This is a genomic window from [Actinomadura] parvosata subsp. kistnae, from assembly GCF_900323885.1.
GTDB classification, from domain to species: domain Bacteria; phylum Actinomycetota; class Actinomycetes; order Streptosporangiales; family Streptosporangiaceae; genus Nonomuraea; species Nonomuraea composti.
In genome coordinates, this window is record NZ_OOHJ01000032.1 from 114,373 (window position 1) to 169,402 (window position 55,030).

At 71.3% G+C, this 55,030-nt stretch carries 53 protein-coding genes and 1 pseudogene (1 of these 54 cut by a window edge); 36 read left to right on the plus strand and 18 right to left on the minus strand.

Annotated features, from left to right (window positions below):
- The 12 genes from KIS93_RS60980 to KIS93_RS61040 all read left to right on the plus strand — a co-directional run.
- Positions 1-1,282, plus strand: partial view of an aspartyl protease family protein gene (locus KIS93_RS60980; RefSeq protein WP_155127009.1) — the 3' portion only. The gene continues 44 nt to the left of window position 1, outside the view; 1,282 of the gene's 1,326 nt are visible here — the last part of the coding sequence; its start codon lies off the left edge, out of view; the stop codon is at positions 1,280-1,282.
- Positions 1,283-1,435: 153 nt separating this feature from the next.
- The gene (locus KIS93_RS60985) at positions 1,436-3,175 is read left to right on the plus strand and encodes an ABC transporter ATP-binding protein (protein WP_222108163.1); all 1,740 of its coding nucleotides are present in this window, start codon (positions 1,436-1,438) and stop codon (positions 3,173-3,175) included.
- The gene (locus KIS93_RS60990) at positions 3,172-5,025 is read left to right on the plus strand and encodes an ABC transporter ATP-binding protein (protein ID WP_080038423.1); all 1,854 of its coding nucleotides are present in this window, start codon (positions 3,172-3,174) and stop codon (positions 5,023-5,025) included. Before KIS93_RS60985 ends, KIS93_RS60990 begins: the two co-directional genes overlap by 4 nt.
- Positions 5,026-5,071: 46 nt before the next feature.
- Positions 5,072-5,875 (plus strand): class I SAM-dependent methyltransferase, encoded by an 804-nt coding sequence (locus KIS93_RS60995; RefSeq protein WP_080038422.1) that lies wholly within the window; start codon positions 5,072-5,074, stop codon positions 5,873-5,875.
- 255 nt (positions 5,876-6,130) lie between these two features.
- Positions 6,131-7,036, plus strand: a complete 906-nt coding sequence (locus KIS93_RS61000; protein ID WP_080038421.1) for an NADP-dependent oxidoreductase — start codon at positions 6,131-6,133, stop codon at positions 7,034-7,036.
- 362 nt (positions 7,037-7,398) lie between these two features.
- Positions 7,399-8,244, plus strand: a complete 846-nt coding sequence (locus tag KIS93_RS61010) for an SDR family oxidoreductase (protein WP_080038420.1) — start codon at positions 7,399-7,401, stop codon at positions 8,242-8,244.
- A gap of 725 nt (positions 8,245-8,969) precedes the next feature.
- Positions 8,970-9,740, plus strand: a complete 771-nt coding sequence (locus KIS93_RS61015) for an acyl-CoA thioester hydrolase/BAAT C-terminal domain-containing protein (protein ID WP_080038419.1) — start codon at positions 8,970-8,972, stop codon at positions 9,738-9,740.
- 415 nt (positions 9,741-10,155) lie between these two features.
- The gene (locus tag KIS93_RS61020) at positions 10,156-10,524 is read left to right on the plus strand and encodes a nuclear transport factor 2 family protein (RefSeq protein ID WP_080038418.1); all 369 of its coding nucleotides are present in this window, start codon (positions 10,156-10,158) and stop codon (positions 10,522-10,524) included.
- 26 nt (positions 10,525-10,550) lie between these two features.
- Positions 10,551-10,802 carry a DUF1330 domain-containing protein gene (locus KIS93_RS61025; RefSeq protein WP_268967009.1) on the plus strand — a complete coding sequence of 84 codons (252 nt, stop codon included), beginning with the start codon at positions 10,551-10,553 and terminating at the stop codon, positions 10,800-10,802.
- A gap of 331 nt (positions 10,803-11,133) precedes the next feature.
- Positions 11,134-11,526 (plus strand): nuclear transport factor 2-like protein, encoded by a 393-nt coding sequence (locus KIS93_RS61030; protein WP_080038416.1) that lies wholly within the window; start codon positions 11,134-11,136, stop codon positions 11,524-11,526.
- Between the two features lie 34 nt (positions 11,527-11,560).
- Positions 11,561-11,998, plus strand: a complete 438-nt coding sequence (locus KIS93_RS61035) for a sensor histidine kinase (RefSeq protein WP_080038415.1) — start codon at positions 11,561-11,563, stop codon at positions 11,996-11,998.
- Positions 11,995-12,321 (plus strand): hypothetical protein, encoded by a 327-nt coding sequence (locus tag KIS93_RS61040; protein ID WP_186405152.1) that lies wholly within the window; start codon positions 11,995-11,997, stop codon positions 12,319-12,321. Before KIS93_RS61035 ends, KIS93_RS61040 begins: the two co-directional genes overlap by 4 nt.
- A gap of 965 nt (positions 12,322-13,286) precedes the next feature.
- Here the strand turns inward: KIS93_RS61040 and KIS93_RS61045 are convergent.
- Entirely contained in the window at positions 13,287-13,775 is a 489-nt protein-coding gene (locus tag KIS93_RS61045) for a MarR family winged helix-turn-helix transcriptional regulator (protein WP_080038412.1), read from the minus strand.
- Between the two features lie 166 nt (positions 13,776-13,941).
- On the opposite strand from KIS93_RS61045, the gene pip reads away from it, so the two are divergent.
- The 4 genes from pip (at position 13,942) to KIS93_RS61065 (ending at position 17,588) form a co-directional block, all read left to right on the plus strand.
- The gene (gene pip / locus KIS93_RS61050; protein ID WP_080038411.1) at positions 13,942-14,910 is read left to right on the plus strand and encodes a prolyl aminopeptidase; all 969 of its coding nucleotides are present in this window, start codon (positions 13,942-13,944) and stop codon (positions 14,908-14,910) included.
- A gap of 238 nt (positions 14,911-15,148) precedes the next feature.
- Positions 15,149-15,553, plus strand: a complete 405-nt coding sequence (locus tag KIS93_RS61055) for a putative quinol monooxygenase (protein ID WP_222108165.1) — start codon at positions 15,149-15,151, stop codon at positions 15,551-15,553.
- A gap of 81 nt (positions 15,554-15,634) precedes the next feature.
- Positions 15,635-16,519, plus strand: coding sequence for a LysR family transcriptional regulator (locus KIS93_RS61060; protein ID WP_080038410.1), 885 nt, complete (start codon positions 15,635-15,637; stop codon positions 16,517-16,519).
- Between the two features lie 190 nt (positions 16,520-16,709).
- Positions 16,710-17,588, plus strand: coding sequence for an NAD(P)-dependent oxidoreductase (locus KIS93_RS61065; RefSeq protein ID WP_080038408.1), 879 nt, complete (start codon positions 16,710-16,712; stop codon positions 17,586-17,588).
- Positions 17,589-18,095: 507 nt separating this feature from the next.
- Here KIS93_RS61065 and KIS93_RS67090 read toward each other — a convergent pair.
- Positions 18,096-18,407 (minus strand): hypothetical protein, encoded by a 312-nt coding sequence (locus KIS93_RS67090; protein ID WP_230466138.1) that lies wholly within the window; start codon positions 18,405-18,407, stop codon positions 18,096-18,098.
- A 52-nt stretch (positions 18,408-18,459) separates the two neighbouring features.
- Positions 18,460-18,558, minus strand: a pseudogene (locus KIS93_RS69480) (NmrA family NAD(P)-binding protein); the annotation flags it as partial.
- A 317-nt stretch (positions 18,559-18,875) separates the two neighbouring features.
- On the opposite strand from KIS93_RS69480, the gene KIS93_RS64210 reads away from it, so the two are divergent.
- Entirely contained in the window at positions 18,876-19,025 is a 150-nt protein-coding gene (locus KIS93_RS64210; RefSeq protein WP_222108166.1) for a hypothetical protein, read from the plus strand.
- Positions 19,026-19,177: 152 nt separating this feature from the next.
- Here the strand turns inward: KIS93_RS64210 and KIS93_RS61080 are convergent, their stop codons facing one another.
- The 4 genes from KIS93_RS61080 to KIS93_RS61095 form a co-directional block, all read right to left on the minus strand.
- On the minus strand, positions 19,178-20,029 hold the full coding sequence (locus KIS93_RS61080) for a CU044_5270 family protein (RefSeq protein ID WP_080038407.1): 852 nt from the start codon (positions 20,027-20,029) through the stop codon (positions 19,178-19,180).
- Entirely contained in the window at positions 20,022-20,594 is a 573-nt protein-coding gene (locus tag KIS93_RS61085; RefSeq protein ID WP_080038406.1) for an RNA polymerase sigma factor, read from the minus strand. The genes KIS93_RS61080 and KIS93_RS61085 overlap by 8 nt, the downstream gene beginning before the upstream one ends.
- 312 nt (positions 20,595-20,906) lie before the next feature.
- Positions 20,907-21,665, minus strand: a complete 759-nt coding sequence (locus KIS93_RS61090; RefSeq protein WP_080038405.1) for a methyltransferase domain-containing protein — start codon at positions 21,663-21,665, stop codon at positions 20,907-20,909.
- Complete coding sequence (locus KIS93_RS61095; RefSeq protein ID WP_080038404.1) at positions 21,662-22,828, minus strand: MFS transporter; 1,167 nt, start codon at positions 22,826-22,828, stop codon at positions 21,662-21,664. Before KIS93_RS61095 ends, KIS93_RS61090 begins: the two co-directional genes overlap by 4 nt.
- Positions 22,829-22,932: 104 nt before the next feature.
- Between KIS93_RS61095 and KIS93_RS61100 the strand changes: the two genes are divergently transcribed.
- Positions 22,933-23,898: a GlxA family transcriptional regulator gene (locus KIS93_RS61100; RefSeq protein WP_080038403.1), complete on the plus strand. Its 966-nt coding sequence runs from the start codon at positions 22,933-22,935 to the stop codon at positions 23,896-23,898.
- Positions 23,899-23,954: 56 nt separating this feature from the next.
- Here KIS93_RS61100 and KIS93_RS61105 read toward each other — a convergent pair whose 3' ends face one another.
- Complete coding sequence (locus tag KIS93_RS61105) at positions 23,955-26,651, minus strand: ATP-binding protein (protein ID WP_230466137.1); 2,697 nt, start codon at positions 26,649-26,651, stop codon at positions 23,955-23,957.
- A gap of 154 nt (positions 26,652-26,805) precedes the next feature.
- Here KIS93_RS61105 and KIS93_RS61110 point away from each other — a divergent pair, with 154 nt between their 5' ends.
- Genes KIS93_RS61110 through KIS93_RS61125 form a run of 5 tightly spaced genes read left to right on the plus strand, consistent with a single transcriptional unit; the run spans position 26,806 to position 29,976 of the window.
- Positions 26,806-27,894, plus strand: a complete 1,089-nt coding sequence (locus tag KIS93_RS61110; RefSeq protein WP_246005567.1) for an alkene reductase — start codon at positions 26,806-26,808, stop codon at positions 27,892-27,894.
- The gene (locus KIS93_RS61115; RefSeq protein WP_080038402.1) at positions 27,891-29,090 is read left to right on the plus strand and encodes an MFS transporter; all 1,200 of its coding nucleotides are present in this window, start codon (positions 27,891-27,893) and stop codon (positions 29,088-29,090) included. The genes KIS93_RS61110 and KIS93_RS61115 overlap by 4 nt, the downstream gene beginning before the upstream one ends.
- Positions 29,091-29,114: 24 nt before the next feature.
- The gene (locus KIS93_RS67095) at positions 29,115-29,342 is read left to right on the plus strand and encodes an NAD(P)-binding domain-containing protein (protein ID WP_230466136.1); all 228 of its coding nucleotides are present in this window, start codon (positions 29,115-29,117) and stop codon (positions 29,340-29,342) included.
- Positions 29,336-29,566, plus strand: coding sequence for an imine reductase family protein (locus KIS93_RS67100; RefSeq protein ID WP_230466135.1), 231 nt, complete (start codon positions 29,336-29,338; stop codon positions 29,564-29,566). The genes KIS93_RS67095 and KIS93_RS67100 overlap by 7 nt, the downstream gene beginning before the upstream one ends.
- A gap of 8 nt (positions 29,567-29,574) precedes the next feature.
- On the plus strand, positions 29,575-29,976 hold the full coding sequence (locus KIS93_RS61125) for a hypothetical protein (RefSeq protein ID WP_080038400.1): 402 nt from the start codon (positions 29,575-29,577) through the stop codon (positions 29,974-29,976).
- Between the two features lie 174 nt (positions 29,977-30,150).
- Here the strand turns inward: KIS93_RS61125 and KIS93_RS61130 are convergent, their stop codons facing one another.
- A complete protein-coding gene (locus tag KIS93_RS61130; RefSeq protein ID WP_222108167.1) occupies positions 30,151-31,293 on the minus strand; it encodes a DUF3500 domain-containing protein in 1,143 nt (380 codons plus the stop codon).
- Positions 31,294-31,501: 208 nt separating this feature from the next.
- Between KIS93_RS61130 and KIS93_RS61135 the strand changes: the two genes are divergently transcribed.
- Both KIS93_RS61135 and KIS93_RS61140 read left to right on the plus strand, forming a co-directional pair.
- Positions 31,502-32,440 carry a LysR family transcriptional regulator gene (locus KIS93_RS61135; protein WP_080038398.1) on the plus strand — a complete coding sequence of 313 codons (939 nt, stop codon included), beginning with the start codon at positions 31,502-31,504 and terminating at the stop codon, positions 32,438-32,440.
- A gap of 243 nt (positions 32,441-32,683) precedes the next feature.
- A complete protein-coding gene (locus KIS93_RS61140; RefSeq protein WP_080038397.1) occupies positions 32,684-33,307 on the plus strand; it encodes an ANTAR domain-containing protein in 624 nt (207 codons plus the stop codon).
- A 46-nt stretch (positions 33,308-33,353) separates the two neighbouring features.
- Here KIS93_RS61140 and KIS93_RS61145 read toward each other — a convergent pair whose 3' ends face one another.
- Both KIS93_RS61145 and KIS93_RS61150 read right to left on the minus strand, forming a co-directional pair.
- On the minus strand, positions 33,354-33,629 hold the full coding sequence (locus KIS93_RS61145) for a hypothetical protein (RefSeq protein ID WP_080038396.1): 276 nt from the start codon (positions 33,627-33,629) through the stop codon (positions 33,354-33,356).
- 169 nt (positions 33,630-33,798) lie between these two features.
- Positions 33,799-34,650 carry a GAF and ANTAR domain-containing protein gene (locus KIS93_RS61150; protein ID WP_186405154.1) on the minus strand — a complete coding sequence of 284 codons (852 nt, stop codon included), beginning with the start codon at positions 34,648-34,650 and terminating at the stop codon, positions 33,799-33,801.
- 589 nt (positions 34,651-35,239) lie between these two features.
- Here KIS93_RS61150 and KIS93_RS61155 point away from each other — a divergent pair.
- The 5 genes from KIS93_RS61155 to KIS93_RS61175 all read left to right on the plus strand — a co-directional run bounded on the left by KIS93_RS61155 (position 35,240) and on the right by KIS93_RS61175 (position 42,163).
- Positions 35,240-36,544, plus strand: a complete 1,305-nt coding sequence (locus tag KIS93_RS61155) for a sugar efflux transporter (protein WP_335673950.1) — start codon at positions 35,240-35,242, stop codon at positions 36,542-36,544.
- Between the two features lie 351 nt (positions 36,545-36,895).
- On the plus strand, positions 36,896-37,114 hold the full coding sequence (locus KIS93_RS61160) for a hypothetical protein (protein ID WP_186405156.1): 219 nt from the start codon (positions 36,896-36,898) through the stop codon (positions 37,112-37,114).
- A 965-nt stretch (positions 37,115-38,079) separates the two neighbouring features.
- Positions 38,080-38,835 (plus strand): response regulator, encoded by a 756-nt coding sequence (locus KIS93_RS61165; RefSeq protein ID WP_080038391.1) that lies wholly within the window; start codon positions 38,080-38,082, stop codon positions 38,833-38,835.
- Positions 38,835-40,535 (plus strand): hybrid sensor histidine kinase/response regulator, encoded by a 1,701-nt coding sequence (locus KIS93_RS61170; protein ID WP_080038390.1) that lies wholly within the window; start codon positions 38,835-38,837, stop codon positions 40,533-40,535. The genes KIS93_RS61165 and KIS93_RS61170 overlap by 1 nt, the downstream gene beginning before the upstream one ends.
- A gap of 530 nt (positions 40,536-41,065) precedes the next feature.
- A complete protein-coding gene (locus tag KIS93_RS61175) occupies positions 41,066-42,163 on the plus strand; it encodes an oxygenase MpaB family protein (RefSeq protein WP_186405157.1) in 1,098 nt (365 codons plus the stop codon).
- A 227-nt stretch (positions 42,164-42,390) separates the two neighbouring features.
- Here KIS93_RS61175 and KIS93_RS61180 read toward each other — a convergent pair whose 3' ends face one another.
- Positions 42,391-42,639 carry a hypothetical protein gene (locus tag KIS93_RS61180; RefSeq protein WP_080038388.1) on the minus strand — a complete coding sequence of 83 codons (249 nt, stop codon included), beginning with the start codon at positions 42,637-42,639 and terminating at the stop codon, positions 42,391-42,393.
- Between the two features lie 417 nt (positions 42,640-43,056).
- Here KIS93_RS61180 and KIS93_RS61185 point away from each other — a divergent pair, with 417 nt between their 5' ends.
- Entirely contained in the window at positions 43,057-44,049 is a 993-nt protein-coding gene (locus KIS93_RS61185; RefSeq protein ID WP_230466133.1) for an L-threonylcarbamoyladenylate synthase, read from the plus strand.
- A gap of 139 nt (positions 44,050-44,188) precedes the next feature.
- Here the strand turns inward: KIS93_RS61185 and KIS93_RS61190 are convergent, their stop codons facing one another.
- Together KIS93_RS61190 and KIS93_RS61195 are read right to left on the minus strand one after the other, a co-directional pair.
- Positions 44,189-44,815 carry a response regulator gene (locus KIS93_RS61190; RefSeq protein WP_080038385.1) on the minus strand — a complete coding sequence of 209 codons (627 nt, stop codon included), beginning with the start codon at positions 44,813-44,815 and terminating at the stop codon, positions 44,189-44,191.
- Positions 44,816-44,823: 8 nt separating this feature from the next.
- The gene (locus KIS93_RS61195) at positions 44,824-46,125 is read right to left on the minus strand and encodes a sensor histidine kinase (RefSeq protein WP_080038383.1); all 1,302 of its coding nucleotides are present in this window, start codon (positions 46,123-46,125) and stop codon (positions 44,824-44,826) included.
- Positions 46,126-46,261: 136 nt separating this feature from the next.
- On the opposite strand from KIS93_RS61195, the gene KIS93_RS61200 reads away from it, so the two are divergent.
- Positions 46,262-46,504, plus strand: a complete 243-nt coding sequence (locus tag KIS93_RS61200; protein ID WP_186405158.1) for a hypothetical protein — start codon at positions 46,262-46,264, stop codon at positions 46,502-46,504.
- A 23-nt stretch (positions 46,505-46,527) separates the two neighbouring features.
- Complete coding sequence (locus KIS93_RS61205) at positions 46,528-47,127, plus strand: CPBP family intramembrane glutamic endopeptidase (RefSeq protein WP_186405159.1); 600 nt, start codon at positions 46,528-46,530, stop codon at positions 47,125-47,127.
- A gap of 305 nt (positions 47,128-47,432) precedes the next feature.
- Here the strand turns inward: KIS93_RS61205 and KIS93_RS61210 are convergent, their stop codons facing one another.
- Positions 47,433-47,993, minus strand: a complete 561-nt coding sequence (locus tag KIS93_RS61210; protein WP_186405160.1) for a dihydrofolate reductase family protein — start codon at positions 47,991-47,993, stop codon at positions 47,433-47,435.
- Between the two features lie 460 nt (positions 47,994-48,453).
- Here KIS93_RS61210 and KIS93_RS61215 point away from each other — a divergent pair, with 460 nt between their 5' ends.
- A complete protein-coding gene (locus KIS93_RS61215) occupies positions 48,454-49,062 on the plus strand; it encodes a sensor domain-containing protein (protein WP_080038380.1) in 609 nt (202 codons plus the stop codon).
- Positions 49,063-49,461: 399 nt separating this feature from the next.
- Complete coding sequence (locus KIS93_RS61220; protein ID WP_155126997.1) at positions 49,462-52,194, plus strand: helix-turn-helix transcriptional regulator; 2,733 nt, start codon at positions 49,462-49,464, stop codon at positions 52,192-52,194.
- A 70-nt stretch (positions 52,195-52,264) separates the two neighbouring features.
- On the opposite strand, the gene KIS93_RS61225 is transcribed toward KIS93_RS61220, so the two are convergent.
- Complete coding sequence (locus KIS93_RS61225; protein WP_222108169.1) at positions 52,265-52,828, minus strand: hypothetical protein; 564 nt, start codon at positions 52,826-52,828, stop codon at positions 52,265-52,267.
- Positions 52,825-53,463, minus strand: a complete 639-nt coding sequence (locus KIS93_RS61230; protein WP_080038377.1) for a hypothetical protein — start codon at positions 53,461-53,463, stop codon at positions 52,825-52,827. Before KIS93_RS61230 ends, KIS93_RS61225 begins: the two co-directional genes overlap by 4 nt.
- A 437-nt stretch (positions 53,464-53,900) precedes the next feature.
- On the opposite strand from KIS93_RS61230, the gene KIS93_RS61235 reads away from it, so the two are divergent.
- Positions 53,901-54,314, plus strand: a complete 414-nt coding sequence (locus KIS93_RS61235) for a hypothetical protein (protein ID WP_080038376.1) — start codon at positions 53,901-53,903, stop codon at positions 54,312-54,314.
- A gap of 22 nt (positions 54,315-54,336) precedes the next feature.
- On the opposite strand, the gene KIS93_RS61240 is transcribed toward KIS93_RS61235, so the two are convergent.
- Positions 54,337-55,030 (minus strand): cysteine hydrolase family protein (locus KIS93_RS61240; RefSeq protein ID WP_222108170.1); only part of this gene is annotated, 694 nt, incomplete at its 5' end.

Here is a 55,030-nt window from a genome sequence, read left to right on the forward strand (position 1 = left end):
CGCGGCCATGGTGGCCGGTGCCGCCGCGACCGCACCATGGCCGGGCAGGGCGGCCGCAGCGCAAGCCGACGGCACCGACGCGGACGCGTTGTTCAGGGCGGGCAAGTTCGAGCAGGCGGCCCGCGCATATGAGGAGATCCTCAAGAAGGACCCCGCGAACATGCGCGCCGCCCGCCAGCGCGGCTCTATCGGGCTGTTGGCCAACAAGTTCCCCGACGCCGAGAAGTACCTCACCATGGCCCTCGAACTGGCGCCCGACGACCAGGAGACCAACCAGCTGTTAGGCGACTGCTACATCCGGCAGGACAAGTTCGCCCTGTCCGTGCCACGCTGGCGAGCGGGCGGCGAAGAAGGCTACGCCACATGGTTCTCGGCATTCCGCGGCGAGCCGTACCAGATCCACGGGGACATAGGCCGGGTGACATTCGCGCAGATGGACCCGGAGCCGCTGGTGGAGGCCTCGATCAACGGCGGAGCGCCGAAGCGCTTCGTGTTCTACACCGGCGCCTCGAATCTGCAGGTGCGCGCGTCAGTGGCCAAGGAAGCCGGGCTGACCCCGGTGTACAAGCAAAAGACCGACTTCGAAGGCGTCGACATCTGGGTGTACTACGGGATCCTGGACTCCTTCAAGCTCGGCGGTCTCGAACTGCGCAACGTCCCCGTGGGCTGGTCGTCGACGGAGTCGGGCGCGGATGTCGGCACTGACAGCGACGGCCTGATCGGCACGTGGGTCTTCTACCACTTGCTGACCACCTTCGACTACGCGGGCCGGCAGCTGATCCTGCGCCGCCCGACCCCCGCGGCGGTCAGGAAGGTGCACGCCGACGCCGCGCGGGCGGGCACGAAGCCCCTGCCGATCTGGCTGTCCCGTGACCACGACCTCGGCAGCATCGGCAGCATCGCCGGCACCGCCGGCTCAGGCCCAAGGATGATGGGCGTGAACTTCGGCGGAGGCGGCGGCGAGGGCGCCGTGGGCACGTCGCTGGAGGTGGCCGAACGGTTGGGCATCCGCACCGACACCGACCGCCCGATCGAGACGTTCGGCCACAGCCACGAAGCCGTCGTCTACCCCTGCTACCCCAAGGAGATCCGCATCGGCGACGCCGTCGCCAACGACATCTACTGCACAGCGGACAAGAACCGGCAGATCAACGTGCCCTGGCCGTACGGGAACGGGATCGACGCGACCGGCTACTTCGGCCACTGCTTCTGGAAGCCCTACACCATCACCGTCGACTTCACCACCATGAAGCTCTACATCGCCCGCGGCAAGGCCACCTGACCCCAGTCGGCACGGGCGTCCGAGACACACCTGGAGCTGATGGAAAGGGCCACCCCTGTAAAGCGCATCCGACAAGCGTGACGGGTTTCGAAATCGAGCGACAATGATTATCATTTGCTCAACTTGCCGTACGTTTACCGTCAGAGGTGACGCATGTCCACATCGGTGCTGGCTCCCGCACGCGCCACCCTCATCGGTTGCGGTGTCCTGACCGGGATCAGCGCACTCGCGGGAATGGCGCCGCTGATCGCGGTCGTCGAGATCAGCCGGCGCCTGCTGCAGGGGAACACGGACGTGTGGCCGGTCATCGTGGTCGCGCTCATCGCGCTCGCCGTCAAGCAACTCGGCACGTTCGGCGCGGGAGTGCTGACCCATCTGGCCGACATCCGCGTGTCGTTCCGGATCCGGCGGGAGCTGCTGCGCAAGCTGCGCAGGCTCCCCCTCGGCTGGTTCACCGACCGCAACTCGGGGATCGTGAAGAAGACGGTCGAGGACGACGTCGCCGCGCTGCACCACCTCATCGCCCACTCCGTGGTGGAGGTGACGGCCGCCGCGGTCCCGGTGGTGGTGGCGGTCGGCTACCTGTTCCTCGTGGACTGGCGGATGGCGCTGATCAGCCTGGTCCCGCTGGTCAGCGGGCTGATCGTGTACCAGCGGGCGATGGCGGGCGCGGGGACGAAGTACCCGGAGTTCGTGGCGTGGCTGACGCGGCTGAGCGGGGCGGCGGTCGAGTTCGTGAACGGCATCGGGGTGGTCAAGGCGTTCGGCACGCCGGGGGTGGCCAGCCGCAGATTCCAGGAAATATCCCGAAATTTCGCCCGCTTCTTCCTGGACTGGGCGAAGGCGACGACCGTGGCCTCCGTCATCGCGGAGATCCTGCTGTCTCCGCCGAGCGTGCTCGTCGTCACGGTGGCCGCGGGCGGCTTGTTCACCGCCGCCGGCTGGTTGCCGCTGACGAGTCTCATCGCGTTCCTGGTGTTCGGGACGGTCACCACCGCGGGCCTGATGACGTTCATGATGTCGATCCACCCGCTGGTCACGGCGCTCAGCGTGGCGCGCGGCATCGGCGAGGTGCTCTCCACGCCGGAGCTGCCCGTCCCGGCGAGCCCGATCGTGCCCGACCCCGCCGCTTCCGGCCCGGTGGTACGGATGCGCGGGGTGCGTTTCGCCTACGGTGACACGGTCGCGCTCGACGGCGTGGACCTGGAGCTCGAACGGGGCACGGTGACCGCGCTGGTCGGCCCGTCCGGGTCCGGCAAGTCCACCCTGGCCAGGCTGCTGCCCCGTTTCGACGACCCGCAGCAGGGCTCGGTCGAGCTGCACGGCGTCGACCTGCGCGACCTCGACCCCGCCGAGCTGTACCGGCATGTCGCGTTCGTCTTCCAGGACTCCGCGCTGCTGCGCATGAGCGTCCGCGACAACATCCGCCTGGCCCGCCCGGACGCCGATGACGAAGCCGTGCGCGCGGCGGCGGCCAAAGCGCAGATCCTCGACCGCCTGGACACGCTGCCGCGCGGGCTGGACTCGGTGGCGGGCGAGGACGCCGAGCTGTCCGGCGGCGAGCGGCAGCGGGTCTGCATCGCCCGCGCCATCCTCGCCGACCGGCCGATCCTCGTCCTGGACGAGGCGACCGCCGGCGCGGACCCCGAGAACGAGGCCCGCATCCAGGACGCGCTCAGCGAGGTCGCGCGCGGGCGCACCGTGCTGGTCATCGCGCACCGGCTGAGCACGATCCGCGGCGCCGACCAGATCGTGGTCCTCGACGAGGGCCGCGTCGCCGAACGGGGACGGCACGACGAACTCCTCGCCCGCCAGGGCCTGTACGCCCGGCTGTGGGAGCACGACCAGCGCGCCCGCGAGGGCGCCGCCGAGCGTCTGGAGGCCGGCCGATGATCACCATGATCCGCTACCTGGACGAGCTGCTCGACGAGCGCGGGCGCCGTCACCTGCGCGTCATGCTCGCCGCCCAGGCCGGGCAGGGCATCCTGCAAGGGCTGGGCTTCCTGCTCGTGGCCCCGCTCGTGACCACCCTCACCACCACGCCACCCGACTGGAGCCGGTTCTGGCTCTGGGCGGGCGCGATCGCCGCCGCGGTCGCCGCCCACCACGCGCTGCTCGCGTGGAGCACCTCCCTCGGGTACGTCGTCGGCACCGACGTGCTGACGAGCTTGCACGAACGCCTCGGCAACCACCTGGCCACGCTGCCGATCGGCTGGTTCCGCGGCGACCGCACCGGCCCGATCGGGCGCATGCTCGGCAAGGGCACCATGGACGTCGCCAACATCCCCGCCCACCTGCTGCGCCACGTCGTCGTCGGCCTCACCGCCCCCGCCACCATGATCGTCGGCAGCTTCCTGCTCGACTGGCGGATCGGCGCGGCCTTCACCGCCGGAGCGCTGCTGTGCGCGCCGGCCCTGCGCCTGCTCATGGCCATCGTGCGGCGCAACGACGACGATTACGACCACGACATCGGCGTCAGCGCCTCCCGCATCGTCGAGTACGCCCGCCAGCAGCCCACCCTGCGCGCCTACGGCGTGCTCGACCGGCCCGAACTCGGCACCCTGGAGGAGTCCCTGATCCGCCAGCAGGGCTCCCAGTCACGGCTCACCATCCGGGGAGCCTGGGGGATGATCGCCTTCTTCGGCACCCTGCAACTGGTGGTCACGGCCGTCATCGCCCTCACCGTCGACTTGACCTTGAACGGCTCCGTCTCTCTCCCGGTGATGATCGGGGTGCTCGTCGTCACGCTGCGCATGCTCGACCCCCTCTCCCAGCTCGGCGAGCTGGCCGGCACCGTGCAGATCAACGCCGACGCCATCGGCCGCGTACGCGCCCTGCTGGCCGTGCCGCCGCTGCCCGAACCGGCGGAGCCCGCCGAACCCGACGGCACCGCCATCGAGCTGAGCGGCGTGCGCTTCCGCTACGACGACGCCGGCAGCGGGGGCTCCACCGTCCTCGACGGCATCGACGTGGACATTCCCGCCGGAAGCTTCACCGCCGTCGTGGGCCCGTCGGGGGCGGGCAAGAGCACCCTGCTCAAACTGCTCGGCCGCTTCTTCGACGTCACCGAGGGGTCGATCCGCATCGGCGGCCGGGACGTGCGCGAGCTGGGCAGCGCCGGCGTCTCCCGGCTGACCGCGCAGGTCTTCCAGGACGTCTACCTGTTCGAGGGCACCATCGCCGACAACCTGCGCATGGCCGCCCCGGACGCCACCGACGCCGACCTGGACCGGGTGGCCCGCATCGCCCGCCTCGACGAGGTCGTCGAACGCCTGCCCGACGGCTGGGACACCCGCGTGGGCGAGGCCGGCTCCACCCTGTCCGGCGGCGAGAAGCAGCGCGTCTCGATCGCGCGCGCCCTGCTCAAGGACGCCCCCATCGTGCTGCTGGACGAGGCCACCGCCGCCCTCGACCCGGCCAACGAGGCCGCCGTCGCCGACGCCATCGCCGAACTGGCCCGCGACCGTACCGTCATCGTCGTCGCCCACCGCCTGTCCACCGTCGTGGCCGCCGACCACATCCTCGTGCTCGACCACGGCCGGATCGCCGAACGCGGCGACCACGACAGCCTGCTCGCGGCCGGCGGCACGTACGCCCGCTTCTGGCATGAGCGCCTGCGCGCCCGCGGCTGGCAGCTCACCCCCGCTCTGCGGGCCGCCCGCGATCGCGGTCCCGGCGGCCATGATGCCGGGGTTCCTGCCGGTGATGGCCTCCAGCCTGCGCGTCGCGAAAGACCCCTTTGAGCATCCTGCTGCCCCACATTTCAACTCATTCCTACGGAGATTCCCCATGACATCCGCCGGCATCGGCGCCGTCTTCGACAGGGCCGCCACCGACTACGCCGAGGTCTCACCGCTGCTGTGGAACCCGATCGGCGAGGCCACCGTCGCGACCGCCGCGATCGGAGCAGGCGAACGGGTGCTGGACGTGTGCTGCGGGGCGGGCGCCTCCGCCGTCCCCGCCGCGCGGGCGGCCGGACCGCACGGCCATGTGGACGCCATCGACCTCGCGGCGGGGCTCCTCACCCATGGCCGGCGCCGCGCCGCCGCCGAAGGGCTGCGGAACGTGCGCTTCGTCCGAGCCGACGCGGTCACCTGGCAGGACGGGCCCTACGACGTGGTGCAGTGCGTCCACGGCGTCTTCTTCCTGCCGGACATGGACACCTCCGTCTCCCGCTTGGCCGAGCTGCTGCGGCCCGGCGGACGCCTGGTCGTCACCGCCTGGGCCCAGGGCGCCATGGAGAGCTTCGGCCGGCTGTTCGCCGAAGCCGTCGCGCACGTCCGGCAAGCCCCGGTGGCTCCCCCGGCCAGCAGGCAGGCGGCGTCCACGATCGACACGGAGGAGGGCCTGCGCTCCTGGCTCACCGCGCGCGGGCTGACGCAGGTCGCCGTGACGCGCTTCCCCCTGCGCCTCCCCCTGGACGCCGCACGCGCCTGGCAGGTGGTGCTCGGCAGCGGCTTCCGCGGCATGCTCTCCGGCCTGGAGGATGCCACCGTCGATCAGGTACGCGCCGCCTTCGGACGCCTCCTGCGCGAACGGGGAATGACCGAGCTGGACGCCACGTCCCTCATCGGAGCCGGGACGCGCCCGTGATCGACGGCACCACCCGAGTGACGTAGCGGCGCACCTCGGCCTGCCCACGGGGGGCGGGGCGAGCACTCGGCACGCCTGGTGGTCGGCCGGATCCGGCTGCCCAGGGTCCTGGTGGCGGCGCTGGTCGGAGCCGCCCTGGCCGTGACCGGCGCGCCCGATGAGCAGTCGCTGCCCGGCCACGCTGGGACCGCTCCGCCGGTCACCGATGGGGCCGTCGTTAGTGTTGGATGCTCACCGAGCGCTGGGGAGTTGCAGATGCGGGCTGTGCGGATCGACCGCCACGGAGGTCCTGAGGTGCTGGCGCCGGCCGACGTGCCGGAACCCCGCCCGGACGATGCCGAGGTGCTGGTGCGGGTCATCGCCTCGGCGATCAACCCGGTTGACGACAAGACGCGGGAAGGTGCCATCGGTGAGGGCACGCCACCGTTGCCGATGACGCTGGGCTGGGAGCTGGCGGGAATCGTTGTCGACCCTGGCCCGAGCGGGCTGCCCGTCGGCGAGCGGGTGTTCGGCATGTCGCATCAGCTTGCGAGCGGGCGCGGCTCATGGGCGGACCTCGTCGCCATGCCGGCTGCTTCCATCGCCGTGGCTCCCTCGTCGGCCAGCCTGGTCGAAGCGGCCACCCTGCCCCTGCCGGGGCTGACCGCGTTGCAGACCCTGGACTGGCTGCAAGCAGGCCCGGGCGACAAGCTGCTGGTGGCAGGCGCTGCAGGAGCCGTCGGCGGGCTCGCCGTGCAGCTCGCGCGTGCTCGCGGCGTGCAGGTGGACGCGCTGGTGTCCAGGCAGGCGCAGATCGAGGTCGTACGAGAACTGGGGGCGGGCCACGCCACCACCGACCGCACCACCCTGCCGGTGGGCGGCTACGACGCCGTGTTCGACACCTTCGGCGCGTTCGTCACCGACGCCGTGGCCGATGGCGGCAGGTACGCCTCGATCGCCACGCAGGCCGGCCCCGTACCCGACCTGTCGCATCGCGCGGTGCGCACCACGGTCAACCAGGTACGCGAAGACGGTCGCGGACTCGCCGAACTCGCCGCGGCCGTGGACGGCGGGCGGCTGAAGATCCGGGTCGGCGCGCAGTACGCCGTGCGGGACGTGAAGGCCGCGCACGAGCGGTTCCAGCGGGGGAACCTGAATGGGAAGATCGCGCTGATCTTCTGAACGGACCGTCCGGGAACCGGGCAGCCTCAAGGCGGCCTGTCGGCCGATCGTCGCCGCATGCTTCCGAGGCGGGGCACCGAGCCGGCTGGTGACGAACGTGCCTCGATGTGATAGCCGAGACCTCGCAGCCGTTCCACGTCCCGCCGGAGCGTGGGGCCCTCGGCGCCGAGGCGGTCGGCGAGCTCGCCGCCACGCCAGGACCGGCGGGCCTGCGGCAGCTCCAGCAGGCGCGGCGCCCGCTCGGTCGCGGTCTGTTCCGATATGCCCCGCGAGGCTAATCCGGACAGATACTGCCCTGAATCATCTCTAGGTTGGCGTTCAAGCCGGACGGACCGGCACCACTTCTCTAAAGGTGAACCATCTTGACCATCCTCGTCACCGGCGCGACCGGAGCTGTCGGTCGTCACCTCGTCACGACCTTGCTCGCCCGCGGCGCCGACGTACGTGCGCTGACTCGCAAGCCCGGCGACGCGAACCTGCCGGCCGCGGTCGAGGTCGTCGCCGGCGACCTGGCCGATCCGACCACCATCGGGCCGCAGGTGTTCGACGACGTCGATCGCACCTTCGTCTTCCCCGCCCAGGGCCTCGACGCGTTCGTCACCGCGGCCACCGCCCACGGCGTCCACCGCTTCACCGTGCTGTCCTCCCTCGCCGCGGCGAAGGAGTTCCCGCGCGACCACGGCTCGGCGAGTCAGCTCCACCACAGCGCGGTCGAGGCCGCGGTCACCGGCCGCACCGATGTCTGGACGATCCTGCGGCCCGGCACGTTCGCCAACAACCTGCTCTCCTGGGCCTGGCAGATCCGCTCCGGCGCACCGATCCGGGCGCCGTACCTCGCATCGGCCCAGGCCCCGATCCACGAGTACGACGTCGCCGAGGCCGCCGCCGAGACCCTGCTCGCCGACGACCACCTGGGTGAGGCGATCCCGCTCACCGGCCCGAGAGCCCTGACCCGCTCCGAGCAGGTGGCCATCATCGGCGAGGCTCTGGGACGGGAGATCCCCCTGGTGGAGATCACGCCCGAGGAGTTCCGCGCCGAGACCGCGCAGTTCGTCCCCGAGCCCGTGGTGCGGATGCTGCTCGGCTACTGGCACGACACGCTCACCGTCCCCGACGTCCCGCGTCCCGTCACGGCAGTGACCGGGCGGCCGGGCCGTACTCTGGCGCAGTGGGCCGCCGACCACCGAGCGGACTTCGAGACCGCTTGACGGGACTCGGCGGACGGGCGGTGCCGAGGTGGGGCGACCCGACCGTGGGCCGGCGCCCTCCGAGCGGGCGCGCGCGTTATGGCGGATCGATCCCAGCGCGGCATGCCCGAAGCGATGTCCATTCCTGTAAGGACGACTTCCTGTTCCTGCCGGCGGCGGGTCACAACAGCGAGCCTGCGCTGGAGGAGATCGCGCGCCAATTCCCAAACCGCGTTCGAGCGGTGGGCCGACGAGCCTTGGCGGCTGCCCAGCCTGGGCAGGATCCGCGGCCGGAATGCGATCGGCCTTGACGACCTGGTGCGGCACCCGTGAGCCGTTGCCCGGCTCCTGGGAGTCCGGGCCGGCGCCGTCCACGGCCGGCGTGGTTCCGTGGTGGCGGGCCCATGTCGTAGATCGCCCGGTGGCAGGGCGTACGCGCGGCCACCCGCCGCACCCCGCTGGCGTCCTCGAGGGAGTCGCTCGCCATCGCTCGGGAGGCAGTGCCCAGTACGGCCGCCCCCAGCAGTGTCCGCCGGAACCCCCTGGAATCGGGACACGGGCCGCGAGGGTCATCGGTCATCCGGGTGTCGCTTCTGTCGAAGAAGATGTGGGATTAGATCAAGAGCAACCGAAAGATGGCGCAAACAGCCGTCCGCGCTGAGGAGTAGCCGTTGGCATGCGCTTCGCCCGAAGCCTCGCGAGGGCGTATCAAGGCTGGCGGCATAATCCGTGTGGTGGAGAGATACATGGCGGTGGCGCAGGGGGCTGAGGCCGGGGTTCTGGTGCTGGCCGGGTCCAGTGGCCGGATCGATGTGCCGCGTTGCGATGTGCTGGCGCAGCATGGCGTCACCGCGCTGTCCATCCGCTGGTTCGGTGGGGCGGGCCAGGCACCCGGCATTTGTGAGGTGCCGCTCGAGACCTTCGTGGCGGGGCTTGATCTCCTGGCTGAGGTCGGCGTGTCGCGACTGGCGGTGCTGGGGACGTCCAAGGGTGCTGAGGCCGCGTTGACTCTCGCGTGCGTTGAACCGCGCGTGGACGCGGTCATAGCGCTGTCCCCGTCCTCCGTCGTCTGGGCCAATATCGGCCCCGGGCTGGACGGAGCCGCTGAGCCTCACCGGTCGTCCTGGACCTGGCAGGGCCGGCCGCTTCCCTTCGCGCCTTATCCAGACGAATGGCCGACTCACGGGCCGCCCACTTCGTTTCGTGCCTTCTACGAGCGCGGTCTTGCCGCCGCGCCCGCGGCGGCAGCGATTCCGCTGGAGCGGGCCCGTGCCGAGGTCTTGCTGGTCGCGGGAGGCAGCGACCAGATGTGGCCGTCACTGGCGTTCGCCGAGGCGCTGGCGCGACGCCGGGAGGTTCGCATCGTCAGTCATCCTGCGGCGGGGCATCGGCCTCGCTTCCCGGGTGAGCTTCCTGCACCGCCGTCCCCCTCGTACCTGTACGGAGGGGACCCGGTGGCTGATGCGGCCTTGGGGACGATGGCGTGGCCGCACATCCTTACCATGCTGAACCCGTGACGGCTCCAGATTCCGGCTCGTGGCCGACGGGGGCGACCGGCATGCCGAAGGCGCGGAAGGACGTGCAGTTTCTCGTTGCGCGTCACCGCATCGCCGCCCTTGAACGCCGACTCGGCACTGGCATGAGAGTGCGATGCGCCCCTGGCTGACGCGGACGCGGAGCGCGTGCAGCCGCTGGGCTGTGTGCCGAAGTGCGGTTTTTCTGCCCGGGTCAGGAAGCTCTCGGTGTCGCGAAGCTTCACCTGCGCGCCCTTTCAGTGATTAGTGGCAGGTTATGGCGCGTTACCGGACTTGAGATTGTTCCTTGGGGTCCCGAACGCCAGGCTTATGGACATCCGGAACGCCCGGATAAGCGCGGTTCCATCCGTCTGTGACAGGGCGTGGGCCGCAGAAACGATCATTTAGGGGACAGGTCATGAGCGACACGAACGAACCGGTGGAACGCTATCTGGCGGCATGGAACGAGACCCGCCCGGATGCGCGGCAGGCTCTGGTGGCGGAGGTGTTCGCTGAGGACGCCACGTACACCGACCCGGTGGTGGCGGTTCGGGGCCGCGACGGCCTGGACGCCACCATCGCGGCGGTGCAGGGACAGTTCGAGGGTTTGCGGTTCAGCCTGGGCGGGCCCGTCGACGCGCACCACGACATCGCCCGCTTCACCTGGCATCTCGGTGCCGCGAGCGCCGATCCGCTCGTCGTCGGCTTCGACGTCGTCGTGATCGGCGACGACGGCCGCATCAGCCAGGTGCTCGGTTTCCTCGACCGGGTGCCGGCCGGCGCCTGAGCCCGCGCGGGCGCCCGGCGCGCGCGCTGGCCCCCTTCTCTGGACGGTTCCTGGTGCACGGAGGCGCGGTGGAGGTCCGGGAGGGGCAGTGGCCCGGCGACGTCGTGCTGGTGGAGTTCCCGTCGATGGCACACGCTCGCGACTTCTACGACTCGGCCGCCTACCAGGAGATCAAGCCGCTCCGTACCGCCCACCTCGAAGGTGATCTGATCATCGTGGACGGTGTCGACCCCGACCACGACTCGGCCGAGATGGCCGCCGCGCTGCGCTCCGCCTGACGCGGGCACCGGCACACTTCGACACTCCGCAGGGCAGGACCGCACCGCGCTGAGCGGGCGACCCGCCATCCGCCCGCCGAGGCCCGCCCCCGTCAACGTTTCCGACGACGCGCCGGCCGACGAGTCAGGCCGACGAGCCGGAACAGCCGTCGGCCTCATCTTCGCGTCCGCCCAGCCAGTGGGCTCTCACCATGATCTCGCCCGCTTCGCCGGGAGGCCGGCGGGCTTCGACGTGGCCTTGATCATCACGGCGGCCGTACCGGCCGCGTGCACGACTCTTCCCACCCATCATCCTGACCGGCGCCTGTGCTGAAGGCGCCCGAGGAGAAGAATGACCATGACCAAGAAGCGGTTTCTGGCCGCGGCCCTGCTGACCGCGCTGAGTTTCACCACGTTCGCCGGGCCCTCCTGGGCCCAGCAGGCGGACGGCCCGGTGATCGAGGGCACGATCTCCCCCCAGGCGCAGACCTTCATCGACCGGCAGACCCGGTTCGGCTCCCTGCCCACCGGCGACGGCGCCGAGCGGGTCGAGGCCTACACCGTGATGTTCGCCGAGGACGCGACGCTCTGGGAGGCCGCCAGCCCCCTCATCAACGGCAAGGAGAACATCAAGCAGTCCATCACGGCCACCCTGAAGCTGGTGCCGCAGCTGGCTTTCACCCCGCAGCGCATCGCCGCCGGCGGCGACACCGTCATGTACGGCCTGCTGCGCCCCGCCTCCTGAGCCGGCATCACCGTACCGACAGCTAAGGAAGACCATGGCACTGGACGGACTCCGCCCCGACGAGCGGATCGCGCCCGCGCGAGATCTGCGCGCGCACCTCGAGCACTGGTCCCGCGTGACCGGGATCGCCGTGGAGGTGTGGGCACTCCCCCGCGAGTCCCTGGCCGCCCCGGTCGCGGAGCTCGTCCAGGCCACGGTCCTCGACCTCCTGAACGGCTTCGAGGCCGACGGCACGGTGCGGCACGTGGGCTTCGCGCTCACCACAGGCGCCCGCGGCCTGCGCCTGACCGTCAGCGGCGACGGCATCGGGCTGCCACCGGGCCGGCTCGCCGAGCGCCTGCACGCCTACCGGGCGCGGTTCGCGGCACTGGGCGGCCGGCTGTCGGTGAACACCGTCCTCGGCGGCGGGATCACCGTCAGCGCCGCGCTGAAGCCCAGCGGCACCGGGAGACCGCCAAGGCGTCACCGATGATGCACGACCCACTATGGGACGGCCCGGATGAGAGGATCCACGCCGACGCGGCACTCGACGTGATGAGCGCGCCACGCGACCAGACCACCGGCGTGAGCGCCGCCGAGCTGACAGCCGTGCTGGAGCAGTTCATCCGGAAGTTCATCCGGCTGCCATGGGTGCAGCGGCTGAGCTTCACGCCCCTGTCGGCCCTGCACACGCTGGCCGGCCGCGGCCCCCAACGGCTCACCACGCTCGCCGCCATGACCCAGATCGTGACCAGGCTGGAGCACGAAGGGCTGGTGGGCCTCGACCAACGACGTGACCACGAGGAGCGATCGTGATGCGGCCGCGTCAGCCGGCCCCTCCACATCGGCTCCGGCCAGAAACTCACCTTCTGCAACGGCGAGCGGGCCTGGGACCTCGCCGGCGGGCAGCATCACCGCCGGCGTGGAGAACGGCCGATGGGCAGGCCGGCTGATCCTGATGATGAAGCTGTATGAGGAGGGGCGGCTGCTGCCAGCTCCGTGAACGCCTCCTCCAGCACGGCGCTGCGGGATGTCAGCCGACCGTTCGGAGTCGGCCGCGCGTACCAGCCCGTCCATGAACTTGCCCGCGCCGGGCGCCTCACTTCAGCTCTGCCGCGACCACCACCGCCGCGTCATGGCGGTCCTGGCCCGCCTGGAGCCCGTGCCCGCGCCCACAGAGCACAGGCGTGGCGCCGATTGACGGCCGCGCGAGGACGCGCCAAGGCCTGAGCAGGCTCAGCCTGGCCTGCCAGCGGCAGGCGGTAGGTCCGGAGGGGGACGTTGGCCGCGGACGCGACGGCGATCGCCAGGACGGCAGACAGTCCGCCGAAGACCAGGAAGAGGCCCAGGGGTCTGCGGGTCTTCCGCGTCGGACGGTGCAGAACGATCCGCCGGCCCCCACGCTCCGGCCGGCGCCTGCCGCCCGCCGCGCCGGTGTCTTCTGGCCGCATGACGGGTAGACGGATCGCCGCGAGCATCGACAGGGCCAGAGCCACGGTCTGGGCCTCGTAGGCGGCAGGGAGATCCCAGCGGACGATGATCAGCCCAGCCAGTGCGGGGCGGCCAGCATCGCTGCCTGGAACGACACATTGGTCAGCGCGAGACCGGCCGCGACCTGATCACAGCCACACCAGGAAGGCGCGCCGGGCAGGAACTCCGAGAGCGCTGCAGCTGCTTCCCAGGGCGAGCAGCACCAACACGTTCCGGTTGTCCGCCAGAGCCTGGGCACACAGCCCCGCGGCAGCCAGCAAGTGGCCCGTGATAGTGGACTCGAACGCGCCTCATCGTGGTGGCTCGGCAAGGTGGTGGAGGATCCGCTGCCGCATCGGCCGGCGTTCCAGCGCTCGCCGCACGTCCTCGACCACGGCGGTCATCGCGTACGGCAGCTCGCTGTCCAGCTCGGCGACCGTGTCGTGGGTGGCGCGCCACTCTGCCTCCAGGAATGGCACCAGCGACCGGCCGCGCTCGGTCAGGCTGATCCGCCGGGTGCGGGCATCAGGTCCCGGCTCCGAGGTGACCAGATCCTCCTTGCGCATGGCGGCGATGGTCTGGCTGATCGCAGAGTGCGAGCGGTTCAGGGACTTCGCGAGCTCGCGGATGGTGAGCGGTCCGGTGTGGGCGAGCCGGATCAGCGGATAGGCGAACCGAGGCCGCACTCCCTTGAGGTCGCGCTCGACGTAGACCTGCTCGATCTCGGCGTCCATGGCCGCCAGGAGCTCGTGCAGGGCGTGCCAGGGATCGGGCAGTGAGGTGGGATCCAGAGATGTCACAGCGCTAATATAACAGTGCTACGATTCTTGGAGATCAGCATCGGTCTGTGCACCGAAGCGGCTCGCCCCCATCCTCACCAAGGGGACGCGATCCCCAGAAGCACGAAGACGGCGCCACGGAGAAGCGCCGCGCCTTGAAGCTGTTACCTCCTGAGAGGAGCCCCCGTTGTACGCCCCGATCGAACCGTACGAGCACGGCATGCTCGACGTCGGTGACGGCAACCTCGTGTACTGGGAGGTCTGCGGCAACCCGGACGGCAAGCCCGCCGTGGTCGTGCACGGCGGGCCTGGGTCGGGCTGCTCGACCGGCTCCCGCCGCAGGTTCGATCCGGAACGGTTCCGCATCGTCCTGTTCGACCAGCGCAACTGCGGTCGCAGCCGCCCGCACGCCGGCGATCCCGCCACCGACCTGAGCAACAACACCACCCACCACCTGATCGCCGACATGGAGCTGCTGCGCGAGCACCTGGGCATCGACAAGTGGCTGATGTACGGGGGTTCGTGGGGCTCGACGCTGATCCTGGCCTACGCCGAGACGCACCCGGAGCGGGTGTCGGAGATCGTCATCCCGGCCGTGACGATGACCCGCCGTTCGGAGATCGAATGGCTCTACCGGGGTGTCGGCAGGTTCTTCCCGGAGGCGCAGGAGCGGTTCCTGCAAGGGGTGCCCGAGGCGGATCGCGACGGGGACGTGTTCGGGGTGCTGGCGGCGTACTCGCGGCTGCTGGCCGACCCCGACCAGAAGGTACGGGAGAAGGCCGCGCAGGACTGGGTCACCTGGGAGGACGCGGTGATCTCCCAGGAGGTCAACGGCAAGCCGAACGCCTACAGCGACCGCCCGGCCGACGCCGTCATGGCCCTGACCCGCATCTGCGCCCACTACTTCGCCAACGGCGCCTGGCTGGAGGAGGGCGTCCTGCTGCGGAACGCGCACCGCCTGGCCGGCATCCCCGGCGCGCTGATCCACGGCCGCATGGACATGGGCGGCCCGCTGCAGACGGCGTGGGAGCTGACCAGGGCCTGGCCGGACGCCGAGCTGCACATCGTGTCGGATTCCGGCCACACGGGCAGCGAGACGTTCAGGAAAGTGCTGCGTGAGGCCATCGAACGCTTCTCCCCGGCCCAGCCCGGGTGACCCCACGGCTCCTGACCCCTCGGCGTCGCCGGGCCCCGGGGCGGCTTCCTGTCAGGTGGCGATCGGCTCAGGCGTCGGCGAGTCGCACGTTGAGGCGTCGAGGATGTCGCCGATCGCCGTGCGCGCTTGGGTGAGGTCGACTATGCGGGCGTCCAGCTTGGGGCGAGGTCGGCCATGCAGGCGTCCGGCTCGGCGTGCTGGGTCTTGAGACGGTCGAGGACGCAGGCATGGAGCTGAGGTGCCGTCGCCGGCGAAGCAGGGCATGGGCCAGCGGATGATCTTGATGGGGAAGCCGGCGGCGAGCAGGGCCCGGATGCGGTCAACTGCACCAGCGCCCGTTTCGCTCTACGGATTTCTGACCCCCAAGCCCGGACACGCCGATGAGCTCCGCAAGCTCCTGATGGACCTCGTCGAGCCGTCGCGAGGACACGAAGGCAGCCTCCAATACCACCTTCACGAGCAGGAGGACGGCCGATTCTTCCTCTACGAGGTGTGGCGTTCCCAGGAGGACCTCGACCGGCACAACGCCACCCCATTGCTGCGCACCTTCATGAGCGCGCTGCCCGAGCACCTCGAAGGCACGCCCGAGGCCTACTTCGGCACGATGAGGAGCCCCTACTCGGGTGGTCGCCACCTGACCTGACGCCGCCCGAAACCCTAGAAACGATCTCCAATCAGGCAAACTGCCACACCCTCCTGTTAATCAGCCGAAGGGAGCCCGCGGGTGGAGCTTCGCGACATCGAGATCTTCCTGACGCTGGCCGAGGAGCTGCACTTCGGCCGTACAGCCCGGCGGCTCCACGTGACCCAGGCCCGCGTCAGCCAGGCGATCAAGAAACAGGAACGCCGCATCGGCGCCGCCCTGTTCTACCGCGACAACCGCAACGTGGCCCTGACCCCGATCGGCCGGCAGCTGTTCGAAGATCTCCAACCCATGTACCAGGGGCTGCGCGAAGGTATCGAACGAGCCGTCCGGGCCGCCCGGGGCACCACCGGCCTCCTGCGGCTGGGCATGGTCGGGCACAACCCACAGGACCTCCAGCCCCTCTTCGACGCCTTCAAAGCCCGCCATCCCGGATGCGACCTGCAGATCCGCAGCATCGACTTCGGCGACCCGTTCGGCACGCTACGCAGCGGGGACATCGACGTCGCGCTCATCTGGCTCCCCGTCGACGAACCCGACCTCACCATCGGCCCGATCGTCTACACCGAACCCGTCGTGCTCGCACTCTCACCCACCCACCCCCTGGCCGGCAAGGACACGGTCTCCTACGAAGACCTCGCCGACCACACGGTCCTGGGCGGCGCCCGCCCCGGCTACTGGCGCCAGGCACTCGTTCCCACCCACACCCCCAGCGGACGGCCGATCCCGGTAGGCCCGCACGTCTCCCACTTCATGGGGATGATCCCGGTCATCGCCAGCGGCGAAGCCGTCTCACCCGTGCACCTGCACGCCGCCCGCTACATGGCGCGATCCGACATCGCCTACGTCCCCATCCACGACGCCCCGCTCGCCCGCTGGGCCCTGATCTGGCGCACCGCCGCCGAGACCGACCTCATCCGCGCGCTCGCGCACACCGCCAAGGAGACGACCTGCGGCATTCGATGAGCCGCGGCCGAATCGTTCTGACGATCTTTGTGGTGAATCCCCAGGTCGCCGTGGCGCACGAGTGGAAGCCTCGTGGGCGCTTGCCGACGCGGGCCCTGCGCGTAGCGAGCCCGCAGCATGCCCGTAGTGGACCCGCGGTGGTTCCGCAGCGGGCTGCGCGATCGTGAATGCCATGACGAAAGGAGCATTCATGTCCGAGCGCAACGCGGTGACCGTGATCGGCCTGGGCCCGATGGGCCGGGCCCTGGCCTCCGCCTTCCTCGGGGCCGGTCATCCGACCACGGTGTGGAACCGTACCCCTGGCAAGGACGAGGACCTGGTGGCGCGGGGCGCCATGCGCGCCGGCAGCCCTGAGGAGGCGGTGGCGGCGAGCCCGCTGACGGTCGTCTGCGTGGTCAACTACGACGCCTCCGACGCCGTGCTGCGGCGCGGCCCCGTCGCCGCGGCGCTCGAGGGGCGCACGGTGGTCAATCTGAGCGCCGACACCCCTGATCGGGCGCGTGAGAGCGCGGCGTGGGCGGCCGGGCACGGCATCGGCTACCTGGACGGCGCCATCATGACGCCGGCCCCGACCATCGGCACCGCCGACGCGGTGCTGCTGCACAGCGGCCCCGAAGGGCTCCACCAGGCGCATCGGGAGACGCTGGAGGCGCTGGGCGGCCGCCAGACATACCTGGGTGAGGAGATCGGCCGGGCGGCCGCGTACGATATCGCGCTGCTCGACATCTTCTGGACCGCCATGACGGGGTACGCGCACGCGCTGGCCGTGGCGCGGGCCGAAGGCATCACCGCGCAGGAACTGGCCCCGTTCGCGGGCGGGATCGCGACCATCATGCCGCCGTTGTTCGAGAAAAGCGCGGCGCTGGTGGACAAGGGCGACTACACCGATGAGATCAACCCGATCACCTCGGCGGCCTCGACCATGGCGCACATCGTGCACCATTCGGAGGCGCATGGCATCGACGCGAGCGTGATGCGGGCGGCCGAAGGGCTGGCGCGCCGCGTCATCGGCGCCGGTCATGGCGCCGATGGGCTGCTGCGGATCACCGAGCTGCTCAACCCCCGCTGAGGGGCGGGGTCACGGCTCGAACAGGGCAGGACGGCAACGCCCACGATGCTCGTGATCGGCCACATGAAGGAGCTCATCGTCCTGCGCTTCGACTGCCGGACGGAACCACGTCGGTCATGGACTTCTACCAGGCGGCAGAACGATCGACAGGGCGTGCGGCGTTGCGGATCAGGTGCAGCGCAGGCCCCCAGAACCAGCGGGAGTGGGAGCGGCAGTAGCCGGCCCGGCCCGCCAGCTCTGGACGCTGGACGACGGACAGGAGCAGCCGCACTTGATCGGCGTGGAGCCGGTCACCCAGATCGGGCCGGTCCGGCGGGTGTCGGATGCCAGCGCCTGGACGGCGGCACCGGTGAGCCGGGGCAGGAGTCCCAAGCGTGGAGCTTCGGCCAGTCGAGCCACCTGCACCGCCATGCGCTACGTCAAATCCGGCGCCCCCGCCGTCGCCGAGACCTCCCGGGGACCTGCCTGCCGGGGTCGTGCCATGCTCGGTCCCGGCGCGAGGGCTGATCAGCCCGCGAGGATCTTGTCCCAGTCCACCGTCTTGGCCCACTCGGCGTAGCTGTGCCAGCCGACGGCGGGGTACTTGGCATGCAGGGCCTCGAGGTCGAGGAAGTCGGTGTTGTTCTCGAAGTTCTCGAACATCGTGGCCACCTCCTCGCCGGCCCACTGCCGCACCATGTCGAGCGGCATCTGCTGGTAGGGGATCTCCCGGCCGAGCACCGTCGCGCGGACCGGCCGCTCCCGTAGGTAGGCCTCGATGAGCTGCTTGCTGTCGGCGTGCTCGATCCTGGTGGCCTCCAGCCGGTCGGCGCCCCGCACCGAGGCGCGCCCCCTTGGCCCGCAGTGCCCGCTCGGCGGGCGACTCCGACGAGCGGACGTACGCCACCACCTCGTGACCGCGCTCCAGCAGCAGGTCGGTGACCGCACCTCCCTGGTTGCCGGTAGCGCCTACGACGACGACTCGGGTCATGACATGTCTCCATGGTCGGGCGCCGCATGCAGGGGTGAGTGTCCAGGAACAGCCGAGACACCACGTGCGACAGCAGGCGAGGACAACACCCGACAGACGCTCGCCCAGGAGGTCGGCCAGTTCGGCGTGCGGGTCACCGCCGTGGCCCCCGGCGCGTTCAAGACCGGCTGGGCAGGCAGGTCACTGGTGCGCGCACGGCGCGGCATCGCCGACTACGACGCGCTGTTCGACCGCATCCGGACCCGCCGCCAGGCCCTCGCGGGCCAGGGCATCGGTGACCTGATCGCGCGGGCGACGCCATCCTCGCCCTCCTGGACGTGGACAAGCCGCCCGTGCATCTCCTGCTCGGCTCGGACGCGCTCCGCCTGGTCGCCGCCGGGCGCCGATGCGTCCAGGACGACTTCGACGCCTGGGAGGAACTCAGCCGCTCCACCGACTTCACGGAAGGCGGAGTGACGGTCGCCTGACATGGGACACCTCACCAAGGCGGCGGCCGTCAGCGGTGGGCCTCGGCCTCGCGGGCCACGGGCACCGCCTCGGCGGCCGTAGCGCCGAGGGCGCCGGACTCGAGTTCCTGCGGTCCGCACATCGGCCGCGCCCGCCTGGGCTGCGACGGGTTTCACCGCGGCAGCTCGTCCGTCCACTCGGTCGTCACCGAGATGTACGAGTTGCTCATCGCCGAGCCGCCTTCGGCGGTCAGCAGGATGTTGGCGCGCGTCACCCGGGCGGCCTCGGGATCGACGACCATCCTGATCCGCAGGCTCCCGGAGAGCGGGATCAGCAGTTCCTGGCCGCCCTCGACCGGCCCCGCGTTCTCGACCCCCGGCGTCGCGGCGAGGGCCTCGAACGCGGCCGAACGGACCTGCGCGGGGGTAGGCAGCTCCGTGATCAGGGTGATCAGCGGGGAGACGAGCTCGCCTTGCCGGTCGGCAGAGATCATGGCGCTGTCATGGCGGGGTAGCCCGGCGATGCGTTCCTTCAGCTCCTCAGGATCCGATGGCAGCCCTTCGAGCTCCTCGAAACCGATCTTGGCGCCCATGAGCCTGAACGGGGCCGGGTCCTCGACGACGGCGCCGGGAGTGGCGTACGGCTCGTTCCTGGACCAGCGGTGGCCGTCGCGGGTGGTCCAGCTCTCCTGCATTTCGGGCGCGTCCGGGCCCTGCCACGTACGCGTGATGTGCCAATAGGTTCCCGTGCCCTGGGGGATGTGCTCGGCGCTGGCCGCGGCCATGAGCAGGACGTCCCTGCCCGAGACGGGCGTGGCGGCGGGCGGGGCCACGCCGGTGACGATCACGGCGGCGGTCACCGCGGCGGCGACCGCCATGCCCAGCACCGGCAGGAGCCGGCCGCGGCGGCGGCGGGCGCGGCCCCGTGTGATCCTGTCCTGGAGACGTTCCCTGCTGCGGGTGATCGCCTCGGCGGCGGGTTCGGGCTTGGCCAGCAGGCTCGCGACCGCGTTCAGGTCATCCATGGGCGTTCTCCTTGTCGATGACGGCGAGGATCTTGCCGCGGGCGCGGCTGAGCCGGGAGCCCACCGTGCCGACGGCGATGCCGAGCGCCCGAGCCACCTCGTCGTAGCTGAGCTGGCCCAGGGCCACGAGCAGCAGCACGTCGCGCTCGCCGCCGGACAGGGCGGCCAGTGCCTTGGCCAGGTGCGGCTGCATGCGCTCGGCGGCGACGGAGGTGACGACCCGGTCCTCGTGGCCTTCCACGACAGGCTCGGGCCCCAGCTTGGCCAGCGCCTTGTAGTGGCGGGTCTCCTTGCGGCGGTGCCTGGCGATCAGATTGGTGGCGATGCCGAACAGCCAGGGCCGCAGGTCTCCGCGTTCCGGCTCGTAGCGGTCGCGCCGGTCGAAGGCCAGCAGGAACGTCTCGGCGGCGAGGTCCTCGGCGATCTGCGTGTCCAGGCGGCCGGCGACGTACAGGTAGATGTCGCGGTAATAGCGGTCGTGGACGGCCGTGAACAGGTCGGGGTCACGCCGGTACCGGGCGGCGAGCTCGGCGTCGGTCACCTGTTCGCTCACTTCGGCGCTCACGTTCTTGTCTTCGGCATCAGGTCGGCCTTCCGGTCGGCGGTCACGATCATCCATCCTTCGCCGCAAGCCGGAATCGTCTTCCCGCGCGCATCCCCCGTTCTTCTCTCATCCCTCCCTTCGAGACGCGACCCGGGCGCGCCTCCGGCAGTGACTCACCCGGCAGAGCGAGCGGGACCGCCCCCTTAGGGTGGTGCCGGATGGCGTGGCGGTGCAGCAGATGCTGCTGGTCAGAATCGGTGGGGTCGGCGAGCGTGGTGCCGGTGGCTGCCGGGCGGTGACTGGCTGTCAGGCGTCCTCTCCCCCGTTCGGGTTTCAGTGGGGACGTACGGCGATGGCGGTGACCCATGCTTGGGCGAACATCGCGCTTGGGCTGGTGGCCCAGTCGCGGAGCCGACGAGCGTGGGCGGTCTGCCCCGCGGCCTCGAGGTGCACCGCGAGATAGCTCACGATGCGGGCCGGGTCGGCATGGCGTTCGTAGCGGGCGTCGAGGTGGCACTGCTCGAAGCCCGCTTCGAGCAGGTACTCGCCGAGTTTGTGGCCGGCGAAGGGGTCTCCGCCGTTGGCTTGCTGCAGGCGCGTGTAGGCACTGACGGCGTCGTCACAGGGTGGGCTCAGCAGGAAGCCGCCCCAGTCGGGGCTGCAGAGCCCGACCTTGCCGCCGGGGCGCAGCACCCGCCGGATCTCGGCCAGGGCCTGGGCCGGGTGGGCGAGGTGTTCCATCAGGGCGTGGGAGAAGACGCGGTCGACCGATCCGTCGTCCAGCGGGATGTCGTAGCAGGATCCCTGCCGGAATCGCACGTTGGTGAGGCCTCTCTGCCGTGCGAGGGCGCGTGCGCCGCGGAGCTGGGAGGCTTGCCGGTCGAGTCCGAGAACGTGTCCCGGTGCGACGGCGGCGGCCAGGTCGACGGTGATGGTGCCCGGCCCGCATCCCAGGTCCAGCAAAGTCGTTCCCGGAGACAGGTGCGGCAGGAAGAAGCGTGCGTGCGTCGCGGCTGTTCGTGCCGCCATGAAGGCGATGGCGGAGGTGTCGTGGCCGGGTGTGTAGCGTTCGGTCCCGGGAGTGTCGCTCATCGTGCGATCGCCGCCTTGGCGCGCGCGTCGAGCAGTCCTGAGCAGACGGCCAGGGCCAGCCCCGTGGCGGCCAGGACGGCGCCGACCGCGTTGGGGCCGGTGTAGCCGTATCCGGCTCTGATCGCCATGCCGCCGAGGAAGGCGCCGAGCGCATTGGCGATGTTGAAGGCCGACAGGTTCAGCGCGGAGGCGAGGGTGGGGGCGCCTGCGGCCTTGTCCAGGATGCGCAGTTGCAGTGCCGGGACGGTCGCGAACCCGAACACCCCCAGCAGGAACAAGGTGCAGACGGCGAGGACCTTGCTGTGCGCGGTCATCACGAACAGGCTCAGCACGATGCTCAGCCCGGCCAGGAACACGTACAGGCTCGGCATGAGCCGCCGCCCGGCGAAGCGGCCCGACACCAGGTTGCCGGTGGCCATGCCCAGCCCGAAGACGACCAGCAGCAGCGTCATGCTGGACCCGCTGAAGCCCGCGACCGTGGTCATCATCGGCGTGACATAGGTGAAGGAGGCGAAGACACCGCCGAAGCCCGCCGTCGTCACTGCCATCGCGAGCCAGACCTGTGGCCGCCGCAGCGTGGCCAGTTCCGCGCGCAGCCCCGTCTCGTCCTCGGGGCGCAGCCGGCGCGGGACCAACGCGGCGATGCCGGCCATCGACAGCGCGCCCAGTGCCGCGATGGCCCAGAACGTGGCCCGCCAGCCGGCGGTCTGCCCCAGCCAGGTCACCAGCGGCACGCCGGCCACGTTCGCCAGGGTGAACCCGCCGAACATCACCGACATCGCGCTCGCCCGCCGTTCCGGCGGGACGAGCTGGGCCGCGACCACCGACCCGACCCCGAACAGCGCCCCCTGCGGCACGCCCGCGACCACCCTGGCCGCCAGCAGCAGGCCATAGCCGGAGGCGAGCGCCGACAAGGCGCTGCCCGCCGCCAGCAGCGCCGCGACGATCATCAGCGTCGTGCGGCGCGGGAGCCGGGCCGAAGCGGCGGTGAGCAGCGGCGCCCCGACGATCACACCGGCGGCGTACCCGGTGATCAGGCCCCCGGCGTCCGGGATCGACACCCCGACCCCCTGGGCGACCTGCGGCAACAGCCCCATGATGGCGAACTCCGAGGTCCCCACCCCGAACGCCGTGACGGCCAGGGCCAACAATGCCAACGGCATGGCGCCGTACTCCTCACTCAACGGGAAATTCCGGTGTCCAGCCTGATCGGCGAGCCAGCGGAGGCGTGAGTGGCTGAAACGCCAATGTGGGATAGATTTCCGCCATGATGCGCGTGGGGGTACTGGTCACTGAGCAGGTCCGCGTGTTCGACTACGCCGTGGCCACCGAGGTCTGGGGGCTCGACCGGACCGCCCGCGGCGTCCCGCGCTTCGAGCTGCGCACCTGCGGGCCGCACCGCTCCATGATCCCCATGACCTCGGGCGTGACCTGCGTTCCCGACCACGGTCTGGACGGCCTGGACGAGTGCGACCTGGTCGTCGTTCCCGGTGTCCAAAACCCCACGGCGCCCGTCCATCCGCAGGTCCGGGCCGCGCTGCGCGCCGCCCACGCGCGCGGCGCCACCGTGGCGTCGCTGTGCTCGGGCGCGTTCCTGCTGGCCGCCGCCGGCCTGCTGGACGGCCGCCGCGCCACCGCGCACTGGCTGGACGCCGAGGAGCTCGCGCGCCGCCACCCCGACGTGATCGTGGACCCCAACGTCCTGTTCGTCGGGGACGGCTCCGTATGGACCTCGGCGGGCGTGGCCGCCGGCATCGACCTGTGCCTGCACCTGGTCCGCCGCGATCACGGCGCCGCCGCCGCGGCCGAGATCGCCCGCACCATGGTCACCGCACCCTTCCGGACCGGCGGACAGGCACAGTTCATCACCCGCCCCATCCCGGCCGCCGAGGGCCAGATCGACGACCTGTCGAAGGTACGCGAACACGTTCTCAACGACCTGGCCCGCCCGTGGACCGTCGCGCAGATGGCGGACCTGGCGCGCATGTCCGAGCGCAGTTTCGCCCGCCGCTTCGTTCAGGCCACCGGCGGCACCCCTCTGCAGTGGCTCCTGACCCAGCGCGTGCTGGCCGCCCAGCACCTCCTGGAGGTCAGCAACCTGCCCATCACCGCCATCGCCCGCCGCTGCGGCTTCGGCACCGCCCTCACCATGCGCCACCACTTCACCCGCCACGTCGGCCTGCCACCCCGCGACTACCGCCAGGCCTTCGGCCCCACCCACGACGCCGGTTGAGAAGGGTGACGTCCGATTTCGACGTGTGACCGCCATACCTGGAGGTGCGGCGTGGTTCAGGTGAGGTCGAGGCGGGCCAGCTCCCGGCGTGACCGGATGCCGAGCTTGCGGTAGGCCCGATACAGGTGGTGCTCGATCGTGCGCGGGCTGAGGAACAGGTGTGCGGCGATCTCCCGGCTTGTGCTCCCGTCCCTGGCCAGACGTACGACCTGGAGTTCCTGGGGCGTGAGCCGCTCCAGCGGGTCGGCGGCCGTCGGCTGGGCTGCCAGGACGGACTCCCCTGTCGCCTTCAGCTCCGCCTCCGCCCGCGCCCGCCACGGCGCGGCCCGCAACCGCTCGAAGGTCTTCAGCGCCGCCCGCAGCGGGGTGCGGGCGTCGGTGCCGCGCCGGGCCCGGCGCAGCCACTCGCCGTACACCAGCTCGGTGCGCGCCTGTTCGAAAGGCCGGTCCGCGCGCCGGTGCGCCGCCAGGGCGCGCAGATAGTCGTCCTCGTCGTCACTCAGCAACGCGCGGCAGCGGGCGCTGACCGCCTCGGCCCATGGCTGTCTCCCGGCGCGCGCCCAGGCTTCCAGGCGGCGCAGGGGCTCCTCGGCCCGTTCGGGCTCGCCGAGCCGCACGGCCGCCTCGACCTGCTCGGCTCCGGCTGTGACCAGCATCGTCAAGTGGCGCAGCGGTCCCCGCGCCGCGGCCTCGAGCCGCTCCAGCAGCCGCTCGTAGCGTCCGAGCCCCACATCGAGCAGGCAGAGCGCGGCGAGGCCGACCATGCCGCCGGAGTCCGGCTGGTCACCGGCGAGCCGGACGCAGCGTTGCTCGTCGCCCTCGATCGCCGCCACCCTGGCCAGCACCGAGTGCAGCCGCGGCACGCGCTGGTGCATCCCCGTGTGGCGGGCCAGCTCGACGGCCTCCGCAATGCACGCCTCGGCGTCACGGTGCCTGCCGGCCTGCACGTGCACTCCGGCCAGATCCTGCAGCACCTGCGGCAGCGCCCCCACCAGGCCCTGCCGGCGCAACCGCGCCACCTCGGCGCCGGCCAGGGCGAAGGCCGCGTCGTCGTCGGCCATGACCATCGCGCAGAAGGCGGCCCACCGCGTGGTGGCGCCGTCCAGCGGGGTGCGCCACGCCTGGCCGGTGACGTCGGGCGGGGTGCGCGACGCCTGGCCGGTGACGTCGGGCAGGGTGTGCGCGACGAACTGGGCCAGCAGCGGCAGGCCGCGCGCGTAGTCGTCGTCGACCAGGTGCGCCAGACCCTGGATCATCGGATCCTGTGCGCCCATGGCGGTCAGCCGTGCGGCCGCGCCCCGGATCACCTCCGCCTCGCCGCAGAGCCAGGCATACCCGGCCGCCGTGCGCAGCATGGGCACGGCGCGCACCGGGTCGGCCGGGGGGCACCGTTCCATCAGGAGCCGGGCGGCGGACCGGCCCTGTCCCCGCTCGAACTCCACCGCCGCCCGTATCTCGGCCAGCGTGGTGAGGGACGCGGGATCGTCCAGCAGGTCCTCGGCCTGGCCGACGAGGCCGGCGGCGTGGTCGGCGTGGCCGGACGACAGCGCCAGCGCCGCCGCCTGGCCGAGCCGGGCGGCCCGGTCGCGCGGGCGCGGGGTGTAGGTGGCGGCCTGTTCCCACAGCCCGGCGGCGGCGGCGAAGGCGGCCCGGCCGCGAGCCCTTTCCGCGGCGCGCGTCAACGCCACCGCCAGGTCCTCGTCGGGTGACGTCGTCGCCGCGGCCCGGTGCCGGAGCCGGCAGTCGTCGTCGGTGGCCGCGTCCGCCAGCGCCCGGTGCACGGCGATCCGCCGCGCCAGCGGCGCGCCCTGGTAGGCGGCGGTGCGGATCAGGGGATGGCGGAAGGCGATGACAGCGGCACTCACCTCGACGAGTCCGGCCTTCTCGGCCTCCTCCAGGTCCTCCGGCCCGACTCCGAGCGCGTCCGCGGCGCTCAGCAGCATCGGCAGGTCGCCACGGCCCTCGGCGGCGATCATCAGCATCATGAGACGGGTCTTGTCGGGCAGCAGGGCGATGCGCGAGCGGAAGGACGCGAGCACCCGGTCGGCGATCGGGATCGGGCCGGCCGCCGCGTGGTAGCGCCTGCGTTCGGAGGAGAACTCGATCAGCGCCAGCGGGTTCCCCTCGGACTCGGCGATCACCTGCTCCCGGGCCGCGGGGGTCAGGCCCCGGTGGGCCAGCACCCGTTCCGCGTCCTCCTGCGACAGCCTGGACGGGCGGATCTCGGGCAGACCGGCGGCGGTGAACCCCTCCTCCCGGGCGGCGAACAGCAGCGCCACCTTCTCCTCCGTCAGACGGCGGGCGGCGAACAGCAGCGCTTCGGCGGTGGCGTGGTCGAGCCAGTGCGCGTCGTCGACCAGGCAGAGCAGCGGCCCGTCGTCAGCGAGATGGGCCAGCAGGCTCATCACGGCCAGCCCGGACAGGAACCTGTCCCGCGCGCCCGCGCCACCCGAGCCGAGCACCGCCCGCAGGGCGTCCGCCTGTGCCCCGGGCAGCGCATCGAGGTGTTCCTGGACCGGCCAGAGCAGTTGGACGAGCCCGGCGAAGGCGAGATCCGCCTCCGTCTCGACGCCGGTGACCCGCAGGACGCGCACCCCGATGCCGGTGCAGTACTCGGCGGCCCAGTCGAGCAGCGCCGATTTGCCGATGCCGGGCTCGCCGCGCAGGACGAGGCCGCCGCTGCGGCCGCCACGCGCGGCCGCCACGAGGTCCTCGATCGCGGCCTGCTCGCCCGCCCTGCCGTACAGCAGCAACCGACCATGCCTTTCGTGCGGGGATACGTACGGGGGTGCCGTCCGGGATACGTACGCGATCCCAGTAGTCCCGTACCGAAACCTTACCGATTCGGCCGGTAAACGCCCGTTCATACCCTCGTGGCAACGACGACCCCGTGACGAGGAGGGTGACGTGAACGAGCTTCTCACGCCGGTGACCATCGGCGAGCTGGATCTTCCCAACCGCCTGATCATGGCGCCCATGACGCGCAGCCGGGCACGGGACGGGCTCGTCGGTGAACTGACCGCCGAGTACTACGCCCAGCGCGCCGCCGCCGGTCTGATCATCACCGAGGGCACCCAGCCATGCGTGATCGGCCAGGGCTACATCGACACCCCCGGCTTGCACACGCCGGAGCAGGTGACGGCCTGGCGGCTGGTCACGGACGCGGTGCACCGGCGCGGCGGCCGCATCGCGGTCCAGATCATGCATTCCGGGCGGATCGGCCATCCCTGCCTGTATCCCGGAGGGGAGCTTCCCCTCGCTCCGTCGGCGATCTGCTCCGGAGAGCGGCTCTACACCCCCGAAGGGCTGCTGGAGCACCCGACGCCGAGGGAGATGACGCTGGCCGACATCGACCAGGCCATCGAGGACTTCGCCGCCGCGGCCCGGCTGGCGGTGGAGGCCGGCTTCGACGCGGTCGAGCTGCACGGCGCCAGCGGCTACCTGATCCACCAGTTCCTGTCGGACAACACCAACCGGCGCACCGACGCCTACGGCGGTTCGGTGGCCGGGCGCCTCAGGTTCGCCGTGGAGGTGGTGCGGGCCGTGGCCGACGCCATCGGGGCGGAGCGCACCGGTCTGCGCATCTCGCCCGGCATCACGTACAACGGTATGAACGAGGGCGATACGGAGGTCCTCTACACGGAGCTCGCTCGCGCGCTCGCCCCGTACGGACTGGCGTACCTGCACGTCTCGGAGAACGGCACCCGCGAGGTAACCAAGATCATCCGCGAGGAGTGGGACGGGCCGCTCATCCTCAACCCGCACCCGTGGAGCGGCGATGAGCCGGCGAGCCCCGCGGACGGGGCCGAGGCGCTGCGGTCCGGGCTGGCCGACGCGGTCTCCTTCGGCCGGCTGTGGCTGGCCAACCCCGACCTGCCCGCCAGGATCGCGGCGGACGGGCCGTACAACGAGGCCGACCCCAGCACCTTCTACGGCGGCGACCACCGCGGCTACACCGACTATCCGGTCCTGTCCACCGAAGGGGAGGACCGATGAGCGGCACGACCCGCACCCGCACCGGCGCCCCGGCCCGGGAGGTGCCGGCGGCGTGGCTGGCGCTGCTGGCGGGACCGCTCTCCTTCGGGATCGCCGGGCCCAGCCTCATCCTGCCGGACGCCGCCCGCGACCTCGGACTGGACCTGGGCGCCGTGACCTGGATCGTCACCGCCTTCGGCTGGGCCATCGCGATCGGCACCCCCTTGATGGCGGGCTTGCAGAGTCACCAGGGCGTACGCCGGGCCCTGCTCACCTGTGCGGCGCTGGTCGCCCTGGGCGCCGTGCTCGTGGTGAGCGTGCCCTCGCTGCCGTCGCTCGTGCTGGGCAGCGCGGCTCAAGGGCTCGGCACTGCCGGGTTCACCACGATCGCCATGAGCCTCACCCGCTCGGCGCGCTCCATGGGGCTCGTCACGGCCTCGCTGGCGACGGTCGGCTCCACCGCGCCGCTGATCGCCGACCTGGCCGGAGAGCTGCTGTCCTGGCAGGCGGGCCTGGCCCTGCCCGCGCTGAGCCTGCTCGCCGTCCCCGGCGTGCTGCGCCACCGACCCGCCGGCCCGGCGCCGGACGCGCCCTTCGACCCGGTGGGCGCGGTGCTGCTGACCGCCTTGGTCACCGCGCTGGTGTTCGTGCCCCACTCATGGCCGGTCGCGGGGACGGCCGCCGTGGCCGCCGGTGGGCTGCTGGCGCTGCACCTGCGGTCCAGGCGCGACGGATTCGTGCCCGCCTCGATCGTCCGCGCTCCGGTGTTCCTCCTGACGTCCGGACTGGCGTTGCTGCTGGCCGCGACCAACTTCGGCATGATCTATCTGCTGCCCGCCCTGCTCGCCGGACGGGCGGGCTGGACCAGCGGCCAGGTGGGAGCCGCCATCCTGTGGCCGCTGCTGTTCGGCGGGCTGGCCTCCTACGGGATGATCGCCGCCACCGCGAAAGCGCCGGTGAAGGCCGTTGCCGGGCTCTTTCCCGGGCTGGCGGCGGCAGGCGTGGGGCTGGCATGCCTCAGCCTCTCGCCGGCCGTCCTCCTCATCGCGCAGGCGCTCACCTCGCTCGCCGCCGCCTCCGGACAAGGGGCGTTCGCGGCACGCGCCGCCGCCGCGGTGCCCGACGGCGCCAGGTCGACGGCGATGGGCCAGTTCAACCTCTGCTACCTGCTCGGCGCCGCATTCGGCCCCGCCATCGCCGCCGCGCTGACCGGCTGACCTCGACGCCTCGGTCCAGGCTCCATGGGATCGGCGATCGCCGGAACGTTCGTCGAACGCGGACATCGCACAACGGTCTGGAACCGAACGGCAGGTAGGAGCGCGCCGCTGGTCGACCTCGGCGCCACGGCGGCCGCGACAGCCGCGGAGGCGGTGGCGGCCGGCCCGCTCGTCGTGGTCTGCCCGGCGTCGGCTACCACGGCGAGGACCCCGGCTTCGCCGGCTCGCTGGCCGCATATCCGCCGTTGCTGACCGGGATCGCCAAGGCGGTCGCGAGCGGCGAACACCCGCCGGATCTCGGTCCGCTCCGCGTCCAGGCCGCGCTGATGGACTGCATGATCGGCCACCGGGAGTCCGCCGGCGCGGAAGCCATACGGATGCGCCAGGTCAAGGAACTGATGGATCGCCGGATCGCCGACGGCCACGGCGAACAGGGCTTCTCGAGCCTGTTCGAGCTGCTGGCGAAGGAAGGCTGAATCGCGTCATGAACCACCAGGACGAAACCATGCTCCTCTTCCGCAACACCATGCGCATCACCGACGGCCACCTGGAGGATTTCCGCGACGCCATCGCCCGAGCCGTGGAGTTCGCCCAGCAGCACGGCCCGCAGCTGATGGTGCAGACCTTCGTGGACGACAAGCGGATGCTCGCGCACAGCTTCCAGCTCTATCGGGACTCCGACGCGGTCCGCCTGCACTGGAAGCTCGCGGACCCGTTCATCCAAGAGGTGATGAAGCACTGCCGGGTGGAGCACTTCGAGGTGTTCGGTGAGCCGGACGCCGAGGTGGCGGCGGGCCTGCGCGCGTCGCTGGGCGAGCGGACCCCGCTCACGTTCTCCGCCCGCGTCGCCGGCTTCCTCCGCTTCGGCGTGGCACCTCAGGCGTAGCCGGCGTGTGCCCGCACACCGCCCGGACGCGAAGCCGAGCTCCCCGTCGGCGTCGTCATTGCCGGCGACTTCCCCAACGGCCGATGGACCGTCCAGAGCGACGGCATCACCACCGTTTTGAGCGAACCTGCTGGTCAGCCAGTTGTGTTGCCCGCGGTCAGGTGTCGTGGGGCGTCACGGTCTCGTTCCGCCGTAGTCGTCCCGCTTGTCGCGCCAGACGGCGTGGGGGTGAGGCCCGTCGCTGGTGTAGGGGGTATCCATGACGAGTTCGATCCAGAGGGTCGGGCCGTCGATGCGGATGTAGTCACCTGAGTTCGTGAGTGATGGTCCACCGGAATAGCTCACGTAGGTGTCATCCAGTTCGGCCTCGTACTTCGCCAGGTAGCTGTGCGCGCTCGCGTCGTCGGCATCGTTGACGTAGTTGGTGACGGCCTGCCGCACGAGCTGGCGTTGTTTCTCGCTGAGGGTGGAGACCTGGACGCCCGATGGCGTCTCGGGGAAAGCCCAGTCGGTGCCGGGGGCGAGGAGGAGATCGCGGTAGGTCTCCTTGAGGCGCGCCTGGGCAAGCTGCTCATCGGTGAAGGACGCGAGCAGCGCGACGAAGGTGTCCCACTCGTGTCCTTCCGGCCGGTACTGGACCCCGTTGTAGTGGAATTCCGGGGGTTCCATGCCTCGGAAGGACGGGGTCGCGCTGATCAGCGCGCCATTCTCGTAGGTGTTGTTGACCGCGAGGTGGTGGCCGCCGAATTGCAGCTGCCATCTGCCGGTTTCCGAAGGGGTGCCGAGGAAGGCGACGCGGAAGTCGCCGCGGCCGTAGCCGTCGCCCGCACCGATGCTCCGCAGGTAGTCGTCGGCGATGAGGTGCTGCTGAATCTGCGCGTACCCGTCGCGTTCCCCACTGCCGGTCGCCGCCGCGAGAAGGGCATTGAGGGAATCCCACTGTTCGTCGCTGAGCGTGCTCAAATCCACGCCGAGCCGCCCCCGGTCGCCGAGATACCACTGGGGGTAGGTGTGCCAGCGGGAAGCATTCTGGAACGTGTACGGGTGTTCGAGGTCGGCTCGTTGCCTTTCGGTGAGGCTGTTCTTGAAGTCGTTCGCCTTTTGCAGGAGGTGCGCGTAAGTCATCGGGTTTTCCGGTGCCGCCTCGGTGTCTCTTTGTGCTGTCAGAGTCTTGGTGACGGGCGGCTTGGATGACGTCGCGGGCGGAGAGGTCGTGCTGCCGTCCGGATCGGAGCTCGTGCAGGCCGCCGGCCCCAGCGCGACGAAAAGAACGATCCAGGCCGCGACGGCCCTGGGCGGTCGTGGGTTTCGGGGCAAGATGAGCTCTCCTCTTTCATGCGTACGGTTTCGGGCGGCGGCACGAACACGACCTCGGCCGGGGCCGGGCCTGGGGCCGCGCAGCGGCACACGCACGCGACACGGCTCGCGGGTGCGGTGGCACTCACCTCAAGTCAAGAGAGCACGACTCATAATGTCCACTGCAAGATTGGCATCCCTGGATTGCGTCTGATGCAATACTGAGGCGATGGCGGACAGTCTCGATCTCAACCTCCTTCGCGTGTTCGACGCGCTGATCCAGACCGGCAGCGTGACCGCCGCGGCCGAGCAGCTCCACCTGTCGCCCCCCGCGACGAGCCGGGCCCTGGGCAGATTGCGGCGGGCCATGGGCGACGAGATCATGGTTCGCGCGGGCCGCGGTCTGGTGCCGACGCCGTTCGCTCAGCGTGCGGCTCATACGGTTCGCCGCCTTCTGGAGGAAGTCAGCCAGTTGGGTGTCGACGGGCAAGGAACCGACCCCACCAAATGGCGTCGAAACTTCGCCATCCGCATCAACGACGCCCTCGTGCCCCTGCTCGCGCCGGCCATCCTTGCCCGGGTACGAGAACAAGCGCTGGGGATCACGGTACGGTTCGTAGCCGAAGGGAACGAAAGCCCCGATGCGCTCCGTGACGGCACCATCGACCTGGATATCGGAGTGCCTGATCCCGTCCTGCCGGATCTTCAGACCCAGCGGCTCTTCCGCGACCACTATGTGGCCGTGTTCGCCGCGCATTCGAGCCTGGCCCGCATCGGGAGCCTCACGGTCGACGACATCTGCGCCTTCCCGCACGTGAGCGCATCACGCCGTGGTCGCACACGCGGCCCCATCGACGCCGCGTTGCAGGAACAGGGGCGGAGCCGCAAGGTCATCGCGAGCGTTCCCTCGATGACCGCGGCCGCGATCCTCGCCCTGGAGGACGACCTCATCGTCCCGATGCCCAGCCTGCTCGCCCGGCATCTCATCGCCCGCGGCCTGCCACTGTGTCAAAGCGCTCTGCCCTTCGACGTACCGCCGCTCGACATCGCCGTCCAGTGGCATCAACGGCTCGACACGGACCGCCCCACCCAATGGTTGCGGGCCCTCATCCAAACCGCCGTACCCGAGACTCCTGCCCGGGGCCGCCTCGCCGCCGGAGGTCCTTGACGGCCAGCACGACGTCATCGCGGCGGCCCTTGCCTGTGCGGTGATCGAGGAGGGCCTGCTCACCCGGTCGCCGTGCCGGCCGGTTCCTGGCCATGGAGGCTGCTCCCCCGAGCGAGGCCACGCCCTGTTCTGTTCCGGCCCGAGTCTGTCTTTCTTAGAGTGGAGGATGCCCGGCGACACCGAGCGAGCAATCGCGGCGCGCCCGTGTTGCGCGTGCCAGACGTCACCGGTTCGGAGGTGCCCATGGTGAACGAACGCGACATCCGGACAGCCGCGGCGCTGCTGACCGCGCTGGCCGCGCGTGACCCTGACCACTCCTTGAGCCGTGAGGCTCTGCGGATGGCCGTTCGCTTGAGCTCTGCCATAACGCGTTCTGACGAGACCATCCCCGCTCGCCGCCCGGCCGTGTCTGCGGTCGGCTCCGGCTCTGGCGGCGTGCTCACCGTCCAGGCCGGCGACGAGCTGGCCCGGCGCGCAGCCGCGCGGGCGGTGGTGGCCGCGCAGATGCGCGAGCGCGCGGCTGAGGGAGCCCGGCGTGCCGCGAACGCCCTGGCCACGCTGCGTCAGCGGCAGGCTTCCCTTGCCGAACGGGGCTGGCTGCCCGGCCGCGACAACGTCGCCGCTGTCGTCGAACGCTACGAGGCGGCCCGGCGGCGCTATGACGCCCGCGAGCACACCCTCATCAACCGTGCGCTGGGCATCCTCATGGCGCAGCAGCGCTGTAGTCCTGAGCGTGCTCTGCAGACGATGCATGCTCGGGCGCACCGGCAGGGCTGCGACCTGCCACAGATCGCGATCGAGCTGATCGGCTCGATCAGCAGCCAGTCGCCCTCGTCTGTGCATGTGCAGCACTCCCCGGCCCGCTGAAGTCTCACGCCGGTCGGGCCCCGAGTCTGCTCGCGGGTCGCCGCCGCTAATCGGCCGGTAGTGACCGGCTGGAAGGGCCTGATGAGCCCGTTCTGCCGGCTGGGCGGCTCAGGATGACGCGGTCGGCGCGGGCCCGGGCGCGGCGCATCTGCTCCTGCAAGTCGCGCATCCGGCCGCGGAGTTCGCGCATGCTGCGGGTCAGGGCGGCGGTCGTCTGCCGTGTCTCGTCGAGTTGTCGTCGTTGGTCCTGGGCCTGTTCGCTCCAGTAGCGTGCCGACATGGCGAGCAGGTCGGGGTGGCGAAGAAGCTGATCAGCGTTCATCGGAACCTCCCTGGGGCCTGGTGCTCTTTCTCGGCGCTGTCATGACCGCCTCGGTGGCCGGAACGCCGTCGTCGATCGGACGGCCGGGTGCGGCCGGCCCGCCGGGGGCCGCTCATGCGTGGCCCGCCTTCTGTCGCGCGGATGGCGTGTAGGCGCCCGTGACCTGCGGTCAGGGGAATCCCTCTGGAGGGTCGGCGAACGGGGAAGGCTGGGGCGGCCGGCCAGTGAAGGCGATGATGATGTCGGCGGCGACGTCGCGCAGGCGCCGGTTGCGGTTCTGGGAGGTGCGTCGCATGATCGCGAAGGCCTCGGCGGCGGTGCAGCGGCGCTGGCCCATCAGGATGCCGATGGCCTGCTCGATGATGGCGCGGTTGGTGAGGGCCTGGCGGAACTGGCCGGTGATCTCGGCGTGCCGGGCGGCCTGGAGCACGGCGTGCAGCAGCAGGCCGGTGTGGTCGGCGACGCGGGCGATGGCGGTGCGGGCGGCCGGGGTGAACGCGGTGGCGGCCGGCGTGGTGGCGTACATGTTCAGCGCGCCGATCACCGGTTCGCCGGCGTGCAACGGGCTGGAGTAGATGCTGCGCAGCCCGTGCGACAGCAGCAGGGTCGCGTAGGTGCCCCACCGGGTCTCGGTGCCCAGGTCCTCGACGATGACGATCTGGCCGGTGTCGATGGCCTGCAAGCAGGGCCCGCCGTCGGGCTCGTTGTCGTATTGGATCTCATCGACCAGCAGGGCGTGGGCTTCGGAGGAGGCCACCGTCATCACCCGCTCGCCCAGGCGCAGGGTGACCCCGGCCATCGGCGCGCCGGGGGCGATGCGGGAGGCGGCCACCGCCAGCTCGTTCAGGGCGGCGTCGATGTTGCTGGTGGCCAGCAGCGCCCCGGCCAGTTCGTGCAGATGGTCCTCGACCAGTGCGCTGGGGCTCAGGCCGGCGGCGTCCAGCTCGGCGGGGTCCGGGTCGTGGCCATCGGCGCCGTCGGGGGGACGCCGGTCGGGCCGGGGATCGCCTGACGTGCCCATGCAGGGCTCCTGTCCGGGCGAGAGCCCACGGCCCCGCCCCTGCTGGGTTCCGGCGTCGCCCGGGCGGCGCCCTGGTCGCATCCGGGGCCACTGACAAGAAGAAGCTCTCCAGATGGCCCGGCGACACGTCGCCTTCCCCGGCGCATCACCCGGCGGAGGCGGCGGGATCCGATTTCCCGGCCGCATCCGCTCCCAAACGATCCAAGCTGCCCGCCCGACGCGGGCTGGGCCGGCCTGTATCCCTTGACTGTAGCCGCCGGTCGCCCACGCTGGAAGATCATTCGGCGCCCCTGTGGGAGAGGGCGGGATGTCGGGTCAGGCCGGTGCGTCGCTGCCGGCCGGTCGGCGGGGCGGTGGCCTCATCGCGCTTGCGGCCGGTGGCGCCTTCGCGAGCTGACCTCTGGGCCCCTTTCTCAGGCCGCAGAGTCCAGCATGGTCCCGGGTGAACAGGCCCAGGAGGACCTGCTCGTGGTCGTGTGGGCGATCCTCGCGGCATTCGTGACGCCTGCGTCTGCCAGGCCTGAGGCGCTCGCCCCACTCTGACGCGGATATGACGGTGATCTGCCCCGTCAGTGCTGCCATCCGCACGATGCCCGTCAGGCCACCGGCTCGGACGAGCATGCCACCCGGCGACAAGATCGGCGCATGCGCATACAAGAGGGAAAGGCTGGGTAGCGCGCTGCCAATGTGGTCAACTCCGGCATCCGGCCTGAGGCGTCGGCTCGTTACTCTCCTGGTCACGGTTCTGCTGCTCGGCATCACCGAGTCCATGATCGGGCCCTACCTCGTCCTGTTCGGAGCCGAACGACTGCGGTTGTCCGCGCTGGAGATCGGCGTCTTCGTCTCGCTGACAGCGATCAGCGGCATGGCGGCCAGCGCCTGGCTCGGCCGCCGCTACGATCACCGCCCCGGCCGGTGGCCGGCGGCGCTGGCCGCGTCGCTGGCGGGGACGGGATACCTGCTGCTCCTGACGACGCCGCCGTACCCGCTGCTGCTCCTCATCGGCGTGGTGTTCCTCGGCGCGGGCAGCGCCGTATTCCCGCAGCTCTTCGCCCTCGCCAAGAGCCACACGGACGGGCCGGCGGGCAGGACCCGCGGCGGCACGCCCGTCCTGCGCTCGGCCTGGTCGCTCGCCTGGGCGATCGGCCCGCTGGTGGGCGGCGCGCTACTGGCCGGTCCCGGCTACTCCGGGGTCCTGACGGCCACCGCCTGCGGGTTTTGCCTGGTGGTCGTGGCCGTGCTCCGACTGGACGCCCGCCCGCAGCCGGCGCCCCGGCCGGACGAGGCGAGCAGCGACCGGCCACTCGCCTCGCGAGCCGTCGCGCTGCCGCTGGCCGGCTTCACCCTGTTCCACGTGGCGATGTTCTCGGGTGCGGTGGCGCTGCCGCTCTATGTCACCGAGGTGCTGCACGGCTCGCCGGAGGACGTGGGCTGGATGTTCAGCCTCGGCGCCGCGGCGGAGATCCCCGCAGCGCTCGCCCTGCTGCTGGTGCCGGACCGCTGGAGGCAGCGCATGATCCTCATCGGCATGGGACTCATGTTCGTCTACTTCGCGCTCGTGATGGCGTTCACCGGCATCGTTGCTCTGGTGATCGTCCACATCGCCCGGGGCGTCGCCATCGCGGTCGTGGGCGCGCTGGGCATCAGCCACATGCAGCACCTGCTGCCGACCTCCCCCGGACGGGCCACCACGTTGTTCGCCAACTCCGCGACCGCCGGCTCGCTCGTGTCGGGCATCGCCGCCGGCGGCATCTCCCACGCCCTCGGCTATCGCACGGCCCTGTTCGCCTGCGCCGTGCTCAGCGCCCTGGCGTGGCTGCTGTTCCTGCTCGCCCAGCGTCGAGCACGAGTTGAGGCGAACCATTCCGTCACCGAGCGTCTGTCACCACGCTGAGCGTCGCCGGCAGGGGTCGTGCTGCCCACCGCTCCGGACATTCGCCTCTGTACGTGGCTCTGCACTTGAACCCGTACGCCGACAGACGGTGGATCGGGGTGACCTTCGATGCCGTCTTTCAGCTCGGCGACGGTGTCAACCGCCCTCTGGCGGTCGCCGCCGGTCCGTGCGACGGTGTGGTCGAGGGGTAGGTGCCCGAGCGATGACCGAGGATTTTCCGGCACTCTTTGATGAGCTGCACAGCCAGCACGAACGGGCGCGTGTACGGGCCCGGCGGGCCGCCGAGCGCGCCGCGCAACTGAGGCAGCGGATTGAGGAGTTGGCCGGGAACGGCCCTTCGGCACCGCCCCGGTGCGGGATGCCGCCGCGCGGACAGAGGAGGCGATTCAGGCGGCCGAGCAGGCCGCGGTCGATGCGCGGGCCGGCTATCGGCACGCTGCTCAGACGGTGCGACGGGCGGCGCGGATGCATGAGCTGGCCGCTGAGCTGGGCGTGGGCGATACGGAGTGGCATCGCCGCCGGGCTGAGGAGTTGCGGGCGGAAGCCGCTGAAGACGATCACCATGGTTGAGGCGTCCAGTTGGCGCGGTGGAGGTAGGCCTGCAGCCGGGCGGCGTTGAGCGCGCCGGCCTCGCCGGCCACGCGTACCAGCGTGGCACCGGGCGGATGCTCGCAGGTCGAGGTGAATGGAGTCAGGAGACCTCCCGGTCCGGTGCGCCGCCCGTCGGGGGCTGCCGCGGAGGAGAAGGGCTCGGCGCCGGGGAAGTGCTGGTGGCTGCGTCGGCCGAGCCATTGGCTCGGAGCCGGCGTCGTACCTGTGCCAGCCGTTCGGCGATGACGGGGGCACGGTCGCGGGCCTGCTGCGCGCGCTCGGCGGCGACCCGCGCTTGTTCAGCGGCGACGCCGGCCCGCAGGGCGGCCAGCCAGGCTATCTCTCGGGAGACCGACAGCAGCGCCGAGGCCGCTTCAGCGGGCTCCCCAGCGCTGACGGGCCGCGGATATGGGGCGGCCATAGGGACCACACTCCAGATACGGGAGGTTTCCTTCGGAAGCGATGGCTTGTCGCAGCAGCGACATGTCCGGCGAATCGGATCGCCATCGCCATTTCTGTGGGATGGCTCGGCTCTCTGGCTGAGGCCGGCCTTCCCGTCACCCTCTGCCCCTTCTCTGCCGTGGCCGGCGGCGGGTCCGGCTGCCTCGCCGGTGCCGATCGGCGTCGGCGCCTGGCGTGGTGACAGGCGTTCGCTGGATGCGGAGAGAAGCCGGTCGCCACGCTCGATGAGCCGCTCGGCACGCTCCAGGAGCTGGTCAGCGCGCTCGATGAGCCGGCGGGCGCGCTCGGACGGCCAGTACAGGCGGCCCGCCCGCGCCGTGGCGGCGGTGTCGCGGTCCCTCGCTCGCCGTGCCCGATGCTGCCCCGGGTGCCGGGCCCGTCGATGCTTTCCGCGGCGCGCGAACCGGCAGGCTCGTCCGGTGGCGGCATGGCGGCTCCAGGTGCGGCGGCAGTCGTGACGTCTTCGGTGTTACCCTCACCACATGGGTGCCGCATCGACGCGGGATGACCGGCCGATCAACGACTCATCAGCGCACGAGCCGCTGCGCACGACAGTGACGCGGCCGATGATCGCTCTGGTGGATGACGAGGCGGACCTGGTCGAGATGGCCACCGCGTACCTCACCCGCGACGGATTCCGGATGTGTACCGCCGGCGACACCCGCGGTGCGGCGGCGTTGCTGCGCACCCACCCCGTCGACCTGCTCGTGCTGGATCTCGGCCTCCCCGACGGCAATGGCCTCGACTTCCTGCGCGGGGTACGCGCCGGCCGTCACCTGCCGGTGATCATCTTGACCGGCTGGGTCGAGGAGCGTGAACGCGTCGTCGGGTTGGAGCTCGGCGCCGACGACTATGTCGTCAAGCCGTTCTCCCTGCCGGAGCTGGCTGCCCGGATCCGGGCGGTGCTGCGCCGCGCGCATCCCCCGGGTGCCGACGCCGTGCATCGCGTCGGCGGGCTGGCCGTCGACACCCGGTCACGAGAGGTCTCCGTCGACGGCGCGCCGGTGGCGTTGACGCCGCTGGAGTACGGGTTGCTGGCGCTGCTGATCTCCCAGCCCCGGCAGGTGTTCACCACCGGCCAGCTGCTGAGCGCCGTGTGGGGCGCCGATCCCGACCGGCAGGACGGCTCGTCCGTTGTCGAGCATGTGTACCGGCTGCGCCGCAAGCTCGCCATGGCCGGCGCGACCAGCCCGCGGATCACCACCGTGCGCGGCATCGGTTACCGGCTGGACCCGTGATGGCGCCCGCGAGCGGATGGGCGTTGAACTACGAACGGTTGTTCGATGCGCTCCCGTCGCCGTACTTGATCATGACGGCGGACTTCACCATCGTCACCATCAACCAGGCCTACGCCGAGGCCACCATGACCGACCGGGAGGCGGTGGCCGGCCGGCCGATGTTCGAGGTGTTCCCCGACAACCCTGACGACCCGGACGCCGACGGCGTGCGCAACCTGCGCCGATCCCTGCAGACGGTGGTGGACTCCGGCCGGCCCGACGCCCTCGCCCTGCAGCGCTATGACATCCGTACCCCCGAGGGCGAGTTCGTCGAGCGGTACTGGAGCCCGGTCAACACCCCGGTCTTCGCCGACGACGGCAGTGTGGCGTTCATCGTCCACCGGGTCCAGGATGTCACCGACCTGGTCGAACTACGCCGTCAGGGCCACGAGCAGCAACGCGTCGCCGCGGCGCTGCAGACCCGGGTCGAGCAGATGGAGGCCGACCTGTTCACCCGCGGCCGCCAACTGCAGGACGCCAACCGGCAACTGCAGCGCGTCAACGCCGAACTGGCCGCCGCCGGCGACGCGCTGCGAGCCCAGCAGCAGGCCAAGGACCGGTTCATCGCCACCCTGTCCCACGAACTGCGCAATCCCCTCGCATCGGCCCGCGCCGCCCTCGACGTCCTGGGGCTGGACGTCCCCGACCACCCGGCCCGCGCCGTCCTGTCCCGGCAACTGACCGCCCTGACCCGGATGACCGACGACCTGCTCGAAGCCGCCAGGGTCGTCACCGGCCACCTGCAGGTCGCCCGCCGGCCGCTGGACCTGCGCACGCTCGTGGCCGCCACCGTCCGCGACATCGAAGCCACCCGCCCCGGCACCGCCGGGATCCGTCTCACGTTGCCCGACGTGCCGGCGACCGTCGACGGCGACCCGGTCCGCCTCGCTCAAATGATCAGCAACCTGCTCGACAACGCCCGCAAACACGCACCCACCGACATCCCCGTCCACGTCGAGGTGACCACCGGCGCTGGGCACGCCTTCCTGCGCGTACGCGACGAGGGCCCCGGCTTCGCGCCCGAAGCGGCGGCCGGCCTGTTCGACCCGTTCGTGCGTGCCGGCACCTCCGGCCAGGCCACTCCCGCCGGGCTGGGCCTGGGCCTGGCCGTGGTCCGCGGCATCGCCACGCTGCACGACGGCACCGCCACCGCCCACAGCGACGGTCCCGGGACCGGCGCCACGTTCACCATCCGGCTGCCGCTCACCGACGCCCCGCCGGACAGCGCCGAGCAGCGCCCCACGCCCGCCCCCGCCCGGGCGCCGATGCGGGTCCTGCTCGTCGAGGACAACACCGACCTCGCCGCCATGTACGCCGTGCTGCTACGCCAGCGCGGCGACACCGTCACCATCGCCACCAACGGCGCCGACGCCCTCGCCGCCGCCCACCAGCCGTTCGATCTGATCCTGTGCGACCTCGCCCTCGGCGACGACCCCGACGGCTACACCGTGGCCCGCCGGCTGCGCCGCACCCCCACCCACCGCAGCACCCGCCTGATCGCCGTCTCCGGATTCAGCCAGGACACCGATCGTGAACGCAGCCGCGCCGCCGGATTCGACGCCCACCTCGCCAAACCCCTCGACCCTGCCCGCCTCGACCAAGTCCTCAGCGACCTGACCGACCAGCCCACCCCCGGACAGCCCGGGCCCCGCCTGGCGTGACCTCCCACATCCCGGTCCACCATCTGATCGCCCTGTTCACCGACCCTGACCCGCGCAGCCAGGCCGAACGATCACCGAAACACCGCCCTGGCGAGGATGATGCTTCACCGGGATGAGCCCAGCGACTTCACCCAGCGCCTCCGCGTCTGCGCGGCGGATGAGAAACATGAGATGACCTCCAGGGATCTTCATGCGGGAGGCGGTGCGCCTCGGGCGGTGGAGGAGAAGGGTGCGGGCAGGGTCGCCCGGCTGATCGCTCGCGCTCCGGCGGGGCGAGCGCCGGCGGTGTGGTGCCCGGTTCCGGCGAGGGTCAGGGCGCGGGCTGGTCGTCAAGTGCGAGGTCGGGGCAGCCGTCGGCGATCCGCGTCAGCGTCTGCTTCTCTCGTTCGTCCACAGCCAGGTGCCGCCGGTCAGCGCAGCGCCCGCGACCAGGCTGGCCGGGCCACTACTCTTCGTATAGAAATGACTACGGACAGTTAATGGTGTGGGTGGGCGGGATCCCGACCCCCTGCAAGAGCACGGAGACAGCCATGGCTCTCAGCTACGCCGACTTCAAACACCAGCTCAAGGACGTAGGGGACCCTCTCGCCGACGAGGTCGTCACCCAGCTCCTGGACGCCGGCCAGGTCAACACCGTCAACGAGGTCTTCCGGCAGATCAGCACCGCCGATTCCGCCATCCCCGCGGACGCGCCCGCGGTGCTGCGCGACTACATGCAATCCACCCGGCAGTTCCCGTCCTGGGTCAAGGAGGGCGAGCTGGCCCGCACCGCCGCGTTCTTCGGGCGCTACCAGGGCGAGGCCGCCACGCTGCAGGCCACCGCCGGCCTGGTCGGCACCTACCTGTCGCCCATGGGCGCCAAGACCCTGGACTCCACCCACGTGCTGCGCCAGCCCCACCGCCGGCTGTCGCAGTCGACCCGGCTGTTCGTCGGCATGGGCAACGAGGACGCCTTCACCCCGCACTCCAAGCTGGTGCCCACCTGCCAGAAGGTCCGGCTCATCCACGCCGCGATCCGCCAGCTCCACCTGCGCTCCGGCCAGTGGGACCAGGCCAGCGACGGCATGCCGGTCTCCCAGCTCTACACCGCCGGCGCCGCCCTGGTCTTCTCCATCGGCATCCTGGACGCCATGCACAACCTCGGCTACCGGGTCACACCGGACGACGCCGAAGGCTTCTACTACGCCTGGCGCATCGTCGCCCACTTCCTCGGCGTGCCCGACGACATCCTGCCCGAGGGCTACCAGCAGGGCCGCACGCTGTGGCACGAGGCCCGCCCCCACGAGTGGGCCTCCAGCCCCGAAGGCATCAACCTCACCCGCGAATGCATCGAGCTGTACCAGGGGTACGTCGGGGTGCCCGGCGCCGTGGCCGCGTTCCTGCGCCTGGCCCTCGGCGACACCTACGCCGACATGATGAAGATTCCCAGGAACGCCGTCCTGGACCCCGTCGCCACGATCGGCGGCCTGTTCAACAAGGTCGTCTCCGCCACCCCGCTGTATGAGACCCCGCCGGTCAAGACGGTGCTCGGCGAGCTGAGCAACGCCGTGCAGGAAGTCTCCATCCGGGCCTTCACCCACGGCCAGGAGACCGAGCCGCAGATGGCCGACCGCATCGTCGCACGATGACCCCGAACTCCGTCAGGTAGGAATGGGCCCTGGCGGCCCTTGCCCATCGGCCCGCCGGGGCCTGCCTCCATCGGCGGAAAGGAACCCCAGCCATGCAGCTCCACTTCATCGGGACCGGACCCGGCCACCGTCGACCTCTGCCTCATCGCCCACTTCACGGAGATTGCGGCCATGGTCGCGCACCGCGGGACACCCCCTTCTGAAGGGTGGGTTCTAGATGGCTTGCTTCATTTCCTCACGAAGAAGGCGCGGGCGGTGCGCCGTGCTTGATTCTCATAGAAGGCATTGCCGGACTTGTCCCGCAGTCCTCCTTCGGGGGTCGGCTCGGGGAGCACGCGATAACGCGCGTAGAAGGCGCTCGGATCGCGACCGGCCGCCGCGTTCTGGTCCGTGGTGACATGACGGAGCGAGGCGTTGCGGGTGGGGACCCGGACGTCGTCCACGAGCTTGCCCTCGACGCCGATCGCCGTGTACATGGTGTAGATTCGGTCGGCGCCGAGGAGCCGGCAGCCTCCGGTGTTGCCCCTCCAGGGGTTCTGGCCCTTGGGGACGTTGACGAGGAAGCTGATGCGCTCGCTGTCGCAGCGCGGGCTCCCGGGCGCGGGCCGAGCGGGTGGTCGACGGCAGCGCCCGGCTGGTCGCCGCGCATGGTGTGAGCGGGGCTGCCGTCCACGGCCGGTGAAACCCAGTGCTGGGGCCGCGCCTTGACATGGGAGCAGGGCCAGAAGCGCTGGGCGGGCAGAGCGACGGTGCGCGAGCAGGGAGTAGGGCCAGGCCGTGGATGGGTGGCAGCGGTGCCGGCTCTCTGGCTCGCGGGCGGAGTACCGGTTCGTCATCGATCATCGTCACGGGCGCGGAGTGTGACAGCAGATAACAGTGAGAGGATGGCGAGGGTGACAGGAAGACCTGGTGACATCGACAGCGCGGCCATCGACCGGGCGGCCGAGGTGCTGCGCGGTGGAGGCCTGGTGGCCTTCCCGACCGAGACCGTCTACGGGCTGGGTGCCAACGCCGCCGACGGCGCCGCCGTCACGCGCGTCTTCCAGGCTAAAGGGCGTCCGCCCTCCCACCCGCTGATCGTCCACCTCGCCGACGCGGAGCAACTGGACGGCTGGGCAGAGGGCCTGCCCGCCGCCGCGCGGCTGCTGGCCGAGCGCTTCTGGCCGGGGCCGCTGACGCTGGTGCTGCGGCGCGGCCGCCGGGTGCCGCTGGAGACGACCGGCGGCCTGGAGACGGTGGCCGTGCGCGTGCCCGCCCATCCCGTCGCGCTCGCGCTGCTGTCCGCCTTCGGCGGCGGCATCGCGGCCCCGTCGGCCAACCGCTTCGGCTCGGTCAGCCCCACCACGGCCGGCCACGTCCGCGCCGAACTCGGTGACGCCGTCGACGTCGTGCTGGACGGCGGCCCGTGCCAGGTCGGCGTCGAGTCCACCATCGTCGACGCCACGGGCGAGGCGCTGAGCATCCTGCGGCCCGGCGGAGTCACGCGCGAAGACCTCGAAGCGGCGCTGGGCCGCCCGCTCGAGGTCCCCGCCACGAGTACGGTCCGGGTGCCCGGCCAGCATCCCTCGCACTACGCGCCGCGAGCCCGGGTCGTCCTGGTCGAGCCCGAGCAGGTGATCGCCGAAGCGGAACGCGCGCAGGAGTCCGGCCACCAGGTGGGCGTCCTGCTTCCTCCCGCTTTCGCCGACGCCGAGGTCAAGGCGCACGCCGTGGTGGCGGTCCCGGCGTCGATGCCCGCCTACGCGCGCGAGCTGTACGCCTTGCTGCGCGAGCTCGACCAGCGAGGCTGTGACCTCATCGTGGCGTCCCTGCCGCCGGAGCAGGGGCTGGGCCTGGCGATCGCCAACCGGCTGCGCCGCGCCGCAGGACCCCGGCCCGCCGCCTGAGCGGCGCGAGCATCGCGCCGGCGACCTGGCCGCGGGCGTGTCCTCAGATCAGGCCGCGGGCGTGTCCTCAGATCAGGCCGCGGGCGTGTCCTCAGATCAGGCCGCGGGCGTGTCCTCAGATCTGGCCGCGGGCGTGTCTTCAGATCAGGCCGAGGGCGCGGGCGACCGCCACCGCGCGCAGGCGGCTGTTGGCGCCGAGCTTGCGCAGGATGTGCTGGACGTGGGTGTTCGCGGTGGTCTGGCTGATCGACAGGTGGCCGGCGATGCCCCGCGTGGTCTCGCCCTGGGCCAGCAGCGCGAGGACCTCTCGTTCGCGGTCCGTCAGCGGCTCGCCCGGCGGCGGGGGTGCGGCGGCGCGGAGGGTCTCGATGAGTCTGAGCGTGGTGGACGGTGCCAGCGCGGCCTGCCCCTGGGCGACGGCCTTGACCGCCAGCAGGATCTCCTCGGGCCGCTGGCTCTTCAGCACGAAGCCTCTCGCGCCCGCGCGCAGCGTCTCGCGTACGTACTCGTCGTGGTCGTAGGTCGTCAGCACCAGCACGCGCACGGGGAGTCGTGCCAGCTCCCATGCCGCGGCCACTCCGTCCATGCCGGGCATGCGCACGTCCAGCAGCACCACGTCCGGCCGTAGCGCGGTGGCCTCGGCCACCGCCTGCGCCCCGTCGGCGGCCTCCCCGACCACCTCGATGTCGGGGTCGGTCTCCAGGATCATCCTCAGTCCCGACCGCATCAGCGCCTGGTCGTCGGCCACCAGCACCCGTACGGTCACGGCGGGTCCTACCCCGCCGGCAGTTCGGCGCTGACCCGGAACCCGGCCTCGCGGGTCGGCCCGGCCGAGAACGTGCCGCCCAGCGCGCTCACCCGCTCGCGCAGGCCGCGCAGTCCCTGGCCGGAGCCGGGTCCTGGGGAGGCGGGGCCGGCGTCGGTGACCTCGACGGTTACGTCATGCTCGGCGTAGGTGATCCTGACGACGGTGTAGGCGTGCCGGGTGTGTTTGAGGGCGTTGGTCAGGGATTCCTGAACGATCCGGTACACGACGGATTCCCGGGCGGGCGTGAGGGCCGGCGGCATGCCGGTGACCAGCAGATCCACCGGCAGCCCCGCGGCACGGAACCGGGCGACGAGCGCGTGCAGGTCGCTCGCCCGCCGCGCCCGCGCGCCGTCGCAGGAGGCGAGCGTGTCGTCACTCGCCCGCCGCGGCTCCACGTCGTCGCAGGTGGCGAGCGCGTCCAGGTCGCTCGCCCGCTGCGCCCGCGCGCCGTCGCAGGCGGCGCGCGTGTCGTCGCTCGCCCGGCGCGAGTCCTCGCCGTCGCGCAGCCGCTCCAGCAGCAGATGGCTCTGCTGGAGGGCGTCGTGGGCGATGTCGGCGATGTCGCGCAGGGCCTGGCCGACGCGTTCCGGCCGCCGGTCGAGCGCGGCACCGCCGGCCTGGGCGGCGACGACGGCCATGCCCTGCGAGATCACGTCGTGCAGCTCGCGCGCGATGGCCGCCTGCCGCTCGGCCGTACGGGCGTGCTCCTCGGCCAGGACCCGGCGGGAGTGCTCGCGGGTGTAGTTCCGCAGGTTCAGGGCGCCCCTGCCGAGCAGGAACAGCACGCCGAACTGCACCCACGCGGAGACCACGTTGGCCGGGGGCAGGTGCTCGACGAACGCGTTGACCGCGTCGAGCAGCGCCGCTCCCGCCGCCGCGGCCCACCCGCCGCCCGCGCCCGGGGCGTAGGCGCCCAGGGCGTACGTGATCGACAGCGCGGGCGCGTCCAGGCTGGCCATGGGCAGTGCCAGCAGGAAGTAGGCCGACGCGGCCAGCCAGACGACGGCGAAGGCGGTCACCGGCCGGGTGCGCCGCCACAACAACGCGGCCGAGGCGACCACGATGAGCCCGGCCCCGATGAGCACGGCCCCGGCCGCCGTTCCCTGCCCGCCGGGCTGCATCTGCAGGAACGCGTTGAGCGAACGCGGCCGGTCGCCGTCGCCGTCACGAAACAGCCCGTACAGAGCGGCCAGCCCCCACCCCGCGCTCACCAGCGCGAGGAACCGGTCGATCACGACCGGCGTCACCAGCCGCCGGGCCCAGACCATCACGAGCCCTCCCGACCTCGCCCGAGCCAGGACACTCCCATAGTGATCGCCCCACCGCCATCGCACAATCACATGAGAACGGGATCATCTGTTCCGAGGACGCGCCCCTGTCCATGGCGGTCGTACCGTCGTCGGCATGCTGCTACGCCACCCCCTCGCACGGCTGATCCTGCTCGCCGTAATCTTCGTCGCGCTGGAGGTCCCGTTCGCCCTGACCGGGGTGCTGTGGGGCTCGTGGTCCGGCGCGGCCGTGCTGAACTTCGGCGCGATCCTCGTCGCCCTGTACGTCGTCACCCGTTTCGTCGAGCGGCGCCCCTGGCCGCGGTCGGGCTCGGCCGGCGGCACGCCGTACGGCACCTGCTCGCGGGGGCGGCGCTGAGCTGCGGCCTGCTGGCGCTGATCATGACGCTGATGGCGGTCGCCGGCTGGTACCACGTGCTCGGGACACACCTCGGCTGGCACGTCGCCAGCGCGTTCGCGACGATCGTACTGGCGGCCTCGTTCGAGGAGCTGGCCTACCGGGGCGGGCTGTTCCGGCTGCTGGAGGAGTGGCTGGGCACCTGGCTCGCGCTCATCGCCCCCGCCCTCCTCTTCGCACTCGGCCACCTGGACAACCCGCACACGACGCCGATCAGCGCGCTGACGACCCTGGTGGCGGGGGTGTGGACGGCCCTCATGTACGTGCGCACCCGCGCCCTGTGGCTGCCCATCGGCGCCCATGTGGCGTGGAACTTCGTCATGAGCGCCCTCGGCCTGCCCGTCTCGGGCCTGTCCCTGAACGCGGCCCTGGTCACCGCCACCATGACGGGCCCGCCCTCATGGACCGGCGGACCGTACGGGCTCGAGGCCGGCTGGCCGGTGCTCATCGCGCTGCTTCCCGTCGTCGGCCGGCTGGCCCGCTCGTCGATCGCGGCCGGACACGTCAAGGCTCCTTCGTGGCGGCGCGAACGAGCCCAAGCAACCCAGCCCGGCGCAGATCGCGGCAACCGGTTGAACGGATGAACCGTCGTCGGCATGCTGCTACGCCACCCCCTCGCACGGCTGATCCTGCTCGACATGGTCGTAGAGGCGTATCGCCCGGTAGGCGCCGCGTGACCTCCAGGGCGCGCGCCACCCGGGACTGCGAGGGGCGGCCATTGGCACGTCGAGCCTAGGCCGGAAGCGCGATGTCCGCCGACCTGGACCTTTCTCACCCACGAGCGCGTTGGCCGGCGAAACGTCCGCCACGGCCGTGCGCGGATGTTCACGTTGAGAACGAACGGCCGTCCAAGGCGAGGCGGCCCTGGGTGAATTGTCCCAGGTGCATCTCAGCGACGGACGCGGTAACGGATATGGGTCGCCTCCGGTGTGTCGATCACCCGGACGATCTCCAGCGTCACCCGCGACGGCAGCACCTCGAACAGCCGCCTGCCACCTCCGAACAGCACCGGTACCTGATGAATCTGTATTTCATCCAGGACGCCGGCCTCCAGCGCGCGCTGTGCCGTACGGGCGCCGATCACATGCACATGCCGGTCCCCGGCAGCGGCCTTGGCCTGCGCCATCGCGCTTTCGATCCCGTCGTTCACGTACGAGATCAACGGATACTTCGCGACCGACGGGTCGGGCTGCCGATGGCTGAGCACGAAGACCGGGACACCCTCACCATGATGAACACCACCCCAGTGATCGGCCTGTTCCGCGGTACGCCGTCCCGACACGACCGCCCCGGCCTCCCTGATCTCGTCCATCAGCTTCCCGGCCACTCCGGACCCGCGGAAGTCACCCTCCGGCGCGAGGGCCCAATCGTGCAGGGTGAACCCGTCGCCTCCCGGGTTGCCCGGTCCGTCGTTGGGACCCGCGACGTACCCGTCGACCGACACCGACATGTCCAGCACTGATACAGCCACATCGACCTCCGGTGGTCTTCATCGAACCCGCTCCGACCCGCCGTAGGACCCGGCATGACGGGACTGCTCATCGGCCAGACGGCTCGACCATGGCCCTGGCGCCAGCCCGTCCGACGGTGAACGGAAACGGGCGTTTCAGGGTACTCATTCTCGGCAACCCAGATGCGTCACACCAGGACATTGATCGGACATTCTGCGGACACTCACCCTGCCGGCCTCATAGCCCCATTACGCGACGGTCGGGGCCACCCCCAGGAAGGAAGGGTGTCCCGGCCGGTGGCACGCGTTTCGTGTGCGCCCCGTATTACAGCTTCCGAGGCTGACGGCGCCGATCCGGACCGTCAATGGAGTCATCTCGGCCATGTGCCCCGAACCAATCGCTCGGAACCGCGTCTGACTTCACGTACGCATCCATCCAGAAGCGACCAGAGGAGCCACATTGCTCGAGAAACTGATGGTGCTGGGGATCGCCGCCACGGTGCTGGGCGCCGGCGAGGCCGCGGCGGCGCCGGCGGCCGCCTCCCTGCCCAAGGGATTCCTGCTGTACGAGGCCAAGGCGGCAGGACCGGCCAAGTCGTGGGAGAAGTGGACGGTGAGCAACCGGCTGAGCCGGCGCCTGGAGGTCAACCCGTGCGAGCGCGACCCCGGCGCCGATGACCGGGTCGCGGCACGCACCATCACGTACGTGGCCGAGGCCGATCACCTGAGCGAACAGGTCGTGATCTACCGGAGCGAGACCGCCGCTCGCCAGGCGTTCAACGACGTACGAGCCGACCTCAAGAGGTGCGCCACCGGCGGCACCAAGCCCTACACGTACACGTACCGATGGAAGAAGACCCTCATCGGCGACGAGGCGTTGCGCATCGGCGGTTTCTTCTTCGAGGGCAGGGCCCGCTACGTCATCGTGCGGAAGGGCAAGGCCCTCGCCATCTACGGCGAAGGCGGGAATGTGACCAAGAGCCTGAAGTCCTCCCACTTCCGCGCGGTGGTGAAGGACGCCCGCACCATGGCCGGCAAGGTATGCGGCCTGCCTGGCGTCTGCTCCTGACGGTCACCCCCCATCTCCCGGACGGTCAGCGCCGGATGGCGCTTCATGGAGTACTCGGTCGGAGCGATGGCGGGAGGCGCACCGCGCCGTGCCCAGCGGCCGCCCGCCCTGGCTCTGCGAGCTCCAACGGCTGGAGCGCGTGCTGCGGGTCTCGCGCAGCCACGAGGAGGAACTCGCCGAGAGGCTTGACGCCGGCGATCGGGGCGAAGTCGGAGGCTTCGCCGGACGCGGATGGCCGACGCCCTACGGGTACCCCGGGTGGGCATAATTCGAGGAGCCACACTGACTGGAGCTGCCCTATGTTCCGGTCAGAGGATAGTGCCATGGCCGGATCTAGGTGGGCAGGGTGATATGGCTGCAGGCGTTGCACCCGCGACGCGCCGGCACCACAACGTGCCGGTGAGCTTGACGTCGTTCGTGGGCCGGCAGGAACAGGTCGACAAGCTGCTCACCCTGCTGTCCTCACGGCGCCTGGTGTCGCTGACCGGGGTCGGTGGCTGTGGCAAGACCAGGCTGGCGCTTCGGGTGGCCGAGAGCCTGGCCGCGTCCTGCGCCGACGGCCCCTGGATGGTGGACCTCTCGGCTGTCAAGGAGCCGGAGCAGGTGGGGCGGCTGGTGGCTTCGGCCTTCGACCTCCTGCTGGAGCCGGGCGGCGACCAGCTCGCCGGTCTGGTCAGGCAGCTGGCTCACCGCGAGACCCTGCTGTTGCTGGACACGTGCGAGCATCTGCTGGCACCGGTGGCCGAGCTGACCGACCGGCTGTTGCGCTCGTGCCCCGGCCTCACCGTCCTGGCCACCACGCGGGAACCCCTGGGGGTGGAGGGCGAGACGGTGTGGCGGGTTCCCGTCCTCGACGCCGCGGAGGCCCGGCAGCTCTTCGCCGAGCGCGCGACGCTGGTGGCTCCAGGCTTCGATCTGCGCGCGGTCGAGGCCGACGTGGACGCGGTGTGCACGAGAGTCGACCGGCTTCCGCTCGGGATCGAACTGGCGGCGGCCTGGGTCAGGGCGCTCGGACCTGCGCAGATCGCATCCGGGCTCGAGGATTCGGCGCGGCTGCTCACGGGCGGGCCGCGCGGGGGCGTCGCGCGGCATCGGACGCTGAATGCCTCGATCGGCTGGAGCCACGCGTTGCTCGACCGCCGCGATCAGGTGCTGTTCCGCCGTCTCGCGGCGTTCGCCGGTACGTTCGACATCGACGCGGTGGCTGCCGTGTGCGCCGGCCCCGGCGCCCCTGTGCACGGCTCCGTCGACGGTCGGGGCCGGGAAGCGGCGCTGCCCGTCGACTGGCTTCAGCCGCTCGGCCGGCTCCTGGACAAGTCGCTGGTCACCGTACGGGAGGTGGCCGGGCAGGTCAGATACCGGCTCCTGGACACCATCCAGCAGTACGCCGAGGAGGAGCTGCGGGCGGCGGGCGAGGAGGACGCCGTGCTGGAGCGCCATCTCGACCATTTCCTGCGCCTCGCGGAGGAGGCCGAGCCGGGGCTGGACTTCGACCAGGACACCTGGCGGCTGGTGCTCGACGGCCATCACGACAACCTGGTCAAGGCGTTGCGCTGGGGATTCGCGGGCGGACCCGCGCGACGTGCGAAGGCCTGCCGGATGGTCGCCGCGCTCGGGCGCTACTGGTTCCTGCGCGGGCTGTCCACCGAGGGGCACCGGTTCTTCGACCTCGCCCTCCGTTGCGTCGAGGACCGCGCGGTGCGTCACCGCCTGCTGGCCGGGCAGGCCATGCTGGCCATGGTCAGCGGGCGCGGTGACCTGCTCGATGACGCGGTGAGCGAAGTCCTCGACGACCCGGCCCCCGACCCGGTCTCCCGCGTGCGGTCTCTCACGGCACGCTCTTTCCGGGTCTTCTTCCGCGACTTCGAGGAGACCGAGCGCCTGGCCCGCGAGGCCTGCCACGAGGCCGAGCGGGTGGGCGACCCGTTCTGCCGGGACTGGGCGCTGGTGACGGCGGGATACAGCCTGCAGACCCGCGGCCTCAATGACGAGGCGAGGAAGGCGGCCCGCCGGGCCCACGCCGGCAGCGTGGAGCGTGGTGACCGCTTCTGCGCCGCCTTCGCTCGCGGGATCGAGGTCTTCACGACCATGCAGACCGGCGACGTCCGGGCCGCTGTGGCCATCGCGGACGAGGTGGTCGCCCTCGTGCGGCCGCTGCGCGACTACTTCGCCGTCGGTACCAACACCGTCAACGCCGCCCACGCGATCGCTTCGTCCGGCGATCTGGACCGTGCTCGCGAGCTGATCGACCCGGTGGTGAGGTCGGTCGTCGAGACCGAGGACGTCAACGTGGTCGGGTTCATGGTCGCGGACGGTCTCGTGCGCCTGTGGTCCGGCGAGCTCGAGGCGGCGGTCCGCACGTTCGAGCGAGGTGTCCGGCGACGTGCCGACGGGTCGATCGAGTGGATCGGGCTTCGCTGCCTGCCGGGCCTGGTGGGGGCGCTGCGGCGGCTGGACCGGCTGGAGAGCGCCGTGACGATCGCGAAGGAGGGCGTCGAGCTCGCCGAGCGGCTGCGGACCCCGTACGAGCTGGCGCAACTGCTGGACGAGCTGGGCAGGCTGGCCGCGCCGGCCGACCGGGGGCAGGCCCGCGACCTGCTGCACCGGTCGCTGGCGTTACGACACGACCACGGGCTCGTCACCAGCTTGGTCGACTCGCTCGAAGCGCTGGCGGAGCTCGACGCGGGCGAGGACGTCCACCGGGCGAGGGCCGCCCGGCTCCTGGGTGCGTGCGAGGCGGCCCGCGAGCGGATGGGGTACCCGCGGCCGCCCGTCGACGCGGCGGCTGCTGCCGCTCTGATCGCCGGGCTTCGAGACAGGCTCGGCGCGGGCTTCGACGAACACCGGGCCGCGGGCCGGGACCTCACGCTCGCGGACGCCGTCGAACTCGCGCGACGCGGCCGCGGCAGCCGCGACCGCCCCAGCGCCGGTTGGGAGAGCCTGTCACCGACCGAACGTGAGGTGGTCGTCCTGGTCTGCGCCGGCCTCAGCAACCCGGACGTGGCCGGACGGCTGTTCATGAGCCGGTCCACGGTCAAGAGTCACCTCAGCCGGATCTACCAGAAGCTCGGGGTGGCGAACAGGACCGAGCTCGCGGCATACGCGAGCTCCCACCCCGATCCCGGCAGCTGACCGCCACGAGCCGGCGGGCAGGTCGCCGTCGTGCCTGGCGGGGGCGGCGGTCCACGGCGCGGGCTCCCTGTCAACGATCTTCCCGGCGGGCAGTACGGAGACGCAGCCGGCCCCAGGGCTTCCAGACCGCCAGGATCGTGGCGAAGGAGAGCGAGGAGAGGGACACGGCGGGCGGGAAGAACAGTCTCTCCACCACCGCGGACGACGGCGTGCCGGTCAGCAGGCGTTCGCCGTACGATCCGACCGCGTCCATGCCCGGCATGAGCAGGACGACGATGAGGATGCACAGGGCCAGGTTGAGTGCCAGCTTCACGGCGACCCACCAGTAGCGGACCAGCCCCCAGGTGGTGCCGGCGCCCAGCACGACCCCGGTCACCAGGCATACGAGGGCGGATCCGAGCATCGGCCAGATCACGAACTCCGCCAATGCCCGGTACGCCAGGCTCCGCGCGTTCACGTCGGCGGCGAACCGGCCGGCGAGCACCAGCACGGCCATGATCACGTCGATCCCGATCCACGCGCCGGCGGACATGACGTGGAGGACGAGCGTGGCGCGCCGCCAGCCTCTGGAGAGCCGCCGGCGGGGTGCGGCCGGCGCTCCTCGAATCCCGCGCTCCGAGGTCTGATGGGTCACCGCGGCACCCGGCGGCGGGACAGGCTCACACCCGCGCTGATCGCCCACACCATGCACAACAATCGGCCGAGCAGGATGAGGGCCGCTCCTTCGAAGACGAAGAGCGAGGACAGCGACAGCACGGACACGACCAGCGCCACCGTGGACAGGACGCGGACCGGCCGGCCGAACTCCCCCTCGCGGGATGTCAGGAAGGCGAACACGCCGAGCGCGACGACATGGGCGGTGCCACCCGCGATGAAGTTGGCGTCGCGCAGCACCTCCACCGTGCCCGGCGAGGCCCCGGGGGCGACGGCGGCCAGCACCCACGCGCAGACGCTGGCGAGCAGCATGAGTCCCACGGCCACCAGGCCCCACAGACGGGACCGTCGGCCGCCGGCGACAGCGGCGAACCAGGCGAGGAAGAGCACGGACACCGCTTGGCAGGCGCCCATCAGCGCGGCGGCGAGGCGGTTGGCGGCGAACCAGTCCTGAGCCGCCGCGGCCGTCGAGTTCGGCAGCGGCATCGCGGACGTGGCGGCGGCGGACGTGACGAAATCGGTCACCAGGTAGACGGCCGCGAAACCGCAGGCGGCGATCAACGCCGGCACCCCGGTGCGGGCGCGATGGATGGTTGCGCTGGAAGGCTCGATCATGGACGGCTCCTCGCCGGTACGACTGGATCTCCTTTCCCTCAACCCTCGGAGCGGACGATGTGCACGTACATCGGCCAGGTGGCCAGCCGGGCACGCCCGCCGGGCCACGTCGCGGGCGGGCGAACCGGAGACCGGACCGGTCCGGAACGAGGCGAGAGCGAGGTCACGCTGTCCTCGCCGAGCCCCCTCAGGTCACGTCGCCAGAGTCCCGGCGGACGGATCCGCTTCCGGCGTACATGCTGGACGCAGGAGGATCGGCCGACCGAAACGGTGCGCCACCCGGACTTCCCGCAGGCGCGGGTCCAGGCGCGATGTCGTGAACATGGGCCACCTGGCCGATGTTCGCCTCGGGACACCGGCGCAAAATCCGGGACATGAATCAAGCCAACGACGCGGCAAGACCCGCGGTCCGATCCGGTCGTTTCCCGGCGACGGACATGCCGACCAGGCTGATGCTCCTGCTGCTGGCGCTCGGCCTGCCACGCACCGTCCTGGCGGATCTGGGCCTGGTCCCGCCGGAGAGCGGACTGCTCTACTACGTGCTGGCGCTCGCGCCGTTCGCGGCGTGGCTGCTGGTGGCGACGGTACGTCAGAGCCGCCGGCCTTTCCTGGACTTCCTCGTCCTCGGGATCCTCTACGGGCTCTCGCTGGTGGTGGTCCACCAGCTCCTGTGGGACGCCGCGGCGGGGTATGGCCGCAACACGCCTGCGGGCACCGCCGAGTTCGCGTACCGGGCGTACACGAGCGAGATCGCCATGGCGATCGGGCTCGGCACCGGGCTGGTCGCGGCCCTGGCCGCCGTCGGCGCGCGAGCGTGGCGGAACGCCCGGGCCGGCCGAGCTCAGCGCTGAGACCGGCAATACGCCGTGGTCGTCAGCTTGAGGGAGCCATACGAGAGCGGATGGCGGCGATGACCTCGCTCGTGTCCAGGCAGGCGATGCCCATACCGGTGAGCTCGCCGTCCGCGTCGCTGGTCCAGCGGGAGAGCGCGTCCCGCACCGCGACGGTGCGTAGGTCGCGCTCGGTCGCGTCGACGAGCGTGGCACGCGGGCAGTTCGGATAGTTGCAGCCGGCGACGACCACCGTGCTCACCTCGCGTTCGGTGAGGTGGTCCAGCAGCCGGGTGCGGAAGAAGGCGCTCCAGCGAGGTTTGTACAGGATGTGCTCGTTCGGACCGATTTCCTGCGCGTGTCCTGCCAGGAGCAGGTCCGGATCGAGTTCGGTTTCCGGCGCCAGTCCGTCGGCGAGCCGGGAGCCCGGCGAGTGCGGGTTGACCTTTCCTCGCACCGTGCGCCGGCACAGGTCGGCGTTGCTGCCGTCGGGCAGGTACAGGCGCACGATGTGCACGATGGGCCGCCCCGCTCGGCGGAACGCGTGCGTCAGGCGCCGGACCGCGGGCAGCACCTCGGCGGTGCCGGCGATGTCGGCGACAAAGTCGCGTTGCAAGTCGATGGTGAGCAGGGCGCTGCGGGAGAACTCGGGGCTGGTGTGTTCGTTCACGCCGGACACGTTAGGCGGGCGGGCCGTACCGGTCTTGTACGTCGTTGCGCGCGAACCGGCCCGGGGT

Excerpts from the sequence above, each read along its gene's own strand:
- KIS93_RS61180 (WP_080038388.1), bottom strand. The coding sequence starts at position 42,639 with ATGTACACGGCGATCGGCGTCGAGGGCAAGCTCGTGGACGACGTCCGG.
- KIS93_RS61090 (WP_080038405.1), bottom strand. The coding sequence starts at position 21,665 with ATGAGCGACACTCCCGGGACCGAACGCTACACACCCGGCCACGACACC.
- KIS93_RS61200 (WP_186405158.1), top strand. The coding sequence starts at position 46,262 with ATGCTGCTACGCCACCCCCTCGCACGGCTGATCCTGCTCGCCGTAATC.
- KIS93_RS61100 (WP_080038403.1), top strand. The coding sequence starts at position 22,933 with ATGATGCGCGTGGGGGTACTGGTCACTGAGCAGGTCCGCGTGTTCGAC.
- KIS93_RS61080 (WP_080038407.1), bottom strand. The coding sequence starts at position 20,029 with ATGGATGACCTGAACGCGGTCGCGAGCCTGCTGGCCAAGCCCGAACCC.
- KIS93_RS60990 (WP_080038423.1), top strand. The coding sequence starts at position 3,172 with ATGATCACCATGATCCGCTACCTGGACGAGCTGCTCGACGAGCGCGGG.
- KIS93_RS61065 (WP_080038408.1), top strand. The coding sequence starts at position 16,710 with ATGTCCGAGCGCAACGCGGTGACCGTGATCGGCCTGGGCCCGATGGGC.
- KIS93_RS61165 (WP_080038391.1), top strand. The coding sequence starts at position 38,080 with ATGGGTGCCGCATCGACGCGGGATGACCGGCCGATCAACGACTCATCA.
- KIS93_RS61030 (WP_080038416.1), top strand. The coding sequence starts at position 11,134 with ATGACCATGACCAAGAAGCGGTTTCTGGCCGCGGCCCTGCTGACCGCG.
- KIS93_RS61000 (WP_080038421.1), top strand. The coding sequence starts at position 6,131 with ATGCGGGCTGTGCGGATCGACCGCCACGGAGGTCCTGAGGTGCTGGCG.
- KIS93_RS61140 (WP_080038397.1), top strand. The coding sequence starts at position 32,684 with ATGGTGAACGAACGCGACATCCGGACAGCCGCGGCGCTGCTGACCGCG.
- KIS93_RS61115 (WP_080038402.1), top strand. The coding sequence starts at position 27,891 with ATGAGCGGCACGACCCGCACCCGCACCGGCGCCCCGGCCCGGGAGGTG.
- KIS93_RS61230 (WP_080038377.1), bottom strand. The coding sequence starts at position 53,463 with ATGATCGAGCCTTCCAGCGCAACCATCCATCGCGCCCGCACCGGGGTG.
- KIS93_RS61195 (WP_080038383.1), bottom strand. The coding sequence starts at position 46,125 with ATGGTCTGGGCCCGGCGGCTGGTGACGCCGGTCGTGATCGACCGGTTC.
- KIS93_RS60995 (WP_080038422.1), top strand. The coding sequence starts at position 5,072 with ATGACATCCGCCGGCATCGGCGCCGTCTTCGACAGGGCCGCCACCGAC.
- KIS93_RS61095 (WP_080038404.1), bottom strand. The coding sequence starts at position 22,828 with ATGCCGTTGGCATTGTTGGCCCTGGCCGTCACGGCGTTCGGGGTGGGG.
- KIS93_RS61205 (WP_186405159.1), top strand. The coding sequence starts at position 46,528 with ATGACGCTGATGGCGGTCGCCGGCTGGTACCACGTGCTCGGGACACAC.
- KIS93_RS61035 (WP_080038415.1), top strand. The coding sequence starts at position 11,561 with ATGGCACTGGACGGACTCCGCCCCGACGAGCGGATCGCGCCCGCGCGA.
- KIS93_RS61125 (WP_080038400.1), top strand. The coding sequence starts at position 29,575 with ATGAACCACCAGGACGAAACCATGCTCCTCTTCCGCAACACCATGCGC.
- KIS93_RS61170 (WP_080038390.1), top strand. The coding sequence starts at position 38,835 with ATGGCGCCCGCGAGCGGATGGGCGTTGAACTACGAACGGTTGTTCGAT.
- KIS93_RS61150 (WP_186405154.1), bottom strand. The coding sequence starts at position 34,650 with ATGGGCACGTCAGGCGATCCCCGGCCCGACCGGCGTCCCCCCGACGGC.
- KIS93_RS67095 (WP_230466136.1), top strand. The coding sequence starts at position 29,115 with ATGGGATCGGCGATCGCCGGAACGTTCGTCGAACGCGGACATCGCACA.
- KIS93_RS61175 (WP_186405157.1), top strand. The coding sequence starts at position 41,066 with ATGGCTCTCAGCTACGCCGACTTCAAACACCAGCTCAAGGACGTAGGG.
- KIS93_RS61020 (WP_080038418.1), top strand. The coding sequence starts at position 10,156 with ATGAGCGACACGAACGAACCGGTGGAACGCTATCTGGCGGCATGGAAC.
- KIS93_RS61015 (WP_080038419.1), top strand. The coding sequence starts at position 8,970 with ATGGCGGTGGCGCAGGGGGCTGAGGCCGGGGTTCTGGTGCTGGCCGGG.
- KIS93_RS60985 (WP_222108163.1), top strand. The coding sequence starts at position 1,436 with ATGTCCACATCGGTGCTGGCTCCCGCACGCGCCACCCTCATCGGTTGC.
- KIS93_RS61210 (WP_186405160.1), bottom strand. The coding sequence starts at position 47,993 with ATGTCGGTGTCGGTCGACGGGTACGTCGCGGGTCCCAACGACGGACCG.
- KIS93_RS61155 (WP_335673950.1), top strand. The coding sequence starts at position 35,240 with ATGCCCGTCAGGCCACCGGCTCGGACGAGCATGCCACCCGGCGACAAG.
- KIS93_RS61235 (WP_080038376.1), top strand. The coding sequence starts at position 53,901 with ATGCCGACCAGGCTGATGCTCCTGCTGCTGGCGCTCGGCCTGCCACGC.
- KIS93_RS61145 (WP_080038396.1), bottom strand. The coding sequence starts at position 33,629 with ATGAACGCTGATCAGCTTCTTCGCCACCCCGACCTGCTCGCCATGTCG.
- KIS93_RS61040 (WP_186405152.1), top strand. The coding sequence starts at position 11,995 with ATGATGCACGACCCACTATGGGACGGCCCGGATGAGAGGATCCACGCC.
- KIS93_RS61135 (WP_080038398.1), top strand. The coding sequence starts at position 31,502 with ATGGCGGACAGTCTCGATCTCAACCTCCTTCGCGTGTTCGACGCGCTG.